At 61.4% G+C, this 54,690-nt stretch carries 56 protein-coding genes, 4 tRNA genes, 1 pseudogene and 1 riboswitch (2 of these 62 running past the window's edge); of the genes and pseudogenes, 32 read left to right on the top strand and 29 right to left on the bottom strand.

The features are described from left to right. Both HMPREF9697_RS01115 and HMPREF9697_RS01120 read right to left on the bottom strand, forming a co-directional pair. Window positions 1-281: the 5' portion of a glycosyltransferase family 9 protein gene (locus HMPREF9697_RS01115; protein WP_002715303.1), read on the bottom strand. It extends 901 nt beyond the left edge of the window; the window shows 281 of its 1,182 coding nt (coding positions 1-281); its start codon is at window positions 279-281; its stop codon lies beyond the left edge, outside the window. A gap of 221 nt (window positions 282-502) precedes the next feature. Then, window positions 503-1,150, bottom strand: a complete 648-nt coding sequence (locus tag HMPREF9697_RS01120; protein ID WP_002715304.1) for a transglutaminase-like cysteine peptidase — start codon at window positions 1,148-1,150, stop codon at window positions 503-505. 548 nt (window positions 1,151-1,698) lie between these two features. Between HMPREF9697_RS01120 and HMPREF9697_RS01125 the strand changes: the two genes are divergently transcribed. Beyond that, window positions 1,699-2,034 carry a carboxymuconolactone decarboxylase family protein gene (locus HMPREF9697_RS01125; RefSeq protein WP_002715305.1) on the top strand — a complete coding sequence of 112 codons (336 nt, stop codon included), beginning with the start codon at window positions 1,699-1,701 and terminating at the stop codon, window positions 2,032-2,034. Between the two features lie 58 nt (window positions 2,035-2,092). Next, the gene (locus HMPREF9697_RS01130) at window positions 2,093-2,623 is read left to right on the top strand and encodes a GDSL-type esterase/lipase family protein (protein ID WP_002715306.1); all 531 of its coding nucleotides are present in this window, start codon (window positions 2,093-2,095) and stop codon (window positions 2,621-2,623) included. A gap of 14 nt (window positions 2,624-2,637) precedes the next feature. Here the strand turns inward: HMPREF9697_RS01130 and HMPREF9697_RS01135 are convergent, their stop codons facing one another. Beyond that, complete coding sequence (locus HMPREF9697_RS01135; RefSeq protein WP_002715307.1) at window positions 2,638-3,252, bottom strand: PilZ domain-containing protein; 615 nt, start codon at window positions 3,250-3,252, stop codon at window positions 2,638-2,640. A gap of 169 nt (window positions 3,253-3,421) precedes the next feature. Between HMPREF9697_RS01135 and HMPREF9697_RS01140 the strand changes: the two genes are divergently transcribed. Then, complete coding sequence (locus HMPREF9697_RS01140; protein ID WP_040307760.1) at window positions 3,422-3,997, top strand: YdeI/OmpD-associated family protein; 576 nt, start codon at window positions 3,422-3,424, stop codon at window positions 3,995-3,997. A gap of 44 nt (window positions 3,998-4,041) precedes the next feature. On the opposite strand, the gene HMPREF9697_RS01145 is transcribed toward HMPREF9697_RS01140, so the two are convergent. Continuing rightward, window positions 4,042-4,599, bottom strand: a complete 558-nt coding sequence (locus tag HMPREF9697_RS01145; protein ID WP_040308067.1) for a PAS domain-containing protein — start codon at window positions 4,597-4,599, stop codon at window positions 4,042-4,044. Window positions 4,600-5,111: 512 nt separating this feature from the next. Here HMPREF9697_RS01145 and HMPREF9697_RS01150 point away from each other — a divergent pair. Further along, window positions 5,112-5,915, top strand: a complete 804-nt coding sequence (locus HMPREF9697_RS01150) for a rhomboid family intramembrane serine protease (protein ID WP_002715310.1) — start codon at window positions 5,112-5,114, stop codon at window positions 5,913-5,915. 173 nt (window positions 5,916-6,088) lie between these two features. Continuing rightward, entirely contained in the window at window positions 6,089-6,517 is a 429-nt protein-coding gene (locus HMPREF9697_RS01155) for a CBS domain-containing protein (protein ID WP_002715311.1), read from the top strand. 9 nt (window positions 6,518-6,526) lie between these two features. Here HMPREF9697_RS01155 and HMPREF9697_RS01160 read toward each other — a convergent pair whose 3' ends face one another. Then, on the bottom strand, window positions 6,527-7,555 hold the full coding sequence (locus HMPREF9697_RS01160) for a patatin-like phospholipase family protein (RefSeq protein WP_002715312.1): 1,029 nt from the start codon (window positions 7,553-7,555) through the stop codon (window positions 6,527-6,529). 214 nt (window positions 7,556-7,769) lie between these two features. On the opposite strand from HMPREF9697_RS01160, the gene HMPREF9697_RS01165 reads away from it, so the two are divergent. Together HMPREF9697_RS01165 and HMPREF9697_RS01170 are read left to right on the top strand one after the other, a co-directional pair. Next, the gene (locus tag HMPREF9697_RS01165; protein WP_002715313.1) at window positions 7,770-8,822 is read left to right on the top strand and encodes a hypothetical protein; all 1,053 of its coding nucleotides are present in this window, start codon (window positions 7,770-7,772) and stop codon (window positions 8,820-8,822) included. 156 nt (window positions 8,823-8,978) lie between these two features. Further along, a complete protein-coding gene (locus HMPREF9697_RS01170; RefSeq protein ID WP_002715314.1) occupies window positions 8,979-11,483 on the top strand; it encodes a putative bifunctional diguanylate cyclase/phosphodiesterase in 2,505 nt (834 codons plus the stop codon). 3 nt (window positions 11,484-11,486) lie between these two features. Here the strand turns inward: HMPREF9697_RS01170 and HMPREF9697_RS01175 are convergent, their stop codons facing one another. From HMPREF9697_RS01175 to yidD, 6 genes are all read right to left on the bottom strand, one after another. Further along, window positions 11,487-12,050 (bottom strand): nitroreductase family protein, encoded by a 564-nt coding sequence (locus HMPREF9697_RS01175; RefSeq protein WP_002715315.1) that lies wholly within the window; start codon window positions 12,048-12,050, stop codon window positions 11,487-11,489. Window positions 12,051-12,141: 91 nt separating this feature from the next. After that, the gene (gene thrS / locus HMPREF9697_RS01180; protein ID WP_002715316.1) at window positions 12,142-14,187 is read right to left on the bottom strand and encodes a threonine--tRNA ligase; all 2,046 of its coding nucleotides are present in this window, start codon (window positions 14,185-14,187) and stop codon (window positions 12,142-12,144) included. Between the two features lie 152 nt (window positions 14,188-14,339). After that, window positions 14,340-16,562: a xanthine dehydrogenase family protein molybdopterin-binding subunit gene (locus tag HMPREF9697_RS01185; protein ID WP_002715317.1), complete on the bottom strand. Its 2,223-nt coding sequence runs from the start codon at window positions 16,560-16,562 to the stop codon at window positions 14,340-14,342. 21 nt (window positions 16,563-16,583) lie between these two features. Next, entirely contained in the window at window positions 16,584-17,585 is a 1,002-nt protein-coding gene (locus HMPREF9697_RS01190) for an FAD binding domain-containing protein (protein ID WP_002715318.1), read from the bottom strand. Window positions 17,586-17,596: 11 nt separating this feature from the next. Beyond that, complete coding sequence (locus tag HMPREF9697_RS01195) at window positions 17,597-18,217, bottom strand: (2Fe-2S)-binding protein (protein WP_002715319.1); 621 nt, start codon at window positions 18,215-18,217, stop codon at window positions 17,597-17,599. Between the two features lie 146 nt (window positions 18,218-18,363). Then, a complete protein-coding gene (yidD, locus tag HMPREF9697_RS01200) occupies window positions 18,364-18,705 on the bottom strand; it encodes a membrane protein insertion efficiency factor YidD (RefSeq protein ID WP_040308069.1) in 342 nt (113 codons plus the stop codon). 222 nt (window positions 18,706-18,927) lie between these two features. On the opposite strand from yidD, the gene HMPREF9697_RS01205 reads away from it, so the two are divergent. Further along, the gene (locus HMPREF9697_RS01205) at window positions 18,928-19,893 is read left to right on the top strand and encodes a COG3904 family protein (protein ID WP_002715321.1); all 966 of its coding nucleotides are present in this window, start codon (window positions 18,928-18,930) and stop codon (window positions 19,891-19,893) included. Between the two features lie 21 nt (window positions 19,894-19,914). Here HMPREF9697_RS01205 and HMPREF9697_RS01210 read toward each other — a convergent pair whose 3' ends face one another. After that, complete coding sequence (locus HMPREF9697_RS01210; protein ID WP_002715322.1) at window positions 19,915-20,391, bottom strand: iron-sulfur cluster assembly scaffold protein; 477 nt, start codon at window positions 20,389-20,391, stop codon at window positions 19,915-19,917. A 267-nt stretch (window positions 20,392-20,658) separates the two neighbouring features. On the opposite strand from HMPREF9697_RS01210, the gene folE reads away from it, so the two are divergent. The 5 genes from folE (at window position 20,659) to HMPREF9697_RS01235 (ending at window position 25,021) form a co-directional block, all read left to right on the top strand. Beyond that, window positions 20,659-21,327 (top strand): GTP cyclohydrolase I FolE, encoded by a 669-nt coding sequence (gene folE / locus HMPREF9697_RS01215; protein WP_002715323.1) that lies wholly within the window; start codon window positions 20,659-20,661, stop codon window positions 21,325-21,327. A gap of 47 nt (window positions 21,328-21,374) precedes the next feature. Beyond that, window positions 21,375-21,806 (top strand): phosphoribosyl-AMP cyclohydrolase, encoded by a 432-nt coding sequence (gene hisI / locus HMPREF9697_RS01220; RefSeq protein ID WP_002715324.1) that lies wholly within the window; start codon window positions 21,375-21,377, stop codon window positions 21,804-21,806. 39 nt (window positions 21,807-21,845) lie between these two features. Next, window positions 21,846-22,409 (top strand): sugar O-acetyltransferase, encoded by a 564-nt coding sequence (locus HMPREF9697_RS01225; protein WP_002715325.1) that lies wholly within the window; start codon window positions 21,846-21,848, stop codon window positions 22,407-22,409. Window positions 22,410-22,524: 115 nt separating this feature from the next. Then, window positions 22,525-23,460 carry a hypothetical protein gene (locus HMPREF9697_RS01230; RefSeq protein ID WP_002715326.1) on the top strand — a complete coding sequence of 312 codons (936 nt, stop codon included), beginning with the start codon at window positions 22,525-22,527 and terminating at the stop codon, window positions 23,458-23,460. Between the two features lie 136 nt (window positions 23,461-23,596). Next, on the top strand, window positions 23,597-25,021 hold the full coding sequence (locus HMPREF9697_RS01235) for a DUF2336 domain-containing protein (RefSeq protein WP_002715327.1): 1,425 nt from the start codon (window positions 23,597-23,599) through the stop codon (window positions 25,019-25,021). 83 nt (window positions 25,022-25,104) lie between these two features. Here HMPREF9697_RS01235 and HMPREF9697_RS01240 read toward each other — a convergent pair whose 3' ends face one another. From HMPREF9697_RS01240 to HMPREF9697_RS01250, 3 genes are all read right to left on the bottom strand, one after another. After that, on the bottom strand, window positions 25,105-25,683 hold the full coding sequence (locus HMPREF9697_RS01240) for an Hpt domain-containing protein (protein ID WP_002715328.1): 579 nt from the start codon (window positions 25,681-25,683) through the stop codon (window positions 25,105-25,107). Between the two features lie 5 nt (window positions 25,684-25,688). After that, window positions 25,689-26,234 carry a response regulator gene (locus tag HMPREF9697_RS01245; RefSeq protein WP_002715329.1) on the bottom strand — a complete coding sequence of 182 codons (546 nt, stop codon included), beginning with the start codon at window positions 26,232-26,234 and terminating at the stop codon, window positions 25,689-25,691. 101 nt (window positions 26,235-26,335) lie between these two features. After that, window positions 26,336-27,115, bottom strand: a complete 780-nt coding sequence (locus HMPREF9697_RS01250) for an NAD kinase (protein ID WP_002715330.1) — start codon at window positions 27,113-27,115, stop codon at window positions 26,336-26,338. Window positions 27,116-27,412: 297 nt separating this feature from the next. On the opposite strand from HMPREF9697_RS01250, the gene HMPREF9697_RS01255 reads away from it, so the two are divergent. Beyond that, on the top strand, window positions 27,413-27,634 hold the full coding sequence (locus tag HMPREF9697_RS01255) for a His-rich protein BRANT (protein WP_002715331.1): 222 nt from the start codon (window positions 27,413-27,415) through the stop codon (window positions 27,632-27,634). A gap of 94 nt (window positions 27,635-27,728) precedes the next feature. On the opposite strand, the gene HMPREF9697_RS01260 is transcribed toward HMPREF9697_RS01255, so the two are convergent. Beyond that, window positions 27,729-29,681, bottom strand: a complete 1,953-nt coding sequence (locus HMPREF9697_RS01260; RefSeq protein WP_244597844.1) for a TonB-dependent receptor plug domain-containing protein — start codon at window positions 29,679-29,681, stop codon at window positions 27,729-27,731. A 296-nt stretch (window positions 29,682-29,977) separates the two neighbouring features. Continuing rightward, window positions 29,978-30,218: riboswitch (cobalamin riboswitch) on the bottom strand. A 68-nt stretch (window positions 30,219-30,286) separates the two neighbouring features. Here HMPREF9697_RS01260 and HMPREF9697_RS01265 point away from each other — a divergent pair. Continuing rightward, the gene (locus HMPREF9697_RS01265; protein WP_002715333.1) at window positions 30,287-30,739 is read left to right on the top strand and encodes a hypothetical protein; all 453 of its coding nucleotides are present in this window, start codon (window positions 30,287-30,289) and stop codon (window positions 30,737-30,739) included. Between the two features lie 8 nt (window positions 30,740-30,747). After that, a complete protein-coding gene (locus tag HMPREF9697_RS01270) occupies window positions 30,748-31,224 on the top strand; it encodes a TspO/MBR family protein (protein WP_002715334.1) in 477 nt (158 codons plus the stop codon). 274 nt (window positions 31,225-31,498) lie between these two features. On the opposite strand, the gene HMPREF9697_RS01275 is transcribed toward HMPREF9697_RS01270, so the two are convergent. From HMPREF9697_RS01275 to HMPREF9697_RS01290, 4 genes are all read right to left on the bottom strand, one after another. Continuing rightward, window positions 31,499-31,699: a hypothetical protein gene (locus HMPREF9697_RS01275; RefSeq protein WP_002715335.1), complete on the bottom strand. Its 201-nt coding sequence runs from the start codon at window positions 31,697-31,699 to the stop codon at window positions 31,499-31,501. Window positions 31,700-31,864: 165 nt separating this feature from the next. Next, entirely contained in the window at window positions 31,865-32,287 is a 423-nt protein-coding gene (locus HMPREF9697_RS01280; RefSeq protein WP_002715336.1) for a hypothetical protein, read from the bottom strand. Further along, window positions 32,284-32,541 carry a hypothetical protein gene (locus HMPREF9697_RS01285; RefSeq protein WP_002715337.1) on the bottom strand — a complete coding sequence of 86 codons (258 nt, stop codon included), beginning with the start codon at window positions 32,539-32,541 and terminating at the stop codon, window positions 32,284-32,286. Before HMPREF9697_RS01285 ends, HMPREF9697_RS01280 begins: the two co-directional genes overlap by 4 nt. A gap of 4 nt (window positions 32,542-32,545) precedes the next feature. After that, window positions 32,546-32,836 carry a hypothetical protein gene (locus HMPREF9697_RS01290; RefSeq protein WP_002715338.1) on the bottom strand — a complete coding sequence of 97 codons (291 nt, stop codon included), beginning with the start codon at window positions 32,834-32,836 and terminating at the stop codon, window positions 32,546-32,548. A 282-nt stretch (window positions 32,837-33,118) separates the two neighbouring features. On the opposite strand from HMPREF9697_RS01290, the gene HMPREF9697_RS01295 reads away from it, so the two are divergent. Then, window positions 33,119-33,193 (top strand) — tRNA-Thr (locus HMPREF9697_RS01295). 242 nt (window positions 33,194-33,435) lie between these two features. Here the strand turns inward: HMPREF9697_RS01295 and HMPREF9697_RS21685 are convergent. Continuing rightward, window positions 33,436-34,527: pseudogene (locus HMPREF9697_RS21685) on the bottom strand (GGDEF domain-containing protein); the annotation flags it as partial. 458 nt (window positions 34,528-34,985) lie between these two features. Here HMPREF9697_RS21685 and HMPREF9697_RS01310 point away from each other — a divergent pair. Then, window positions 34,986-35,411: a hypothetical protein gene (locus HMPREF9697_RS01310; RefSeq protein ID WP_002715339.1), complete on the top strand. Its 426-nt coding sequence runs from the start codon at window positions 34,986-34,988 to the stop codon at window positions 35,409-35,411. A 37-nt stretch (window positions 35,412-35,448) separates the two neighbouring features. Then, window positions 35,449-35,997 carry a hypothetical protein gene (locus tag HMPREF9697_RS01315; protein ID WP_002715340.1) on the top strand — a complete coding sequence of 183 codons (549 nt, stop codon included), beginning with the start codon at window positions 35,449-35,451 and terminating at the stop codon, window positions 35,995-35,997. A gap of 74 nt (window positions 35,998-36,071) precedes the next feature. On the opposite strand, the gene rlmB is transcribed toward HMPREF9697_RS01315, so the two are convergent. Continuing rightward, complete coding sequence (rlmB, locus tag HMPREF9697_RS01320; RefSeq protein ID WP_002715341.1) at window positions 36,072-36,890, bottom strand: 23S rRNA (guanosine(2251)-2'-O)-methyltransferase RlmB; 819 nt, start codon at window positions 36,888-36,890, stop codon at window positions 36,072-36,074. Window positions 36,891-37,138: 248 nt separating this feature from the next. Between rlmB and HMPREF9697_RS01325 the strand changes: the two genes are divergently transcribed. After that, window positions 37,139-37,224 (top strand) — tRNA-Tyr (locus HMPREF9697_RS01325). Between the two features lie 87 nt (window positions 37,225-37,311). Here HMPREF9697_RS01325 and HMPREF9697_RS01330 read toward each other — a convergent pair. From HMPREF9697_RS01330 to HMPREF9697_RS01345, 4 genes are all read right to left on the bottom strand, one after another. Further along, window positions 37,312-37,992: a hypothetical protein gene (locus tag HMPREF9697_RS01330; RefSeq protein ID WP_040307764.1), complete on the bottom strand. Its 681-nt coding sequence runs from the start codon at window positions 37,990-37,992 to the stop codon at window positions 37,312-37,314. Between the two features lie 245 nt (window positions 37,993-38,237). Further along, a complete protein-coding gene (locus HMPREF9697_RS20250) occupies window positions 38,238-38,996 on the bottom strand; it encodes an FkbM family methyltransferase (protein WP_002715343.1) in 759 nt (252 codons plus the stop codon). Between the two features lie 44 nt (window positions 38,997-39,040). Next, a tRNA-Gly gene (locus HMPREF9697_RS01340) sits at window positions 39,041-39,114 on the bottom strand. A gap of 85 nt (window positions 39,115-39,199) precedes the next feature. Continuing rightward, entirely contained in the window at window positions 39,200-39,487 is a 288-nt protein-coding gene (locus HMPREF9697_RS01345; protein ID WP_002715344.1) for a hypothetical protein, read from the bottom strand. A 180-nt stretch (window positions 39,488-39,667) separates the two neighbouring features. Between HMPREF9697_RS01345 and HMPREF9697_RS01350 the strand changes: the two genes are divergently transcribed. Next, complete coding sequence (locus HMPREF9697_RS01350; RefSeq protein ID WP_002715345.1) at window positions 39,668-39,925, top strand: GlsB/YeaQ/YmgE family stress response membrane protein; 258 nt, start codon at window positions 39,668-39,670, stop codon at window positions 39,923-39,925. Window positions 39,926-39,983: 58 nt separating this feature from the next. On the opposite strand, the gene HMPREF9697_RS01355 is transcribed toward HMPREF9697_RS01350, so the two are convergent. Next, on the bottom strand, window positions 39,984-40,778 hold the full coding sequence (locus HMPREF9697_RS01355) for an SDR family NAD(P)-dependent oxidoreductase (RefSeq protein ID WP_002715346.1): 795 nt from the start codon (window positions 40,776-40,778) through the stop codon (window positions 39,984-39,986). Between the two features lie 107 nt (window positions 40,779-40,885). Between HMPREF9697_RS01355 and HMPREF9697_RS01360 the strand changes: the two genes are divergently transcribed. Continuing rightward, window positions 40,886-41,827 (top strand): GlxA family transcriptional regulator, encoded by a 942-nt coding sequence (locus HMPREF9697_RS01360; protein WP_002715347.1) that lies wholly within the window; start codon window positions 40,886-40,888, stop codon window positions 41,825-41,827. Window positions 41,828-41,839: 12 nt separating this feature from the next. On the opposite strand, the gene HMPREF9697_RS01365 is transcribed toward HMPREF9697_RS01360, so the two are convergent. After that, window positions 41,840-43,528: a sensor histidine kinase gene (locus tag HMPREF9697_RS01365; protein WP_002715348.1), complete on the bottom strand. Its 1,689-nt coding sequence runs from the start codon at window positions 43,526-43,528 to the stop codon at window positions 41,840-41,842. A gap of 178 nt (window positions 43,529-43,706) precedes the next feature. Between HMPREF9697_RS01365 and HMPREF9697_RS01370 the strand changes: the two genes are divergently transcribed. The 6 genes from HMPREF9697_RS01370 (at window position 43,707) to rplA (ending at window position 46,958) form a co-directional block, all read left to right on the top strand. Next, window positions 43,707-43,782 (top strand) — tRNA-Trp (locus tag HMPREF9697_RS01370). A gap of 191 nt (window positions 43,783-43,973) precedes the next feature. Beyond that, entirely contained in the window at window positions 43,974-44,708 is a 735-nt protein-coding gene (locus HMPREF9697_RS01375) for a metallophosphoesterase family protein (protein WP_002715349.1), read from the top strand. Window positions 44,709-44,955: 247 nt separating this feature from the next. Further along, window positions 44,956-45,147 (top strand): preprotein translocase subunit SecE, encoded by a 192-nt coding sequence (gene secE, locus HMPREF9697_RS01380; protein ID WP_002715350.1) that lies wholly within the window; start codon window positions 44,956-44,958, stop codon window positions 45,145-45,147. 21 nt (window positions 45,148-45,168) lie between these two features. Continuing rightward, a complete protein-coding gene (nusG, locus tag HMPREF9697_RS01385; RefSeq protein ID WP_002715351.1) occupies window positions 45,169-45,699 on the top strand; it encodes a transcription termination/antitermination protein NusG in 531 nt (176 codons plus the stop codon). A 131-nt stretch (window positions 45,700-45,830) separates the two neighbouring features. Beyond that, window positions 45,831-46,259 carry a 50S ribosomal protein L11 gene (gene rplK, locus HMPREF9697_RS01390; RefSeq protein ID WP_002715352.1) on the top strand — a complete coding sequence of 143 codons (429 nt, stop codon included), beginning with the start codon at window positions 45,831-45,833 and terminating at the stop codon, window positions 46,257-46,259. Window positions 46,260-46,265: 6 nt separating this feature from the next. Continuing rightward, complete coding sequence (gene rplA / locus HMPREF9697_RS01395) at window positions 46,266-46,958, top strand: 50S ribosomal protein L1 (RefSeq protein ID WP_002715353.1); 693 nt, start codon at window positions 46,266-46,268, stop codon at window positions 46,956-46,958. A 66-nt stretch (window positions 46,959-47,024) separates the two neighbouring features. Here the strand turns inward: rplA and HMPREF9697_RS01400 are convergent, their stop codons facing one another. After that, a complete protein-coding gene (locus HMPREF9697_RS01400) occupies window positions 47,025-48,434 on the bottom strand; it encodes an ArnT family glycosyltransferase (RefSeq protein ID WP_002715354.1) in 1,410 nt (469 codons plus the stop codon). 660 nt (window positions 48,435-49,094) lie between these two features. Between HMPREF9697_RS01400 and rplJ the strand changes: the two genes are divergently transcribed. From rplJ to rpoC, 4 genes are all read left to right on the top strand, one after another. Next, window positions 49,095-49,613 (top strand): 50S ribosomal protein L10, encoded by a 519-nt coding sequence (gene rplJ / locus HMPREF9697_RS01405; protein ID WP_002715356.1) that lies wholly within the window; start codon window positions 49,095-49,097, stop codon window positions 49,611-49,613. 52 nt (window positions 49,614-49,665) lie between these two features. Next, entirely contained in the window at window positions 49,666-50,046 is a 381-nt protein-coding gene (rplL, locus tag HMPREF9697_RS01410) for a 50S ribosomal protein L7/L12 (protein WP_002715357.1), read from the top strand. A gap of 368 nt (window positions 50,047-50,414) precedes the next feature. Further along, the gene (rpoB, locus tag HMPREF9697_RS01415) at window positions 50,415-54,551 is read left to right on the top strand and encodes a DNA-directed RNA polymerase subunit beta (protein ID WP_002715358.1); all 4,137 of its coding nucleotides are present in this window, start codon (window positions 50,415-50,417) and stop codon (window positions 54,549-54,551) included. A gap of 121 nt (window positions 54,552-54,672) precedes the next feature. Next, on the top strand, window positions 54,673-54,690 hold the beginning of the coding sequence (rpoC, locus tag HMPREF9697_RS01420; RefSeq protein WP_002715359.1) for a DNA-directed RNA polymerase subunit beta'. 4,188 nt of this gene lie beyond the right edge of the window; 18 of the gene's 4,206 nt are visible here — the first part of the coding sequence; it begins with the start codon at window positions 54,673-54,675; its stop codon lies off the right edge, out of view.

The raw sequence follows: 54,690 nt of genomic DNA on the forward strand, positions 1-54,690 counted from the left end.
CGCTTGCTGTTGATCGCCATCACTTCGTCGAACAAGCCGGTCGAAGCGGCGAGGTCGCTGAACGCGGAAGACGCCACCAGCGTTATGCGATGATCCGGCCGCGGATAACGCGCGCGGATGGCGCGGGCGCAGGCGAGCCACAGGATGAAATCGCCGATGCCGTCGAGCCGCACAACAACGACGGAGCCCTTGTCGCGCGGCAGCTTGCGGCTGCGGCGGGTCTCGATCATCAGATCGAGCTTCTGCTGGTTCCTGGCGAGTTTGCGAAACAGTTTGAGCAACGGGGTCGTCCGGCGCGGCGATGGTCTGCGATGATGTGAAGATCGTCACAGGGTTCGCATGCCTGCGTGGCCGACTTCAAGCCCTGTCTGAAGGACCGGAGACAACTTGCGGAACAGGAGTCAAAAAGGTTGCGGCCAGCCTCCGGGGAAGAAGCTGGCCGCGCGCGAACCGGTCTCGGACGGGGAGGGGTGGGGATGTGACCGGGACGCGAGTGGAAACCTCAGTTCGATGTTGCGGTGACGACAGCCGGACGGTTGTCGCCGAGCGAGACCCACACATTCGGATCGGTCTGCGACTGGCGTTTGACAAAGCGGTAGCCGGTGTCGGTCCAGGCCACGACATCCTCGTTCTGGTTGTCGAGGATGAATTCGCCCTTGTCGGACTTCACCGTCAGAACGGCATGGCCTTCGCCCTTGCGATCGCGCACCACGGTGACGAGCAGTGCCTCGCGCGGCCAGCCGGCATCGATCAGCATCTTGCGCTTCATCAGCACGTAATCTTCGCAGTCGCCGTAGCCGTCGCTCGGATAGGACCACTTCTCGACCACGCCCCAATGCTCCATGTCGGTCATCGGCTTGACGTTCTCGTTGACCCAGCGATTGACGCGCACGAGATCCTTCCATGCGGTCTGGCTCATGACGATGTCGCGGGCCTGCGTGGCGCCGCCCTTACAGTCGGCGGCGTTCTCGGCGCAGAACTCGATCCAGCCGATCGGCGCGCGGGCCGTGTCGCCAAGGCTCGCATAGAGAACGTGACTTTGCGGCGCGGCCGGAGTCGTGACCCGGCTTGCAGCCTGCGAAGAATTTGAGAAACCCGTCAGCCCGGCGAAGATCGCCAGACACATGCCCCATCCACGAATTGAAACCATTGTGGCCCCCGTTTTTTTGTTGGGACCACTGTGGCAGCGAGGCTTTGCGCCGCGGCTAAATCACGTCGCGGCAATTGACTGAAATGATCGTCAAATCAAAGGCTTGTTTGAATCAATGTCGATTCAAATAAAGCTCAAATTTGAATTATCCGGATTTGATTCAAATTGTATCGATCGCCCCTCAAGCGATTGAATTCTCACGCATCGTGCGGGCACGCGGAGCTTTTGCGAGAGCTTGAAGGAGGCTTGAAAGTGGCCACAACGCTCTCCCGAAGAGGGAAGCAACGCTTCGAACCAGCCGAAAGGTGAGGAATCGCTAACCGCGTGGCTTTACCCGGCGGTGACGCTAGCTGGAAAGGGCGCATCCGCGAGCGTCCGAAAGTGCCGGTGGGCCGCCTTGCCGACGGGTCCCGGCAGGTTGACCCTGCACGGCGCTCCGGACGTCGCAGTCTCGTAATAATGCATCGGAAATGTATGATTTTTGCGCCCTTTCCTCAGGCCAGTGATCTACGATGCGGCTTCCGAACAACCGTGAAGGAGACATATCGATGTCCGATGGAATGTATCCGACCATCACCAGTGAGTACGGGAAGATGCGCCGCGAACTGACCCCCGAGACCGAGGCGGCCTTTCAGGCCTTCAGTCAGAAGGTTTTTGCCGAAGGCGCGTTGCCGGTGAAGATGAAGCAACTCATCGCGGTGGCCGTGGCGCACGTCACGCAATGTCCTTACTGCATCAAGGGGCACACCAAGGCGGCGTTACGTCATGGGGCGACGCAGCAGGAATTGATGGAGGCGATCTGGGTCGCGGCGGAAATGCGGGCTGGCGGTGCCTATGCCCATTCGGCCCTTGCTCTTGAGGAAGCGAAAGCCGCCGCCGGCTGAACGCCTTTACGGCTTTTTCGGCGAGGCGTAGCGTTTGGGACGGCAAAGGAGCTGTCCTATGAAACGCTGGGCTCTGGGAATTGCCCTGGCTGCGCTGTTTACGTGCGCCGTGCAGGCTGCGGAGGTGAATATCGTCGCGCTGGGGGCGAGCAACACGTACGGGTCGGGACGGGGCCGTACCAACGGAGGCGTGCCGTCGTCGCAAGCCTACCCGGCGCAGCTTCAGAGACTGCTCGCGGCGAAAGGTTTGAGCGCGCGCGTCACCAACGCGGGAATTCCCGGCGACACCACGGGCGGAATGCTGGCGCGGTTGAACTCCGCGGTGCCGAACGGAACGACGATCGTGATCCTCCAGCCGGGCGGCAACGATGCGCGGCGCGGAGAGGGTGCCGCGCGGCAAGGCAATATCGCCGAGATCAGGCACCGGCTCGCCGCCCGCCATATCAAGGTGATCATGCTTGGCAATCTCGGCCAGATCGCGCCGAAAAGTGCGCGCGACCCCGACGGCCAGCATTTCAACGCGCAGGGACACGCGGCGTTCGCGGCTTGGCTTGCACCCCAGGTGATCGCAGCTGCACGTGGAAGGTAGGGAGGTCTCGCGCTTTAGTCGCGCGCGGTAACGTTGTCCTCGACGGTCTCAAGCACCTGCGGGTGATTGAACTCGATGGCGAAGCCTTCCTCGAGATGACGGACAACGCGCGCGGCAACCCGGCCGAGCATGACGTGGCTGCCGACCTCCGGCCGCACCTGGCCGGACAGCGCCGCGCCGGAGAGCGACAGGTCGATGATGCGGCACTGCATCTCGCCGCCGCCTGCAAGCTTGAGCCAGCCCAGCGCGTTGCGCGGCACGATACGATCGTGGCGGCGATCTTCGGGCAGATTAAGGATTTCGCGGTTGGCGAGCCAGGTAAGCTGGGCTGCGAGCTTCTCGCGCTTGCGCGGCGTGGCGCTCACCGTCATGGCGAAGCCGTTGTCGAGCAGGCGGGTGATCTTGCCTTCGACGCGGCCGATATGATCGAGATAGGCGACAACCCGCTCGCCGATATTGCCGATGCCGGGTGCCAGCAGCGCGAGGCCGCCGGGGGACATGTTGATGGCCTGACAGGGATACTCGCGGCGGTCGGCGAGCATATAGCGGCCGAGCAGGTGAATCTTCACCCGCTGGAAACGCCGCCGTTCCTCAGCCTGTGGCTGAAGTCTTCTCTGCACCAACGCCATCGCCACGCCCGGACACGGTAAGAGCAAACCATAGGGGCGTCAGGGTTAATGCGGAGTTAGTTTTGGGCGGGCGCAGCGCCCGGAGGCCGCTGAAGACGGGGGCGATGGCTTGGCCAGTTCTCCTGGCCAGTTCCCTTCCGGCATGTTGCCGGTTTTGCTAACCCAAGGGATGGCCAAGAACGACCGGAAGCCGATTGCATTTCAGGATGCTGCAGGGCTCGGCGAGTGGCTGGTGAGTCACCACCAGCGCAGCAGCGAACTTTGGGTGCACATCTTCAGGGCGGGATCCGGCAGGCGGTCGGTGACGTGGACTGATTGCGTGATCGAAGCGATCCGCTTCGGTTGGATCGATGGACAGAAGCTGCCACTCGACGAGACTTCGTTTTTGCAGCGCCTGACGCCAAGGAAGCCAAAGTCGAATTGGTCAGCCAAGAACCGCGAGCATGCGATGAAGCTCATCGCGGAAGGGCGGATGACGCCTGCCGGATTGGTCCATGTCGAGGCTGCGAAGGCTGACGGCCGATGGGAGAGCGCCTACGCAGGCTCGGCGGCCATGACCATCCCGCAAGACTTCCTGGATGCTCTGGAGATGATGCCGGCCGCCAAGGCGTTCTTCCTGACGCTGGATCGCAAGAATCTCTATTCGATCTACTACCGGCTTCACACGGCGAAGCGTCCCGAGACACGCGCCAAGAGACTGGCGCAAATCCTCGCTCAGCTTGATCGCGGTGAGCGCTTCCACTGAAGCGAAGCGACCGGGCCGGAAGGTGATGGCGGTTGCAGGCGCGCCTACCGCAGGCCCTCATAGACCATGAAGCCGCGCGCGATTTCCATCTTGCGCAGGATGCGGGGACCGCGCGGCTGCATTTCGGGTTCGAGATGGCGCCAGGAGGTCAGACCGAAGCGGGTCAGGGTGCCCGGCGCGTCGGTGAGCGCGGCCATCTGGCCTGTGAGGCTGAGCGGCGTGTGGGCGCGATGGCTGAAGGGCAGAAGCAGCAGTTCGAAATGGACAAGGCCGCCTTCGCTCGTCGCGGCGGTGACGCCCGCGACTGTCGGCATCGTTTCCTCGGCCACGATGCCGAGCAGGTCTTCGATCTCCTGATGCGCTTCGCCGGTGAACAGCGCCGAGAAGCTTTCGCCCTTCACGTCGCGGCCGAGCCGCGCGCAAATCCGGGTGCCAGCGACACGGAACGGATATCCGGCGGCGGGATCGTAGGCGAGCACGAAAATATCGCCGAGCAGGCTGCGCACCGGTTCGGGCGCAAGGTTACTGCGGTCCGGGGCCGCCGATGTGCCACGGGCCTTGTCCCAGTATGCGAAGAATTCCCGGTTCGACGGATGCTTCAATTTAATCACCCACCCGGCAAGTCCAGACGTGGGACAGGTCTGTCCCGTGTCCGCACGTTGCGCGGCCCCTTTGCTGTTGTGCGCAAGGATCCGTGCAGCGTCCATGCCGAAGGGGCGATCCGGGCGGGTTAAGGCCGGAATTGTCGCGTTAAGATTAATTTAACTATGAAGTTGAGGCCGCGAGGGAACCGGGTAGTATGCATCTACTCCATACGGCGACGGCTTTTCCCAAGAGACGCCGCCGGGTCCAGACGGTCGAATACAAGTTGAATAACGGGTGGCTATAAGACGGGCCATCGCGCGGGGAGGGGTGGGGATTTCCTTCGCGAAAGGCTGTCATCGATCAAGGGAGGACCTGTCCGGTCCTCCCTTTTTCATTTCTCCCTTGGCCGGATTGCGGCTTTTTCATCCCCGGATGGATACGGGCCGCTTGCGCTGCGGCGCAAAAGCCGTATCTCAGAGGCTGGCTGCCCGATCCATTCCTCGTCCGGGCGGCGACGCGGATCAGATCCTTGCTGGCACCTCCCGAACGCTCTCGCGAACCGATCCTGACGCTGCCGCGTCCGATGACGCTTTTGCTCGTGATCCTGTTCGGGATTCATGCTGTGCGGGCACTGCTGCCGCTGGCGTGGGATCAGGAGATCATCTGGACGTTCGGTTTCGTGCCTGCGCGCTACGAGGCGACGCTGATGGCCGAGCAGATTCCGGGCGGAATCGGCGCGAGCGTCTGGAGCTTCGTCACCTATTCGCTGCTGCATGCCGATCTCGCGCATATCGGCTTCAACATGCTGTGGATGCTGCCGTTCGGCAGCGCGCTGGCGCGCCGCTTCGGTGGCGTGCGGTTTTTCATCTTTCTGGCCATCACCTCGGTGGCGGGGGCGCTGGCGCACCTGCTGACACATGCGCATGAGCTTGCGCCGATGATCGGCGCATCTGCCGCCGTGTCCGGAACCATGGCGGCCTCGCTGCGCTTCGCGTTTCAGCGCGGCAGCTTCCTGTCATTTCGTCGCACCCCGGATGCCGACGCGGCCGCGCGCATCCCCGCGCTGCCTTTGTCGCGCGCGCTGCGCAACGGCAGGGTGCTTGCCTTCCTCGGCGTCTGGTTCGTATTGAACCTCGTCACCGGCCTTGGTGCTATCGAGATCGGCACACAGGGACAAAGTATCGCATGGCAGGCCCATGTCGGCGGTTTCCTGGCCGGTCTTTTGCTGTTCTCGTTGTTCGATCCGGTGCCACGCGGCGGCAACGAGGATAGGCCGGAATTGTCACCGTCCGATATTTCACCGGAGGAAAATCTTTCCTCCCGCGACGTCTGATTCGATTTTTCTTTTCCTTGCAGCCCCTCCCGCGTTGATCCATCATTCGGGTGTCTATGCCGGACTCGCTTCGCCGGTGATGCAACCAAATCGCGGCTGAGTGAGTTGTTCCCGGCTGGACAGATCGCACGGTTCAGAATGCGATCTGCATCACACTATGGGAGGCGCTGGCAATGACGGTTCAGGCAATTCTCGGCACCAAGGGGTTCGAGGTCATCAGCATCCAGGCGGATGCGAAGATGTCCGACGCCATCCGGATGTTAACCGAGCGTCACATCGGCGCGGTGCTGGTGATGAACGGTCACCACATCGATGGCATCCTCTCGGAACGCGACGTGGTGCGCGTGCTCGGCCAGCGTGGCGCGAGCGTTCTGGATGCGCCCGTCAGCGAAGTGATGACGCGTAAGGTCGTGACCTGCCGCCGTGCCGACACCGCCGCCTTGATCATGGAGAAAATGACGAACGGCAAGTTCCGCCATCTGCCGGTGGTGGAGAACGATCGCGTCGTCGGCCTGATCTCGATCGGCGATATCGTGAAGTGGCGCGTCAAGGAATATGAGCGCGAGCAGGAAGCGCTGCGCGACTATATCAAGACAGCTTGAGGTTTCGCGTCACGGCGTGAGCTGCGAGGTGCCGGGCGGCTGGCTCGTGTTCGGCGTAAGCATGTTGATCGCTTCCTGAATCGATTCGACAGCACGCTCGGCCGCGCGTTCGCCGTGTGCGATACATTCTTCCGCGCGATGGAAATCGAACCATCCGACCCGTCCGACGCGCGGAGAGATCAGCACGTCCGGTGGATCTCCCGCGAGGCGGGCGCGGGTGATGCGGTCCTGCATGATGTTGAAGGCATCCACCATCACGGTGGAAATGCCGGGACGGCCGGGCTCGCCGAAGAATTCCCGCTTCATGGTCTTCTCGGCGGAGAAGAACCCGAATCGCTTTTTCTCCGGGGCCAGCGTGGGCACCACGATGTCTTCCGGCGTGCCGTGCGAGACGATGGTGCCATGACCGGTGATGTCGGTGGAGACGTTGCAGGCAATCACAATCTCAGCGCCCATCGCACGCGCCGCCGATACCGGCACCGGATTGACCAGCGCACCGTCCACCAGCCAGCGGTCGCCGATCAGCACGGAGGCGAAAATGCCGGGCAGCGCGTAGGAGGCGCGCATCGCATCGACCAGCCGGCCGTGGGTGAGCCAGATCTCGTGGCCGGTTTTCACTTCCGTGGCGACGGCGGTGTATTTCAGCGGCAATTCCTCGATGGTGATCTTGCCGAACGTGGCGTCGAGTTGTGCGGCGAGCTTGTCGCCGCCGATCAGGCCGGAGCCGTTGAGGCGAATGTCGAGATAGCCGAACACGCTGCGCGGCCCGAGATGCCGTGCCCATGCCTCGAACGTATCGAGATGGCCCGCCGCGTAGGAGCCGCCCACCACCGCGCCGATTGAGGTGCCGACGATAATGTCCGGGACAATGCCGTTGGCGACCAAGGTGCGCAGGATGCCGATATGGGCGAAACCGCGCGCCGCGCCGCCACCGAGGGCAAGACCGATTTTCGGGCGCCGCGGAGTGGGCGCCGCGTCCGTCGTGCCCTTGGTGTCGGACCCGATGACTTGACCGATCCCTTTGAAGACTTCGAGCAATGCGAGGGCCTCCCGATGGTTGGCCGACGGCCTTTGGCGCGGTTTTGCCGCCCGCGGACAGGCCGGATGGCGAACAAGCGGTGGTTATTGTCGGAATGTGACTGAAGCGGGACGTTTTATCCAGATATGTTCTATCCCCAAGCCCGTTTCCGTTCGTCTTTTGGGGAGGTCAACAGGCTTGAATTCGCCGCCTTTTCAGGGAAAAAGCTAGCCCATGACGACATTCCGGCATGGCAGTCTTGTCCCAAGGCGCATGGCGCGCTTTGCGCGCGCCTGTGTGCCTGTCGTGCTGTCCTGCCTGATGTTCGCCGGGCCTGTTTTTGCGCAGTTTCCGGGCGACCAGCCCGCGCCGGTTCCGCCTGGGAGCATCCCGCAGAGCGACTCGGGACCCGCGATCAGCCTCGCGCCGCCATCCGGCGGTTTGCCTGTTCCTCCGGATTTGCCGGCCCAACTGACGCAACCGCCGCTGGCGCCGCAGTTGCCTGCCGTTCAGGCGTCTCCGCAAGGTACGCTCAGCCTCGTCGCGCGTTTCGGAAAGGACCTGCCCGCAGTCAACGGTGGGCTGGTTTGGCGAATCTATTCCGACAAGCCCGGCCCGAACGGCGCGATGCAGCTCATCCGCGAAGAGCGCGCCTCGGCGCCGACGGTCCCATTGCTACCCGGCGGCTATGTGGTCCATGTCAGCCTCGGCCTCGTCAGCGACGTGCGGTCGGTAACGGTGAGGCAGGAGGAGACCACACGCGAAACATTCGATCTCGCAGCCGGCGGTTTGCGGATCGAGGGTCGCGTCGGCTCCTCGAAGATTCCGCAGGGGCAGATCGTATTCTCGATCTACAAGGGCAGTCAGTTCGAGATCGGCACCGGCGACCGCTCGCCGATCGCACAGAACGTCGCGGCGGGCGACGTGTTGATGCTGCCGGCCGGCATCTACTATCTCGTCTCGACCTATGGCGACGCCAACTCGATCGTCCGCTCCGATATTCGCGTGCAGGCCGCGAAGCTCACCGATGTGGTGGTCACGCATCGCGCCGCCGTCATCACGCTCAAGCTCGTCGGCGAGAAGGGCGGTGAGGCACTCGCCAACACCGCATGGTCGGTGCTGACGCCGGCGGGCGACGTCATCAAAGAATCGATCGGCGCGTTTCCGCGCGTGATGTTGGCCGAAGGCGAATACAAGGCCATCGCCAGGAACGAAGGCAAGGTGTTCGAGCGCGACTTCGAAGTGAAGAACGGCGTCGACGGCGAAGTCGAAGTGATGACGCGCTGATTATGACAAATTGTCATAGTCTCTAATTCAGACTAACCATCAAATCAGTTTCATGGCGATCGGTACATGTGAATGCGGCTGGTTTACGCCGCCTTAAGCAGCACCGCATTGGATGCGCGCGCGTGAAGAAGTTGCGTCAGTGCGCGAGGATGCGTTGTGAGTGCCACCAGTGTTTCGAGCGAAAGTGTTATCGGGTCCGATCTGTTCAGCGATCTCTCGGTGCTGAGGCGAAAATGGCGTGCCGCGCTGAAACCGGGATGCACGCTGCCTCCGTTCGAGGACGTGACGCTGGGAAGTCTCGGCCGCATTGCCGATCACATGGCGCTGCTCAAGGGGCAGGGCGGCAATATCGAGATCTTGCGCGCCGGGCGTGAAGTCGAGGCGTGGCTCGAAAACGAGATCCAGCATACGTCGCTCGCCATGCTGCCGCCCGACTGTGCTTTGGCGGTCGCGGAGGCCTGCGCGTCGGCGCAGCACAACCAGAAGCCATATCTGGCCGCGGCCCATTGCGTGCGGCACGGCAAGGTGCAGGTTTATGACGTTCTCGCGCTGCCGATGGCATCCCGCTGGGGCGACGTGCTCACCAGCATCTATGTTCATGCCCACGGTCTCGATTACGATCTGCTCGACGCTGTGTTCTGCGCGACCGATGACGGCGTGCTGTCGCTCGCGGCCATTCGCGATGCTGGAGGCGATCCGGTCGATTTTCAGATCGTGCATCTCAATCAGGGCGCGGCGCGGCTGTTGCGGTTGCCGTCCGACGAATTGCGCTGGCTGCGTCTCAGCGCGGGAACGCATCTGTTGTCGTCCGCCGATGTGCTGGCTCAACTCGTCGAGGCGACCCGCAATGCGGTCAGCGTCCAGATCGAAGTCGAAGGCGACGGCTTCACCCTGAAATTGAATGTCGCGCCGGTCGGCGACATGTTGTCGGTGATCCTGACCGACATCACCGAATTGAAGCGCCGCGAAAAATCGTTCCGCCTGCTGTTCGACGCCAATCCGATGCCGATGTGGGTGTTCGACGCGCAAACCAAGAATTTCCTCGGCGTCAACGACGCGGCAATCAACCATTACGGCTATGACCGCGCTAGCTTCCTGTCGATGAATCTCATCGACATCTGGCCGGAAGACGAGCGTCAGAAACACGCCCGTGCGCTGGACGAGGTTGGCGACGTCTATCAGTCGGCCCATAACTGGCGGCATGTGAAGGCGGACGGCTCGGAGATCGAGGTTCTGACTTTCGGCCGTCGTGTGCCGTTCGAGAGCAAGGATGGCTTCCTGGTGACGGCGGTGGACATCACCGAGCGGCGCAAGGCGGAGGCGCGCATCGCCTATATGGCGCATCACGACAATCTCACCGGCTTGCCGAACCGCGTGAAATTCCGCGAGCATCTCGATCAGGCGCTGGAGCGGAACGGCAGCGGCGAGGAGCGCATCGGCGTGCTCTGCATCGACCTCGACCTGTTCAAGAGCGTCAACGACTCGTTCGGGCATCCGGTCGGCGATCGTCTGCTGAAGATGGTGGCCGAGCGGTTGCACGACGTCATGCCGGCGGAGGCGCTGGGGGCGCGCCTCGGCGGTGATGAATTCGCGATGATCGTGAAACGCAACCCGACGCCGCGCGAACTCAACGATCTTTCGGCGACGCTGATCGCCCGCGTGAGCGCGCCTTACGTCGTGGACGGGCTCGAGCTTGTGATCGGTGCGAGCGTCGGCATTGCGATGTCGCCGGGCGATGGTGCGACCGGCGATGACCTGCTGCGCAATGCGGATATGGCGCTGTACCGCGCCAAATCGGAGGGCGGCGGCGCCCATTGCTTCTTCGAGAAAGAGATGGACCGTCAGGCACAGACCCGCCGCGCGCTCGAATTCGATCTGCGTCACGCGCTGCCCAATGGTGAGTTCGAGCTGCATTATCAGCCGCTGGTCGACGTCGCTGCCAACCGCATCGTCGCCTTCGAGTCGCTCATTCGCTGGCGCCATCCGGAGCGTGGCATGATTTCGCCGGCGGAGTTCATTCCGGTGGCGGAAGATATCGGCCTGATTGTCACGCTCGGCGAATGGGTGCTGCGCGAGGCCTGCAGCGAGGCGGCGAAATGGCCTGCAGACATCAAAGTCGCGGTCAATCTTTCGCCGATCCAGTTCAGGAGCCGCAATCTGGTCCAGACCGTGATCGCGGCGCTGGCGCATTCGGGCCTTGCGCCGACGCGGTTAGAGCTTGAAATCACGGAATCGCTGTTCCTCGCGGAAACCGAGGCGAACCTCGCGACGCTGCATCAGCTTCGCAGCCTCGGCGTGCGTATCTCGATGGACGATTTCGGCACGGGCTATTCCAGCTTGAGCTATCTGCGCAGCTTCCCGTTCGACAAGATCAAGATCGACCGCTCATTCGTGCGTGATCTCGCCGAGCGACAGGATTGCGTGGCGATCGTGAAGGCGATTTCGGGTCTCGGTCAGAGCCTGAACATCTCGACGACGGCCGAAGGCGTCGAGACCGAGGATCAACTCGACCGCCTGCGCGCGATGGGCTGCACCGAGGTGCAGGGTTTCCTGTTCAGCGCCGCCAGGCCGGGCTGCGATATTGCGGGGCTGCTCGACAGGTTCGGGCAGGGGCAATCAAAGGCTGCAGCGCCGGCCGCAGCCGCCATCGCGGCTGCCTAAGGGCTAGAACCGCGTCACGATCTCGCCGAGTGGTGGGCGAGGGCGGTCTTCGATGGTGCGCGTCGGCTTGCCGATGTGGATGAAGCCCGCAATCTTTTCGTTCGGGGCAAGGCCGAGTGCGTCCATTACATCGCGGTCGAACGCGAGCCAGCCCGTCACCCAGTCGCAGACATAGCCGAGCGCGGTCGCGGCATGGATGATGTTCATCGCGCTCGCGCCCGCCGACAATTCCTGCTCCCACGCGGGTACCTTGAAGTGTTCGACAGTCTTGCTCACCACCGCGACGACGAGCGGAGCCTGTGAGAACCGCGTGCGCTCTTTTTCGATCTGATCGGGCGTTGCCTGCGGATTCTTCTGCGCGAACAGTTTTGCGAAAATCTCTCCGGCGCGCGTGCGGCCGTCGCCTTCGAATACGATGAAGCGCCACGGCGACAGCTTGCCGTGGTCGGGCACTCGGGAGCCAATGGTGAGGATGGTGTCGAGCTCGGCCGCGCTGGGGCCGGGGCCGGTCATCTCCATCGGCTTGAGCGAGCGGCGGGTTTTCAGAAGTTCAAGTGCGTCGGTCATATTTGTCTTTCAGGTCTGTCTTGTGACCAACAGATAGGAAGACGCCGATGCCCGGCACAAGGGCGGGCATCGGCTGAAGTTTAGATCGTCTTTAAGCGAGGCCCTTCGCGCGCTTGACGTCCGGCGGCATGGCCTCAAGGGTCAGCGCCTGCAATGCTTCATCGAGCGGCAGCACCGTCTGGCCTTCCTTGCCGAGGCGGCGGATCGAGACGGCGCGTGTCTCGGCTTCCTTCTTGCCGACGACCAGCAGGGCTGGAACCTTCGCCAGCGAGTGCTCGCGGACCTTGTAGTTGATCTTCTCGTTGCGAAGATCGATCTCGACACGCAACCCTGCAGCGCGACACGCCTCGAACACCTCGCGGGCATAATCGTCACCGTCCGACGTGATGGTGGTGATGACAGCCTGCACTGGCGCGAGCCAGAGCGGGAAGTGACCCGCAAAGTGCTCGATCAGGATGCCGGTGAAACGCTCCAGCGATCCACAGATCGCACGATGCACCATCACCGGTGCGACCTTGTTGGAATGCTCGTCGATGTAGAACGCGCCGAACCGCTCCGGCAGGTTGAAGTCAACCTGCGTGGTGCCGCACTGCCATTCGCGGCCGATGGCGTCGCGCAGCACGTATTCGAACTTCGGGCCGTAGAACGCGCCTTCGCCCGGATTGATCGAGGTCTTGATGCGGTTGCCGGACTTCGCCTCGATCTGCGCGAGCACTTCCGTCATCACGCTTTCGGCGTGATCCCATGCGGCATCGGTGCCGACGCGCTTGTCGGGGCGGGTCGAGAGCTTCACCGTGAGTTCGCCTTCGAATCCGAAATCGGCATAGGTCGACAGGATCAGGTCATTGATCTTGAGGCACTCGTCCGCGAGTTGCTGCTCCGTGCAGAAGATGTGCGCATCGTCCTGCGTGAAGCCGCGCACGCGCATCAGCCCGTGCATCGCGCCCGATGGCTCGTAGCGATGCACGATGCCGAATTCGGCGAGGCGGATCGGCAGTTCGCGATAGCTCTTGAGCCCGTGCTTGAAGATCAGCACGTGGCCGGGGCAGTTCATCGGCTTGATCGCGAACCAGCGCTTGTCCTCGGCTTCGTCACCGGCGGACTGTGCCGCGAACATGTTCTCGCGATACCACTCCCAGTGGCCGGAGGTCTCCCACAGTGACTTGTCGAGCATCTGCGGCGCGTTGACCTCGTCGTAGTCACCCGAGAGGCGGCGGCGCATATAGGCGATGATCGCCTGAAACAGCGTCCAGCCCTTGGCGTGCCAGAACACGACTCCGGGACCTTCCTCCTGGAAGTGGAAGAGGTCCATCTCGCGCCCGAGGCGGCGGTGGTCGCGCTTCTCGGCCTCCTCAAGTTGCTTGAGATAGGCGTCGAGATCCTGCTGGCTCGCGAATGCCGTGCCGTAGATGCGCGTCAGCATCGGGTTGTTGGAATCGCCGCGCCAATAGGCACCCGCAACCTTCATCAGCTTGAAGGCGTTGCCGACCTTGCCGGTCGAGGTCATGTGCGGGCCGCGGCAGAGGTCGAACCATTCGCCCTGCTTGTAGATCTTGATCGACTGGTCTTCCGGGATGGCGTCGACGAGTTCGACCTTGAAGCTCTCGCCCTTGTCGGCGAACACCTTCTTGGTGTCGTCGCGCGTCCACACTTCCTTGGTGAAGGGCGCGTCCTTGGCGATGATCTCGCGCATCTTCTTTTCGATGGCGGTGAAATCGTCCGGCGTGAACGGCTCGTTGCGGAAGAAGTCGTAATAGAAACCGTTGTCGATCACCGGGCCGATGGTGACCTGCGTGCCGGGCCACAGCGTCTGCACGGCTTCCGCGAGCACATGCGCGGCGTCGTGCCGGATCAGTTCCAGCGCGCGCGGGTCGTCGCGGTTGATGAATTCGATCTTGGCGTCGTGCTCGATTCCGTCGGTGAGGTCAGACACCACACCATCGAGCGCCATCGCCACGGTGCGCTTGGCGAGCGAGGGCGAGATGCCCTTGGCGATGTCGAGGCCGGTGATGCCCTTGGGGAATTCGCGCTTGGCGCCGTCGGGGAAGGTAACGGCAATCATGTTGGGATTTTCGACGGCTTTGAGGTTGGCGAGGCCGAACTGGAATCCGGACGCGGGCGCTTCTTTGTCAGACATAAATCTCTCCTGTTGCTCACTCCTGCGAACGAGCGCAGGTAAGCGATGGAGAGGGATATAGCAGTGGAATCGGCCCCGGGCAAAGGTTCAAAACCCCCACGGCCCGGCCTTTAAAATGGCATGGCCGCGCCTTTGCGTGGACGATAAGGCAACTATGCCGTCAACAGGTCCTCGATCATTACCGGCAATTTGCGCACCCGCACGCCGGTGGCGTGATGGACGGCGTTAGTGATCGCCGCCGCGATGCCGGCGAGACCGATCTCGCCGAGACCGCGGGCGCCGAGTTCGTTGAAAATCGTGTCGGGATGTTCGACGAACGACACGTCGATCCGCGGCGCGTCGGCATGTGTGGTCATGACGTAATCGGCGAAATTGCTGTTGATCGCGGCGCCGTTCTGCGGGTCGTAGTGGGTGTGTTCGAACAGCGCCATGCCGACGCCCATGATGACCGCGCCTTCGATCTGGTTGGAGGCTGTCTTCATGTTGATGACGCGCCCGCCGTCGATCACGGTGACGACACGCTCCACGCGCAGTCGCGCGATCTCGGGCTGCCAGCTGACCTCGGCGAACTGCACGCCGAAGGAGTGCAGGGAATATTTCTTCTTCAGTGGATCGTTGAAGCCGCCCTCGCTCTTGCCTTTGCCCTTCACCGACGTCTTGCTGGCCATCTCCAGCACGCGATTGAACGGCAGCCCGCCGCCGTCCGCCGATCCCACCGTGGCGTTGGCAACGACGATCTTGCCATCCTTGAAGACGAGATCGTGCGGCTTGTGGCTGGCGAGTGGGGAGTTGGGCGTCTTCACCGCGAGGTCGATGACGGTTTGCTGCGCCTCCCGCACGGCCTGCAGCAGAGCCGGAATGACGGAGGCCGTCGCGGCGGAGCCGCCGGAGAACGGGCCGGGCGGCAAATCGGTATCGCCCAGCACGACTTCGATCTTGTCCGTGGGCACGCCGGTCTCGGAACTGACGACCTGCGCCGCCACGGTGTACGTGCCGGTGCCGATGTCCTGCGTCGCGCAGGTGACGCGCACGGTGCCGTCCGACTTCAATTCGACGGCGGCTTCGGTCGGCATGCGCAGCGCAAGCCACGAGCAGCCCGCAACGCCCCAGCCGATAATTTTTCCATCTCGTGTCATCGAGCCGATGCCCGGCGTGCGTTTGCTCCAGCCGAATTTCTCCGCGCCGGTCTGCAGGCACTCGACCATGTGGCGCGAGGAGAAGGGCAGGCCGGTGCTTTCATCCACCTTCGGCTCGTTCATGATGCGGAATTGGACTGGATCGATCTTCAGCTTGATCACCAGTTCGTCCACGGCGGATTCGAGCGCGAACAATCCCGGTATCGCGCCGGGGCCGCGCATTGAGGTCGGCGTGCCGACATTGCGTCGCGTGGTGGATGCGCGGACGAGCAGGTTGGGCGTTGAATAAAGAAAGGGCGTCGCCTCGCCGCAGTTCTCCGTGTAGTCGTCCAGCAGCGAAGTGTGGTTGACATATTCATGGCTCAGCGAGACGAGCTTGCCGTCCGTCGTTGCGCCGAGCTTGATATGCTGCTGCGTGATCGGCCTGTGTCCGGTGGATTCGAAGTTCATCTTGCGTGTCAGGACGAGTTTGACCGGCCGCTTGAGCTTCCTTGCCGCCACGGCGGCGATGAAACTGTGCGGCCACGGCCAGAGCTTGCTGCCGAAGCCTGAGCCGATGAAGCGCGCAACGACGCGAATGTTGTCTGCCGGTTCGCCCAGCACCGCGGCTGCGACCTGCCGGTGGTTCACGACCGCCTGACTCGGCTCATACAGCGTGAACACGCCGTTTTCATAAGTCACGACCGAAGCATGCAGCTCGATGACGGAATGGGTCTCGGTTGGCGTGATGTAAATCTCATCGACCTTGACGGGTGCCTCGGTGAACGCCTTGTCGACGTCGCCGCGTTTGCTCTCCGTGGACCATTTCGACGGCTCGAGCTCATCCTTCACATTGAAGGGTTTTGCGTCGTAAGCGACCTTCACAGCATCGGCGGCGGCGGTGGCCTGTTCGAACGTGTCGGCGATGACGGCGGCGACGTACTGGCCGTAATAGCGCACTTCATCGTCGGCAAGCGGCGGCCGTTTCTCGTCGATCAGGAGTCTCCTGTCGGGGAGGTGGTTGAGCTTGCCGATATTTCCCGAGTGCAGCACGAGGTGCACGCCGGGCATCTTCTCGGCAACCGAGGTGTCGAGGTTCTTGATCGTGCCGCTGGCGATGGTGGCGCGGACGGGGACGGCATAGAGCATGCCGTCGAAATGATGGTCGGATGTATAGATGGCTGTGCCGGTGACTTTCTTCGGTCCGTCCACGCGATTGAGTGGGGAGCCGATCACCTTGCCGGGGTCCACGTAATTCATGGTCAAATCTCGCTGTCTCAATCAGGCCAGCCGCGCGGCGGCGTCGAGGGTGTGAACGAGGCATCGCTTCGCCAGTTCGACCTTGAAGCCGTTCTGGCTTTGTGGTTTCGCGTCTTTCAGGAACGCATCGGCGGCGGCGCGGAATGTGTCCTTGCTCGCGGCCTGTCCCACGAGTTGCTTCTCCGCATCCGCGTTGCGCCACGGCCGTGTGCCGACGCCGCCCATCGCGAACTGCGCCTTCTCGATCTTGCCATCCGTCACTGTCATCACAACAGCGGCTGAGGCGAGCGCGAATTCGTAGGACGCGCGGTCGCGCAGCTTCAGGTACAGCGAGCGCGATCCTTTTGGCGGTGCAGGCAGCATCACATGCGTGATGAGATCGCCGGGCTGCATCACCGTTTCCTTGTCGGGCGTGTTGCCCGGCAGCAGGAAGAACTCCGAAATCGGAACATTACGTTCGCCCTGCGGTCCGCGAATATGGATGGTAGCGTCGAGCGCCATTAGCGCGACATTCATGTCGGATGGATTGCTGGCGATGCACTGGTCGCTGGTGCCGAGAATCGCGAGCGTGCGATTGAAGCCGTTGATCGCAGCACAGCCCGAGCCGGGGCTACGCTTGTTGCAGGCCATGTGCTCGTCGCGGAAATAGACGCAGCGCGTGCGTTGCAGGAGATTGCCGGCGGTCGTCGCCATGTTGCGCAACTGCGCCGAAGCGCCGGAGAGCAGGGCCTGCGACAGTACCGGGTAGTCGCGCAGCACGCGCTCGTCATGTGCGAGATCCGCGTTGCGGACCGTCGCGCCGATCTTCAATCCGCCATCGACCGCTTCGATCTTGTCCAGCGGCAGATGATTGATGTCGATGACGTGCTGCGGCGTTTCGACGTTCAGCTTCATCAGATCGATGAGCGTCGTGCCGCCCGCCAGAAAGCGGATATCGGCGCCCTGCTGGGCGGTGTGCGCACCGGAGGCGGCCTTGATCGCGGCGTCCACGTCGTCGGCACGGCGCAGTTGGAACATATGCATCTGCCGTCTCCTTACGTGCCTTGCCGGACCTGCTGGATCGCGGCGACGATGTTCTGGTACGCGCCGCAACGGCAGATGTTGCCGCTCATCAATTCGCGCACGTCGGCGTCGGACGGACCGCATGGTTCCTTCATGAGTGCTACGGCGGACATGATCTGACCTGACGTGCAGTAGCCGCACTGGTAGCCGTCATGGTCGACGAAGGCCGCCTGCATCGGGTGCAGGTTGCCGGGTTCGCCCAGGCCTTCGATGGTGGTGACTTCGCGGCCGTCGAGCGCGCCGGCGAATGTCAGGCAGGAATTCACGCGGCGGCCATCGACATGCACTGTGCACGCGCCGCACTGGCCGTGGTCGCAGCCTTTCTTGGTGCCGGTGAGGTGAACGTACTCGCGCAGGAAATCGAGCAGCGTGGTGCGCGGGTCGATCGTGGCCGAATAGGGTTTGCCGTTGATGACAAGCTTCGTCTCAACAGCATAACCCGGCGAGACGGTTGTCTTCGTCGGTGTCATGTCAGCCTTGCTTGGTGTTGGCCAGTTGGTGGCAGTTGCGATGCCGGCGGCACCGATGGTCTGCAGGACGGTCCTGCGATCCAGGCCTGGCTTGCCCGGTTCGGATGGGTCACGGTCACTCATGCATCCCTCGATGCTGAAATGGTGTGCTGAGCCGTTGCCTCGCGGGCGGTGGCGTCGGGGACAAATATTAGAACCGTTCTTGGTTCCGTGTGTGACCGAATGCTGCTTTCAAAGTGCGGCACACAATAATGTGTGGGGACCGAAGGTCACTCGGCACCGTCGTTGACGCCGCGCCAGCGGCCGTAACGCCATGGCAGGTACCAGCGTGCGGTCTCAGGCTTTTGTTTGGGTACGAAATCGAGACCCGACGTGCCCCACGGCTGACAGCGCAACAGCCGCGCCAGCGTCATCCATCCGCCCGCCCATAATCCGAAGCGGCTGATGGCTTCATCGCCGTAGGCAGAGCAGGTTGGAACATGCCGGCAGTTGAATCCGATCAGCGGCGAGAGCGTGGAGCGATACAACCAGATCAGTCCGCGGCCTGCGTTGCGAGGCGCACGCTTCGCGGCTTCGCAGGCGCGGCAGTTGCAGTAAAGTTTGAGAGACATGAGTCTGGTCTGCGCCATCGGTTAGTTCCGGTTCCAGGAACTATACTGGTTTTTCCGCCACACTTTCACAGCATCGCGCGGGTTTGAACGCAACGCAGCAAATGTCTCATAGACGGTGGGAGTCGGCGCAGGCTACGTTTTTCATAACGCGCGTGTGACAGGATTCGTCACGCATGCCGGCAACAATGCCGATGCCTCGGACGGGCGGGGAAGGACTGGAAGTTGGCTCTCTTGGGGTCGTCTGATTGTCGTGGCTGGGCGCGGATCGGCGCCGCAGTTCTCTTCCTTGCGCTTGCTGGCGTGGCTGCGCGTCAGGAAACCGCGCAAGCGTCCGGTGCGGCTCAACCGTCGCAGCCTTCCAAGTCGCAGCCTTCAAAGACCGATCATGCAGCAGACGCGACCCATGCGCCTGAGGTGATCGAACCGCGCCGTCAGCCGATGACGTTTGTCTGGCACGCCGCGCCAAAGGATCGGTGCGCTCCGGATTGCCGTGACTGGATCGAGGCGGTCGGCGTCATCACCAGCGATACGCCCGCTTTGTTCGAGAAGATCGCGACCGGTCGCGATCTGTCGATGGCGACCGTGGTGTTGAATTCCAGCGGCGGTTCGGTGCTGGATGCACTCGCGCTCGGCCGGGTATGGCGCAAGGCGGGCATGTTCACCACTGTCGGTCAGGTGATCGAGAAGGACGGATTGAACGGCAGGGTCCGTGCGATTCAACCGGATGCTTATTGTGAATCGATGTGCGTGTTCCTGCTGCTGTCGGGCAAGGCCCGTGTCGTGCCGCCGGAAGCGCACGTGCGCGTTCACCAAATCTGGATGGGGGACCGCGCCAACGACGCGAAGACCGCGACCTATACTGCCCAGGATCTGATGATCGTCGAGCGCGATGTCGGGCGGCTGGCGAAATACACCTTCGACATGGGCGGCACCGGCGATCTGCTGACGCTGGCGTTGAGCGTGCCGCCGTGGGAGCCGCTGCATGAACTGTCGCGCGCGGAGTTGAAGCTCGGCAATCTCGTGACCGATGAGCCGGTGGTGGCAGATGCGCCGAAGTCCGAGCCGGTACCTGTGGCGACGGTGGCAAAGCCCATACAGGATCGCGTCGCAACCGCACCTGCGGCGGTCGCACCGACCAAGACCGCGGAAGCCCTGCCGCCGACCGGCGGAGCTGCGCCCGCGGAATGACGCGGACGGTGTTTTTTGAGATTATTCGGCCGGCGCGTCGGCCTTGAGTGCGTCTGAGGCCTTTTCTTTATCTTTCGCTTCGATCTGGTTGATCGCATCGACCACGGCGTCGAACGTCAGCAGCGTCGAAGCATGGCGGGCTTTGTAGTCCCGCACCGGCTCCAGCACCGCGATGTCGGCCCATTTGCCGTCCGGCGGCGCGCCGTTGTCCTTCAGCATCTTCGTCACGGTTTCGCGCAACTGCCGCAGTTCGTCCGCGTTCGAGCCGACGATGTGGCGCGCCATGATCGAGGAGGAGGCCTGTCCGAGCGCGCAGGCTTTGACGTCATGGCCGAAATCGGTGACGACGCCATCCTTCATGTTGAGGTCGATCTTCACCGTCGAGCCGCACAGCTTGGAATGGGCCGTGGCCGAGGCGTCGGGATGGGGAAGGCGGCCAAGGCGAGGGATATTGCCGGCCAGCTCGATGATCTTCTTGTTGTAGATGTCGCTTATCATGAAGGTACCCACGGAGGACCGCCGCCGCCCGAACGGGCTCTCGGGAACCCTTGGCTCACGGTCCTGGTATCCTATATAGTGGCTGGATCGCAGGAATAAACCTGCCGAATTGGCCGGCCGCCCCGGAAAGTCATGATTTGGCTCCGGAAGCCGTCTATTTGAAACCCTCACGCAAGGCGTCCGACGGCCCTCAGGACCTCGTGGCGACCCGGTGACACTCCGGCCCCGTCTTTGGCATTGAAGGGCCGGTCGAACGGAGAGCCAAGTATGGATGCCGTCATCAAGCCGCTGCGCGGCAAACTCGACAAGACAGAAGTCCCTGCTTCCGAGATCGAGGAAGCGGCAATCCGTCCGGATCAGTCGCGCCCGTCACGCACGGAGGCCGAGCAGGCGGTGAAGACGCTGCTCGCCTATATCGGTGAAAACCCCCAGCGCGAGGGCCTGCTCGACACGCCGCGCCGCATGGTCGAGGCTTATGACGAGCTGTTTCAGGGCTACCATCAGTGCCCGGCCGAAGTGCTGAACCGTACCTTCGGCGAGACGGCGGGCTACGACGATTTCGTACTGGTCCGCGACATCGGCTTCCATTCGCATTGCGAACATCACGTCATGCCGTTCTACGGCAAGGCGCACATCGCCTACACGCCGATCGACCGCGTCGTCGGGCTGTCGAAGCTCGCGCGGCTCGTCGATGCCTTTGCGCACCGCCTGCAGACGCAGGAGCATCTCACCGCCCAGATCGCGGCGGCGATCGACAAGGTGCTGCAGCCGCGTGGTGTCGCGGTGCTGATCGAGGCCGAGCACACCTGCATGTCGGTGCGCGGCATCGCCAAGCCGGGCTCCAAGACCGTAACCACGCGCTTCACCGGCATGTTCCGTGACAATCCGGATGAGCAGGCGCGTTTTCTGAATATGGTGCGGGGCATTAGCGCCTGAACGTCAGGCGCTTCACGTTTCGCGCGAACCTTCAAAGTTGGCGGCAAGTGACGACGCAATCAGGCGACAAGACAGAGCTTGAAGAGGGGCTTTCGTTTGCCCCGCGTTTTGACGCGTCCGGGCTCGTGACATGCGTCGCGACCGATGCGCGAAGCGGCGACGTGCTGATGGTCGCTCACATGAACGACGAGGCGCTGCGCAAGACCATCGAGACCGGCGATGCCTGGTACTACAGCCGCTCGCGCAAAAAGCTCTGGCGCAAGGGCGAGACCTCCGGTCATGTCCAGCGTGTCGTCGAGATGCGCACGGATTGCGATCAGGACGCGGTATGGATCCGCGTCGAGCAATCCGGCAGTGGCGCCTGCCACACCGGACGGCACTCATGCTTTTACCGCGCGGTGACGAACGAGAACGGCAGCGCGAAGCTGGTGTTCGTGGATGCCGACAGGGCGTTCGATCCGGACAAGGTCTATAAGTAAACGCCCGGAAGCGGCGGCGCCTTCGCGAGGGAATACCGCGTGTCGAACGGGGACGGCACCAAAATCATTCACAGCAGAACGCCGGAATCGGCGGCCATGGTGGCCAACGTCAGACGGGCGACGGCGATCACCGCCGCGCTGAACCGTTTGACGTTCGACGACGCAGACGAGATCCGGGCTCTGTTCAGCGAACTCATCGGTAAGACCGTCGACAGGAGCTTCTTGCTGATCCCGCCGTTCTATACCGTTGGCGGGGATGAGATCAGCGTCGGGCAGAATGTCTTCATCAATCAGAACTGCACTTTCTATGATCTCGGCGGTCTCCACATCGCGGACGACGTGATGATCGGGCCGAATGTAAGCCTCATCACGGCCGGTCATCCGCTTGAGCCGTCGCAGCGCCGTTCAGTCACCATCGGCAGGCGCATCGTAATCGAGAGGAATGTCTGGATCGCGGCTGGCGCAACGATTCTCGGCGGGGTGACGGTCGGCGAAAATTCGGTCGTCGCTGCGGGCGCTGTGGTCACCAGGGACGTTCCTCCGAATACCCTCGTGGGCGGAAATCCGGCGCGGGTCATTCGTTTGATTGGTGACGGGTCCTGATCCTTCGTTAACCTCCCATTAACCATAATCGCCCAGGGTGCAGATGGGCTAGAAGGCCCTGCGCGCGTCGGGAGCCGTGCGCGTCATCACAGCGTGTCGCCGGGGAGCGGGACACATGGCAATCGACGGTACGACTGCATCGTCAGTCATCGATTCTGCGCGCGCTAAAATCGCGGGCGCCATCAAGCAGGCCGCGGATGCGACCGGCGCGAGCTTCGATTACCTGATTTCCACCGCCAAGATCGAATCGAACCTCGACCCGAACGCCAAGGCGTCGACCTCGTCGGCGCGGGGACTCTATCAATTCATCGAACAGACCTGGCTCGGCACCGTGAAGCAGGCGGGCGCGGCGTTCGGCTACGGCAATTATGCGAATGCGATCTCGCAATCGCCGTCCGGCACGTATTCCGTCAGCGATCCCGCGACACGCGACCAGATCCTCAAACTGCGCGACGACCCGGCCGCCAATGCGGCGATGGCGGGCGCGCTGACGCAGGCCAACAGTTTCAAGCTCAGCGGCGAACTTGGTCGGCGCCCGACCGATGGTGAGCTCTACATGGCGCACTTCATGGGTGCGGGCGGCGCGGCGAGATTGATCTCCACTGCGCAGAGCAATCCGAGCGCGTCCGCGCCCGCAATGTTTCCGAATGCGGCCGCAGCCAACCGTTCGATCTTCTACAATCGCGACGGCGGTGCGCGCAGCGTCTCGGAAGTCTATTCGGATATCGATTCTCGTTTCGCCCGCGCGGCCAATTCTCCGATGGCGCGCTTCGCGGTCGCGTCCGCTGGAGGCTCGTCGCCCGCGATGGACAACATGGCGTATCTGTCGGGCTTTCCGCAGGGCAGCAGCGCATCCGCAGCAACACGGCAGATGGGGCCGACATTCCACTCGCTGTTTCAGGCAGGCGATCGCGCCGAACCGTTGTCATTGACGGTGCGTCAGTTATGGGGTGCGGGTTCGCAGGCTAATGCGGAGGCGGCTGCGGCGGCCAATCCCGATCAGTCGCAATTCAATCTGTTCAGCGACCCGAAAGGCACATTCGCCGGGTGAGCGTTGGGAGTTAACAAAAGCTCAACGACCGCAGCCGTTTATGGTGAACTGTTTCTTAAGTGTCATGGTTTACGCTTTCTGACAGTCGCGTCGTATTCCCGATGCAGTCAGCAAAGTTGCGTAAGCCGGAACACCCATGATCGTTCGGCAGTTTATTAGTTGGGTTCGTACCGCTCCCGCCGGGGAGCGCGCCGGGGCGACACGGGCATTGGCCCGCGCCTGGCTCATTTCAGATTTATCGCAGGACGATCGCATCACCGCCGAAGGCGCGCTGCTGATGCTGCTCGACGATCCCTCGCCGCTGGTGCGGCAGGCGATGTCGGACGTGTTCGCGGCAAGCGCCGACGCACCGCCTGCCATCGTCGCTGCGCTCGCTGCCGACCAGCCGGACATCGCACTGCCCGTTCTCGAATTCTCGCCGCTGCTGCTCGACGCCGATCTGGTCGATCTCGTCGCCACAGGCTGTCCCCAGGTGCAATGCGCCGTGGCGCGTCGGGTGAGGCTGCCGGTCTCGGTGGCGGCCGCGCTCGCGGAGGTCGGTGATGCGACGGCAGTGCTCGAGCTGATCGAGAATCCGGACGTGACGCTGGCGCCGTTCTCGCTGGAGCGGATCGTCGAGCGCCACGGCGATCTCGCCGTGATCCGGGAAGCGCTGCTGCAGCGGGAGAGCCTGCCGGCCTCCGTGCGGCTCGCGCTCGCAACAAAAGTTTCGGCGACGCTCGCCGGCTTTGCCGCAGCCCGCGACTGGATCACGCCCGACCGCGCAAACCGCCTCGCGGCGGAGGCGACAGAGCGCTCGCTGCTCGACATTGCAAACCTGTCGGAAGGCGAGGAGCTTTCCGCTCTGATCCATCACCTGCGCGAAAGCGGCCAGCTCAATGCGAGCCTTGTGCTGCGTGCTTTGTTGTCGGGCAACGCCAGTCTGTTTGAGGCGGCGCTGGTTGAACTGACCGGCGTGCCGCAACGCCGTGTCACCGCGCTGGCTTACGGCCGCGGGGCAGGGCTCGATGCGCTGCTCACCAAGGCTGGCTTCCCGCGGTCAACCGTCCCGGCGTTCCGCGCGGCGGTTGCCGCGATCCTGGAAACCGGATTTGTCGAGACGCAGAATGGCGTGACGCGGCTGCAGCGCCGCATGGTCGAGCGCGTGCTGATGCAATGCGAGAACGAAGTGGTGTCGACCCACGATCCGCTGCTGGTGCTGCTGCGGCGCTTCTCTGTCGAGGCGGCGCGCGAGGATGCGCGGCTGTTCTGCGACGAAACCGCGACGCAGGTCGACGCGCAGCGCTTCGTCCAGATCATCGAGGATGCTTCGCCGGTCGCGAGCGAAGATATCTATGGTGCCGGGATTGTGGACGAGGAGAGCGACGACGACATCGTCTTCGTGGAGTCTCCGCCGCTCGCGCCGAGCTTCACTGGTGAGAGCGAATTCGGCTACGAAAGCGAGTTCGATGACTATGCGCCGCTGGATGAAAACTACATCGCTGTGAACGACGAATATCCCGGCAACGACAACCTCGACGCCGAGATCGCCCTTATCGTCCGCGAGCGCATCGCGGCCTGACGACATCTTTCATACTTGAAAAGGCGCTGCCATCGAGCGGCGCCTTTTTTGTTTCGTAAGAAAAGAAGGTAAGGCGGGGGCGTTCAATCCGCCGGGACGATGCTCGGGGCCAGCACGGCTTCGAGATGCTCGGGACGGTTCTGATTAGCCTCGATCAGGAATTCGTCCGCGAGCCGTCGCAGATGCGCGCTCAATTTGTCGGCTGTGTCCTTCGAGCGTCCCTTCGGCAGCTCGCGCACGATCGCCTGAATGGCGTGAACGTGGTGGGCGATCAGGTCGGACGGCACTGTCGTCAGCTCGGGCGCATGCTCGATGATGCGGCACAGGCTTTCGGCGGCGATCGCGGCCTTGGGATAGCCAAACGTCGTGGCGTCGCCCTTGATGTCGTGTGCCGCGCGGAACAGCTCTTCCCGGTTCGGGCCGGTGAAGCCGTCTTTCTCGATCACTTCGAAGGCGCGGGCAAGGCGAGCACATTCCTCGTCCATCCAGCCTTTGAATTCACCGGAAAGCCCGGCGAGCGCTTCCTCGGCGCGTGCGACCGGATCGTCGACATTACGCTCATCCACCCGGCGGATGATCTTCCGGAACGGGTTCGGCTGGGTGATGACCTGATGGGCTTCGAAAGTTTCGACCTTGAGGCCTTCGCTTTTTTCTTTCGCCATGGCCGTTATCCGGGACTGCGGGCTTTATCGAGCAGCGAGGGTTGCTGCAGGATTTCCGCCTTGCCGCCGTTGCGGCGATCGAGGCCGATATAGGTGTTGGTGGTGTTGCGGCGCCGGTCCGGGCCGAAATAGCTCTTGGTGCGGATGAAGGGCCGGGGCGACACCACGACATTGAGGATGCGCTGGTAAAGGCCTTTGGCCGAGATCGGCTTGGCGAGGAATTCGGTGACGCCCGCATCGCGCGCGGTCATGACGCGGCGCTTCTCGGAATGGCCGGTCAGCATGATGATCGGCGCATACGGATTGCCGACGCCGTCCGGCTGGCGGATCATCTGTGCAAGTTCGAGCCCGTCGAAGATCGGCATCGACCAGTCGGTGATGACGATGTCGGGGACGTAATGGCTGTACATTTCCAGCGCGGTCGCGCCGTCCTCGGCTTCATAGACTTCACGCGCGCCGAACGAGTGCAACAGCGTGCGCAAAATGCGCCGCATATGCGCGTTGTCGTCGCAGACGAGAAACCGCAGCTTGTTGAAGTCGATGTGAAACATGCCCAGTCACGTGAAGGGACGCGGATACCGGAAAAGTCTAGGCTGGCGGCCGTTAACGACCGGTTAAGCATAAACGTCCAGTCCGAAGCTTCTCGTGAGCGTTAGACGCCGAACTGCTCGCTGATGATGCGGTCTTCCAGGCTGTGGCCGGGGTCGAACAGCATGCGGATCGAGATGCTCTTGTCGGTCAGCACTTCGACGCGGGTGACGTAGCGTATTTCATTATGGTCGGCGACTGCCGCGACCGGGCGCCGCTCGTCCTCCAGCACCTCGATGGTGATGTGGGCGGAGCTTGCGAGCAGGGCGCCGCGCCAGCGCCGCGGCCGGAAGGCGTTGATCGGCGTCAGCGCCAGGAGATTCGCCGTGATCGGGATGATCGGTCCCTGCGCCGAGTAGTTATAGGCGGTCGATCCGGCAGGGGTGGCGACCAGAATGCCGTCGGAAATCAGTTCGGGCATCCGCACCTGCTCGTCGATCAGGATGCGCAGCCGCGCCGCCTGATAGATCTGGCGGAACAGGGCGACCTCGTTGATGGCGTGGTGCAGATGCACCTCGCCGGCCGCGTCGGTCGCTCGCATCAACAGCGGATTGATGACGGTCATGCGCGCGGCATTGAGGCGCTCGATCAGGCCGTGGCGGCTGTATTCGTTCATCAGGAAGCCGACGGTGCCGCGATGCATGCCGTAGATCGGCGTGCCGGAGCGCATCCGCTCGTGCAGCGTGCGCAGCATCAGCCCGTCGCCGCCGAGCGCGACCACGACGTCCGCATTCTCGACCTCGTGGTTGCCGTAATCCGACGAGAGTTGCGCCAGCGCGCGCTGGGCTTCCAGCACCGGGCTCGCGACAAAGGCAATGCGTTGGTATTTGCTCTCGACGGTCATGGAAAGGCTGGTCAACCCCTGCGGGCAGTCTGGATCGGACGTGAATTTCTCAACTTTATCCGCTCTTTGCCCTCTGCGGTACTGGGGGACGTGCGCTCCGGGCGCGACCCTTTAACAGCGTTAACGCCGCCGGATGCACACCCGTAGACGCTCCACATTAACAAGATGTCATGCAGATGAACAGAAACCGTTCAGCGGATTCAGTTTGAGTTCAGTGCGCGCAGATCATCCTCAGTGCACGATCACCGCTCCCGCCATTCGGCAAAGCGCGATGTGATCCCGAAACAGGAGTTTGCCATGTTGAAGATTATTTCAGCCGCCGTTGTCGCCGCTTCGGTGATGGTTGCGCCGGCGATGGCCGCGACCGTCATCAAGACGCAAAAGCCGATGACGCATTCGCACGTTCTGAAGCCGTCGGTGGCCAATGCCAACGCCCATATGGTGAAGAAGCATCATCGCCACCATGTGCGTCCGCATCACCATGCCAAAAAGCATGTGATCGTGAAGCATCGTCATTAACGATGCATGACAGCGGCGCAGTTTCCCCCGGCTGCGTTCGCTGAGCAGAAAGCCGGTTCGTGGATTCCCCTTCCACGGACCGGCTTTGTTTTTGTCAATTCGTCACAAAACGCAGGCCGCCATATACGCCGATGCCTGTCTTTTGGTAGCCCAGCGGGTTTTGGTAATGGCGGTCGAACAGGTTGTCGACGCGTCCAAACACTGACCAGTTTTGATCGACCTTGTAGTTCGCAGCGAGGTTGACGAGTTGATATCCGGGCGCGCGTATGGACCCGCCAGATAACGGATCGGTATCGAGCCAGGAACTGATCCATAGCGCGGTCGCCGTCAGCGTCAGACTGTCGGTCGCAGCCCATTGGGCTTGGGCGCTCCATTTATGTTCGGGTCTGCGCTTCAGCTCCGTGTGAAGTGTGTCGTCTGTCGCTATCGTATGAGTATAGTCGCCCCGAAGGGTCAGGCGCTCAGTTAGCGTAACCGATGCAAACGCCTCCAAACCATGAGTCGTTGCGAATGCGACATTCTCGTACATGTAGACGAAGGGGTTTGCGGTCGGAACGCTCTCAATCAGATTGTTGAAGTTGTTATGATACCAGGTCGCGCCGAATTTGACCCGTTTATTGAAAAGGGCTTGCTCGAACCCGTAATCGTATCCCTTGCTTTCTTCCGGCTTCAAATTGAGGTTGGCGCTGAAGGGACCATAAAGCTGGTCGATTGAAGGTGCATGAAAGCCCGTGCCGTAACTGGCCTTAAGTTTGGTGTCGGTTTCAGGAAACAGAATCGCCGGTGCGATACGGAATGTGTCGTGGCCTCCAAAGTGATCGTTCTGATCGTGGCGCACATTGGACACGATGAAAAACCGATCGAAAAAATTGGATTGTAGTTCGGCATAGCTGCCGAGATTTTGAATTGTGCCAGAAGCTGGTGCAACGCCATACAGGGCATAGTCGACGCTGCCCTTTTCGGTTTCGTGTTCCACGCCCGTGACAAGTGTTTGTCCCTGCAGGAGAGTGAGATCGGATCTCCAGTAGACCTTTGTGCGGTCTCCATGGAAGAAGCTGTTCGGAGTCGACCCGTACCCAAGGGTGACGTAATAAGGATCGGACGTCTTGCGGTCGGTATCGGTGTAGGTCACGCCGAAATGGTTGTTGAAACGACCGTCGAGTAGTTTGAATACACCGTCGAGCAAACCGCTGAACTGGCGGTTGCCGGACCGGGACTGGACCGGGTTGGCGTATGGATAGTTATCATTATCGGTGTAACGCAGATGCGCGTCCGTATAGCGCGCAACGGCATTGAGCGAAAACATCTCGGAAAAGTCGTGGCTGACTTTGCCGTGGAATGTCAGGTTGTCATAGAAATCGTTATTGCGTTTCTGGCCCGGCGGCAGAAGTTCAGCCGGTGTGACTGGCGTGGATTCGACGCGCATATGCGATCCGCTGAACGCGTAACTGGTGTCGCTCGTGCTTCCGCTCACCGACGTCGCCTGATTGAACGTCCCGAAAGATCCACCTTCAACCAGCGTGGACCATTGCGGTGCGCCTTTTCCGGTTTTGGTCGTGATCGAGATCACGCCACCCAATGCATCTGATCCATACAATCCACCTTGAGGTCCGCGAAGAACTTCGAGTTGTTCGATCCCGAAAGTCGTCAACGGACCAAAATCGAATTGGCGGCTGGGATTCGACGGATCGCTCACGTCGATGCCGTCGATGAGTACTTTGGTGTGATTTGAATTTGCGCCGCGGATGAAAACGGATGTCAGTTCGCCTGGAGCGTTAGGGGCAACGTTAAGGCCCGGAACGGTCAGCAGCAGGTCGGGGACAGTTCGTCTTTGTGTATTCTCGATCTCCTGCCCGGTGATCACGGTGATCGAACTTGCAATCTGGCTGACCGGAGTAGGGATCGTGGTCGGCGATGTCACCAGATGACCCGGCGGATTTGCGGGAGCGGTGGTCGGTGCTTCGGCGGTGCGCGGCTGCGGCTTCGCATCGACGCGCTTGTTGCGCTTCGGCAGATGGTGATTCGGCTTTTTGGCGGCAGGGCTCACCTGAATCGCGGGCAGCGGCGGCTCGGCCTGCTGTGCCTGCGCGGATGGAATGAAAGCTGCGCTTGCCAGCAGCGCCGCAAGCAGAGCAGGCGAGATACGCTTGCGGGAAGATAATTGATGCGATGTCACGTTCGGCCCCCACCGAAATATTTCAGGCGGAGAACGATCGGCTTCCAGACACATGATGCGAAAGTGGTTTTTCACATCGGGACTGGAGAAGGCCGCAGCATTTCTCCGCAACGGTTGTTGTCGTGTCACCGCTGCGGAAGCCGCTCCTTCGCACGCCCCGCGCGACGGATGGATGACCGGGACAGGCAGGTCTCCTGGCTCGCGGATCGTCGCTGCTGTCCGCCTTCCCAAGCCGGCATTGCGCCGAACGCTCAGTGGCATGATGGACAGCGGCTCACCGCTGACAGTTGCGGGGGCAGCTTCGGAATTGCCGCGCCGGACGAGGTGTGCGAAACATCTCCTCAGCGCGACGGCACCGAATTCCCTATTATGCCAGCTTGCGCCGGCACCTGTACCGTGCCCGCAATCAAGCGGTGTGGTGGTGTCATGTCAACGCCACAGTGTCCGAGAATCCCCGCGCGATGGACTTCCCCGATATGCGTTGCAAATGGGAGACAGCGGTTCGCCGCGCGTCTCGTCTTGCCGTGCCGCTCGTGACCGCGGCCGTGATACTGGGCGGCTGCGCGTTCGGCAGCGCCGAGTATGATGGCGTCGCCTATACCGCCGACCGTGGCGTCAGCGACCAGCCGTTTCCGAAGAATTATCGTGCCGAGCTGCTCGCGTTTCTGCACACTTATCTCAACGATCCGACCGGCGTGCGAAGCGCGGGGATTGCCGAGCCCTTCCAGCGCGAGGTCGGCGGGCGGCAGCGCTACGTCACCTGCGTGCGCTACAGCGCCAAGGAGATCGACGGCACTTACACCCCGATGAAGGATCGCGCGGTGGTCTATATCGATGGCCGCCTCGACCGGCTGATCGAGAAACCGGATGAGATCTGCGCGGGCGCGAACTATGCGCCGTTTCCCGAGTTGGAGAAGCTCACGCGGTGAGGCCTTCGATGCAATTCCGGACGACGATACGGCTTGCGGCTTGTCTGGTGCTGTGTCTCGGCATCGCTGCCGTGCAGGGCATCGTCACGCGTCCGGAAATCGCCGGCTGGTATAGCGGCCTGGCGAAGCCGCCATGGACGCCGCCGGCGTCTCTTTTTCCGATCGTCTGGACCGCGCTCTACATCATGATGGCGGTGGCGCTGTGGCGGCTGTGGGAACGGGCCGCGCCGTCGCCCGCGCGCAACTGGGCGATCGTGCTGTTTCTTGTTCAACTCGCGCTCAATGCAGCATGGTCGCCGCTGTTTTTCGGTGCGCATGCGACACGGTTGGCGCTGATCGACATCATGATTCTGCTTGTTGCGATCGCACTGACGATGGTGGCAAGTGCGCGTGCGGATCGCGTCGCGGCATGGCTGCTTGGGCCATATCTCGCATGGGTCGCCTATGCGGCGACGCTCAATGGCGGCATCGTCTGGATGAATTGAGGGCGGAGGCCTTCAACGGGCGGCACGGAGAATCGGCAGACGGACTCTGAACCGGGTTTTTCGCAAGACATCCGCGAAAAAACAAAGCGCGGGACTCTTCTCCCGAATCTCCCTCAAATCCCGGCATCGATTGGGGCGATTCTCGTCCCTTCAGACTGCCGAGCGAACAGCCATGACGGATCGTGTTCTCACTCTCGCTTTGACCTTTGCAGTGGTCACCAACACGCTGTGTCTGTGGTCATATATGTAACGGATTGGCCAGCGGCGGGTTGCCTCAATTGAGGTAACCCTGATTCGCGGCTTCGATGCGGGTCGAGATATCGACGTAGTGCTTCAATTGGGAGTTTTCCGTCTCCAGGTGCTCGTTAGCGATCAGCAGGGCGCGCACCGCGCTGCGCAGATTGCCGTCACAGCTCGCGATCGTCTCGTCGATCAGCGCGTCGTAGTGATCTGCCGAAAATTTTGAGAACGCCATCCGGTTACTCCATGTCTACTCGATGAGCTGTCGATAACCCCCAAGTCGGACGCCTATGAGGCGGTTCGGCACATCCTTACCTTTTGCCCGCAATTCACAGCATGCCTGTGGATGATCTGTTGATGTCTGCCGGTGAAGGCATGGGCCATTGCGCAGACATGCGATTTAGCGATGGCGTAATTCGCGAGCCTTGTCGGGTGCGCCGCGTGGCGACAGCCCGCGCCAGAGCATGTCCCGGGAAGTCGCGGGCTTGCTGACGGGCTTTGAGCCAGTGTCGATGCTCAACACCGCGGCGAATGCGCGCCTGATCCGTGCATCTTCTATTTTGGCGATGTACGCGTAAAGCGGCGACGATGGAGTGTTGTCTTGCTCAGCCATCGCGCGGCACAATTCCTCGCTCAGTGTGCGGAAATAGCGGAAGTCCTGCCGTCCGCCGCCGGAGGAGAGGCCGATCTGGTCGATTTCCCGGGCCGCAGCGACGACCTGCTGGCGGTCGGGCTCCTCGAGCGTCAATGCAAAGCGCAGCAGGGACAGGTGCCATGCCCGCAGGGTTTTGGCGTGCCGCTCGACCGAAGCAGGCCCGGTCATGCGCGCTGCCGCGTTGTCACAACTCCTTCCGGAGCAAACCGGCCGGTCATGTCGAGTTCGATCGTCGTCGGCAACTCGATGACCGCTTCGGGATGATGTCCGTTTTCAAATAGGGCATAGCGAACGGCATCGACGCGATTGGCGAACAGTCCGCCAAAAAGACCGCAACGCTCTTGCGCCACCCAGTTGCCGCGACGGTCCTTGCCGATGAACACAACTGGAGCACCATTCGAGGAATGTCCGGATTTTGTCATCGCGCTAGGTATCCATGGCGATTTGGACGATTGCCGCGAGGCAAAACAGGGCGCCATACACGGCGGCTTCGTCCCAATAGGTGAGGGTATTTCCCAAAGGCTTCTCACGACGCAGCAAAGCGGAAAGAACGCAGAGATAAACCGATACCAGCAGCATGGCATAACCGAAGCTTCCGCCGATGAAGGCCGAGAGCACGGACAGCAGAATGATGCGCATGGTGAAGCGCACGATGACATGGAGCGATTGCAGCTCGTTCGGGTGTGCCGGGTCTAGATCCATATGCAGTCTCTGCATCGCCTACTCCGCGCATCCCGGTTGTTGTCACGGAGCGCAGGTGTCTGTGATGGACTGTCGTTAGCCGGAGAGCGCATCTGGATGCGATGCGGAGTCGCTGTTCAGAAAATAAAGAGAATATAAAAGGGGACGATAAATTCGGGTCTGCACGCTGTACGCCAGCAGACGGCTCATTTCGGCGGTAGAACGCCCATCAGGTTTCCAAAGCGGGGTTTCCGGGCCGGAATGCCTGTCTGGGTGGTCTTGTCTGTCCCGCGCAGCACTGATAGCTGTTGGCGCGTCGCCGGCGTAGCACAGCGGTAGTGCAGCGGTTTTGTAAACCGAAGGTCGGGAGTTCGATCCTCTCCGCCGGCACCAGTCAAATCAGGCACTCTCAGATTTTTCAGGAAACAGACCTTTGCTTCCGTTCCTGATTTTGTTCCTGATCTTATTCCTGCCGCTGACGCCGCAGGACTCTGCGATGTGTCTCGCGGACTGGCGCTAGGACGCCAGATTGGGAACGACGGAGATGCTCTGTCCCCGATAACAGGGACGCCTGCCGTCTCGGTGCGGTTCCGTCCGGCCGCCTTGGCGCTGTACAGGGCCTGATCGGCGCGCCGGAACATGTCCTCGAACACCTTGTCCGTGTGCAGGCGAGTAGCTACGCCGGCCGAGATCGTGACGGAAATTTTTATTGCACCGGCGGCGAAATGGGCTTGTTCAATCGCAATGCGCATCCGCTCGATGGCATCGACCGCCGTGACGTGATGGTCGACATTGAGCAGGACAGCGAATTCCTCGCCGCCGCTGCGCGCGACGACATCGGTCTTCCTGCTGTGCTCCCGCAGAAGGGCTGCGACCTTGACCAGGACCTGATCTCCCGCGTCGTGGCCGTATGTGTCGTTCACCGTTTTGAAGTTGTCGATATCGATCACGGCGACGGCAAAACCGGAATGGCCATTCCTGGCTTCTCCGAATCTTGTCTCGCCGGCTTGAGCGAGCATCCTGCGGTTCGGCAGGCCGGTGAGATAGTCGGTCGATGCGGCAACCTCCAGCCGACGTCGCAGAAAGTCCGAGCACATCAACAGGAAGGCGGTCGTCCCCACGACTGGCAGTAGCGTCATCACGATCGGCGACAGCAGGTTTAGCCAGCTTGTGCCGCTCTCAATGGCGAAGTCGCGGCTGATATCCATCAGAAGGTAAGCAATGAGCCGACCAAGACCGTAGATCACGCCAAGCGCGAAGAGACCGATCAGGATTTTTCGGCTGTGCGATGTATCTTCGGACGCCTTGAAGAGCAGCGTCCAGATGCTGGCGCCCATCAAAAATGCCCAGGAGATGGACACGATCACCACGCGAATTTGAAAATTGGGCGTGACAACGGAGAACCAGAGAACGCCGGCGGTGGTGACGATCGCCGGAAGAAGCTGCCATGCTTTGGGGCGGCCTCCATAGAATTGCTGAACGGCCGCATAGTAGGCGGTGAGGCCAAGGGCTATCGGGCCATTGGCGCAGACAAGCATCAGGGGGCGAGGCAGGGGGTGGCCGAACGCGAACATGGCGCATCCGCCCGCAATCAGGACCGTGCCGATCTGCCAGGATCTTGCAGCCGGCCGCAGTGCATTGGGGAGATCGCGCGAGACCACGCTCAGGACGCAGGCATTGGCGAGCATCATGAGAGATACGGTCGTGAAGACGGTGCCTGCGTCCATTCTCTTGGATGTCTCCTGGCTTCAGCCGTTCGAATATTCTCTCGTGGCTTTAGCCCAACATCCTTGAATCGTCCGTTCAGGCCGATGCTGAACGGAGTGTTACCGAGTTTATGAACAAGCAGATCAAAGACGGTCGAGCTGCAGCTTGTGGCTGAATTCGCGATAGCGGTGGGCGATCATCGCGTTGATTTGAACGGAAGCCGTGCGAGCAGTGGCCAGACGTCGCAGTGTCAACGGTACCCGACAGGAAGCTTAGGTCCATCGACATTCTCAGCCCTGTCGTCGGGCCATTTGCTTTCTGTTAACCGCTGATCTTATTCGTATTTTAGTTCCTGATCGCTGCAATTGAACGCGACCTTATGCTTGCGCGTTAGCCTTACCGCGCGATTGCGGCTGCGTCTTAACTCATGGCGGCTGCGGCTGAATTAGGATCAAGGCGAATTCGGAAGGTTGTGCTGATGCGTATCGTCGTCTCGCTCGCGGTTTTGATCGGCACCACGGTGCTTGCGTTCGCGGACAGCGGCGGAGTGATCGCCGTGCCAGGGAAGCGCGGCGTTCCGGTCTTCATCAATGGCCGCGATGCGACGTATGCCATGGTTGAAGGCGACTGGGGGTTGTCGCGTGGCGTGCATGTGCAGCCGAGTGTCTACGGCGGCTGGGATTACTACGAGGCTCCTCCCGTTGGACATTATTATCCGTCGCTTGGTCGCCGTCCGGGTTATGGCCGCCTCGAGATTCAACCTTCGGCAAACCGTCAATTGCCGCAGCCTGCGGAAAGCTTCAATCGATCCTGGTCGGCCAAATCCGCGCCGCCGGCTCCTCAGGCCGTGCCCGATTACCCGCCACCGGTGATTGTCGCCCCGGCGCCCAATCGGCGTTTCTGAAATGAAAACACAACAGATAACGAACAGGAGAGTGCGTATGCGTTTCAAGGTTCTGGGTCTCGTCGCGACGATCGCGGCGATGGTCAGCGCAGCCCCGGCGATGGCCTGTTACAACGGCTGCGGCGGCGGTCTGTTCACGTCGGGTGTTGGTGCTTATGGCTGCGGTTATATCGCAAGCGGTTGCGGTGTGACGTTCCGCGAGCAGTTGCCGAATCTCGATGCCGGCCCACAGTATTATTACGTCAATCAGGGGCCGACCTATACCGGTCCCGGCAATATCGCGCCGGTGCCGACCTATCAGGAACGCTCGGTGTCAGGCTGGGCGGCTTACAGCCGGCCATATTACTACGGCTACAATGGCGGGCCGTACGCACATGCCTCGCACCACTATTACGATGGCGCCTACATCCAGGGTCCGCGGGTGTACAGCTATCGCTGGCATCATCGCCGCGCGCGCGTGCATCGCACGAACTATCACCAGCACAATCGCGGCGTGAAGCCGCGCACCCATTACTACTACACCGGCCAGCCGACTGGTGAGCGCGTCGTGCGCGGCAATGGGCATGCGCATCCGAACAAGATGTAATCCATCGATCGTGGCTGATCTGGCTTCGCTCCTCTCCGCGTGATGCGGAGGGGAGCGAAGTTTTTTTGGGGGGGCTACTTCATCAAGCCGAGCCGCGACGCGCCGATATAGAGCGCGAGCGCGGTGGCGTTCGAGACGTTCAGGCTCTTGATCTCGCCCGGCATGTCGAGCCGCGCGACTGTGCCACAGGTCTCGCGCGTCAGTTGCCGCAGTCCTTTGCCCTCGGCACCGAGCACGAGCGCGAGGGGGCTGCGCAATTCCGTTTCGGCGAGATTGGTGCTGCCTTCGCTGTCGAGCCCGACGGTGAGGAAGCCGTACTCCTTCATCTCATTGAGCGCGCGGGCGAGGTTCTGCACGATTACCAGCGGTACGAGTTCCAGCGCGCCGGAGGCGGATTTCGCCAACACGCCGGTGGCCTCCGGGCTGTGCCGCGCTGTCGTCACCACCGCCTTCACCGCGAATGCTGCCGCAGAACGTAGGATCGCGCCGACATTGTGCGGATCGGTGATCTGGTCGAGCACCAGCACGATGCCGTCTTGCGGCAGTTTGGAAATATCGAGCGCGGGCAGGGGATCGACTTCCGCGAGCAGGCCCTGATGCACAGCATCGGGACCGAGCCGCTGGTCGATCACGCTGGGACGTACTACCTCGGGCGTCAGCTTCTTGAGATCGATGTTTTCTTCCTCAAGGCGGCGCAGCGCGTTCTCCGTCACGAACAGTTTGCGAATCTTCCGGCGAGGATTGGCCAGCGCCAGGGTGACGGTGTGCCAGCCATAGAGAATTGCTGGCCCGTCGCGATCCTCCCGGTTCCGTCGGTGAGGTGGCCCGCCTCGGCCGCGCTGCGGCGGACGGTTCGAGCCCTTGAAGCGGGAAGATGAATCACGGCTGGCCATGCGCGCTTGTCTCATGCGGAACATAGCGAGGCAATCGGCAAGCCGCAGGGGCGGGCGATCTTCAAGCCAGGACTGGACTTTTTAAGGATTCAGACCTTGGGAAATAAGCTGCCGTCTTGGTTGACTTTCCCCCGCCGCTTCCCCCATAAACGCGCCGACCGGGGCCCCGTGAACGGGCTCGCTTTTCAAACGTCATTGCGGATTGTCTCACCGCCTCGCGGCGGACAGGCCTGATGACGCTGAATTCCGGGGGAGTGTCCCGAGTGGCAAAGGGAGCTGACTGTAAATCAGCCGCCGTATGGCTTCGAAGGTTCGAGTCCTTCTTCCCCCACCATATTGAAAACGCTCGCGAAATTGAATTTTCGCGAGCGTTTTTTATTGCCGTGAGCGGAGCGGGCTGGCACCCGAGCGATCAGCGGAATTAGACGTTCTTCCGTCTGAAAATGGAAAATCCCGCCCGCAGCAGCTTGCTGTAGCAAACCATCTCGTAGGCTGAATCATCCAGCAGACGTTGATGGGCCTTGTAGTTCTTGATGTCGAAAATATCGTCCAGCGCGATGTATTTGGCGCCGATGGTCTGCTCCAGCTCGGCGTCACCGGAGAAGGGGCCTCCGTCGATCAGGACGAAATCGAACGTGTCGATTCCGAATTTCTGTTTGATCGACTTGATGCCGTTTTCCTGAAGGGCGTTTGCTTCAATATATAAATTGGACTCTTGAAGCAGGTCATTGAATTCGCGCTCGACCTGATCGGGATCGGCACCGTTATAAAAATTTGCGGCGTGTCGATGCGAGAACTCCGAAATATCCTTCGGAGTTAGAAATTCGCTCCGGCTCACGGTCACCACGTTATGGCAGTGGATGTCGCTGCGCCTGCGGTAGCGCCGCTCAAGCCTGGCATGGCGTCGCTTCGCGAACTCGACGGCGTGGAGTTGTGGATGCGACGGGTTTTTGAGCATTCCTTTTGCAAGGCCTACTGTTGAACCCCGGCCGTCCGACGAGCCTATTTCGAGGATCGTTTTCACATCCGGAAATGAAGCGATTCGCTCCAGCGTCCTCTGAAACTCATCCCTTTTGATGTGGGCGTGAATGATGATATCCAATCCGCTGTGTCCGCGGTTGGCAAATCCGGCGATAAATCCGCTGAGTCTAGACAAAGAGACCACCTTCGAGATGCGTATCTGATAGCGCAGAATATGCTTCGTTTTTGCTGTCTCTCGCAAGCTGACGACGATAGCTCACACGAACAGGAAATCGCCCGGCAAATATTCAGCCGCAATCGCGTCGAGCGGAAACGTCCGCTTCAATTTGAAAATGTTCAGATTGCTCTGATCCGTCGGCACGCCTTCTACAATCCAGCAGCTGCCGCATATCGTTGGAACAAGGCTGGCCTTGCAAAGATAATGTCCATCTGGAGGATACTTCCAATAGCAGATGAATGAGTTTCACAAACATCTGCACATTTAAAGCCAAGACCTTCAATATAAGTGATCGTCTCTCCGATGAGAGGAGCGCCGGCGTTGAACGGGAGGAATGATAGTTCGGCGACGATAGCCGAGGCGTTTTCCAGGACCTTGCCTGCACCTTTCAGAACATCGATTTCCGCACCCTGAACATCAAGTTTGATTAAATCAGGTGCAGGTAAGCCCTTCTCGGTCACAAGGCTATCGAGTCGCCTAGTTGGGACTTGGACGATTTTCACGTTGTCGTTGAATGACTGCGTGCGCTCGCGATGGAGACTTGTGCTGGTCTGGATAGTTTCGTTGATGAAAAGGGGCGCGCCAGCTTCATTATCCTCAACGCTCATGGCTGCGATGAAAAACGGATGGCCTGTTTTTTCAAGGAATGGGGCGTGGAGATTGTTTGCTTCGAATAAATAGAAGGCAGCTGATGGGAAAATTCTTCTCGCCTCTCGCGTCCAATGGCCTCTGAATGCCCCAATGTCGTAAATTGTTTTTGGGGCGAAACCGGCGCTCCGGAACCGATCAAGTGTTCGTTCGTGAGTGAGTGTCGGAATGTGATGTCGCCAGACATCCCTCAAATGTCGCCGGGTGGTGCGTGAGAAGATTGGCGGCACCATCAGCCGGGCGAATTCAAGAGCCTTCATGATTTTTCCGGTTTGTACTGACCGGCGTGCGACCGGCAAATAAATGGAGCGGGTGAAGGGAATCGAACCCTCGTATTCAGCTTGGAAGGCTGCTGCTCTACCATTGAGCTACACCCGCGCGCACGCAGATATGCAATACCGTTACCGTGTTGGCAACGGCGAATTCCAGCGGTCCGGCTGCGGCTCTAGGGGCGCAACAGCCGCTATGCCGCCGAGCGGTTCTTGATCGCCCCAACGATCGCGGTGAGAATCGCACCACCGGCGCCGCCGCCCACCACCTGTGTGATGATCGAGCCGACGTCGAAATTACCGCTCTGGATCGATGCCGCCACAGTCGGCCATGCCATCGTGATGATCTGGCCGAGTACACCGCCGCCGACCAGGCCTGCGATGGTGTTGCCGATGGTGCCGAGATCGAATGTCGGGGAAGCCTTGCCCGCGGCATTGCCGCCGAGAGCGCCTGCAACAAGATTGATTAAAATCTGTTCCATGATCGAGCCTCGATTTGCCAACGCAGCAAGCGTATCATTTTTATAAGGCTCTATATTGTCACGGGGTTGTGACGCAGATGCATGCATTCTTCGCTGTGGACCGGCGCGTGCGAAGAATTGCCAAGGTGCATCGATCGGCAAAAGCTTGGATTCTCGTTCACGCACCGAAGGAGCAAGGCAATGCAAGGCGCTGAAATTGGATGGATTGCGGCCATCATCGTTGGCGGTCTGGCTGGCTGGTTCGCCGAGATGTTCATGAAGAGCGGTACCGGCATTTTCATGAATATCGTGCTTGGCATCGTCGGCGCGTCGTTGGCGAATTTTCTACTGGGATTGTTCGGCGTCGCGCTGGGCGGGTGGGTCGGTTACCTCATCGCCGGTTTTATCGGCGCCTGCATCCTGATCTTCCTCTGGCGCGCGATTCGCGGACGAGCGTGACGTTTGACGATCTGACGGCGCCCGCAGTTCAGCGGCCGCCGCCATTGTTTTGCGCGTCCTAAGCCGCGTACCGCTTCGCGGGCTCTTTGCCGGAGAGATTCGGCATCAGTTTTTGGCGTGCTGCTTCATAAGCTTCCAGATCCGCATTGTTAGGCAGTGCGGGAATGGTGGCGAATTCATTCTGGTCAAGACCAGACAACGCGGCATCGACCATGCGCTCCGCCGGCATCACCCATTCGCTCGGCACGTTCTCAAGCGGCAGTCCCGAAACATCCCAGAAGTCCGTGGCTGTTGCGCCGGGCAGCACGGCCTGAACGCGGATGTTCTTGTCCTGAAGCTCGTGGCGAAGTGACTGACTGAAGGCGAGAACGAAAGCCTTCGATGCGCCATAGACTCCATTGAGTAATTCCGGCGCGATGGCGACGACCGAGGCTATGTTGATGATCGTGCCGCCGCCGCGGGCGACGAAGCCGGGCACGGCGGCATAGGTGAGCCGTGTCAGTGCGGTGACATTCAGGTCGATCATCTCTTCCATCCTGTCGGCATCGGAATCGAGCAGCGGCGCGGTGGCGCCGATGCCTGCGTTGTTCACCAGCAGGGTGATGCTGGCGTCGGTCCGCAGCAGGTTCTCGATTCGCCGCAGGTCGTCTCTTTTGCCGAGATCGGCGGTCACGACCTCGACGGCGCGGCCGGTCGCGGCGCCGATCCTGTCGGCGAGGGCATTCAGTTTTTCGCGCCGTCGCGCGACCAGAATGAGATTGTAGCCGCGGCGGCTGAGCCGTTCCGCATAGATCGCGCCAATGCCGGAAGATGCACCGGTAATGAGCGCAGTGCCTTTTGCTGAAAGTGCCATGATACGTCTCCTGTTGATCCAATCAGTGTCTTCCTGAGCTGGATATCTACTTTTCAGGACGTCCCAAATGTCATATAAGCACCTTTTCAGGACATAGGTGGCTCCCCATGCATGAGGTTGCGCTGGCGATATTCCCCGGTTTTCAGGCGATGGGGTTTGCTGTGGTGTCTGCGTTTGAAGTGGCCAACATGACGTTGGGCAAACCAGCCTATCGGCTGACGTTGCTGTCGGAGAGCGGCGGGCCCGTGCGCTCTTCAGCCGGCTTCTGCATCGAGACCGAAGCGTTCGGCGACGAGACGTTCGACACCGTCGTGATCGGCGCGGGCGCGCAAATCGAACCTGTCACGCCGGCCATGGCGGAATTCGTGCGGCGCTCGATGGGGACGGCGCGCAGAGTGGCCGCGCCCTGCATTGGTGCATTTGTCCTGGCAGAGGCTGGAGTACTCGATGGTCGCCGCGCCACCACGCACTGGGCTTTCGCGCAAGAACTGCGACAGCGATATCCCGCGATCACGGTCGAGGAAGATCGCATCTACATCGTGGACGGGCCGGTGTGGACCTCGGCGGGGATGACGGCCGGCATCGACCTCGCGCTCGCCATGATCGAGAAGGATCACGGCGCTGAGGTAGCGCGGTCAGTGGCGCGCAAGCTGGTCGTCTATCATCGCCGCGCGGGAGGTCAGTCGCAGTTTTCGACGTTGCTTGAACTCGCGCCGAAATCGGACCGTATCCAGAGCGCGCTCGACTACGCCAAGAGCCATCTTCGGAATGTATTGTCGGTCGAGGAACTCGCGCAGGCTGCGCATCTCAGTCCCCGGCAATTCAGCCGCGCGTTTCGTTCCGAAACCGGACAGTCTCCGGCCAAGGCCGTCGAGCATCTGCGCGTCGAGGCTGCGCGTCTGATGATGGAGGAGGGCCGTCATTCGATGGATGTGATTGCAAACGAGACGGGCTTTGCCGATCGTGAACGGATGCGCCGGGCTTTCCTGCGTGTGCTCGGACAGCCGCCGCAATCGATCCGCCGTCACGCGCGCGCCGCCGCGGCGTGAGATGTGTGGCGCTCAGGCGTCTTCCTCCGGCATGACATCGTCCGGGCGCGTCACGAGGCGAATGTCGCAGACGATGCCGGATGCGGCATAGCTCACGTCATATCCGCCGCCCAACTGCCGCGTCAGGCTGGTGATGAGGCGTGTGCCGAAGCCTTCCTGTTCCGGTGGTTTCACCGGCGGGCCGCCATGTTCGCTCCAGGTCAGAGAGATCAGGTTGCCGCGCTCGTCCGGCTGCTTGGTCCAGCGCACCTCGACATGACCGGTGTCGTTGCTGAGCGCGCCGTATTTCAGCGAGTTGGTGCAAAGCTCATGAAAGATCATGGCCGTCGGCACCACGCTCGCCGAGCGCAGTTCCACCGGCGGTCCCGAGAGTGTGAAGCGGTGAGCGAGATCCTCGCGCGCCGGTGCGAGGGCTGCTTCGGCGACTTCCCGCAGATCGGCGTGCTGCCAGTTGTGACGTGTCAGGAGATCGTGACTGCGCACCAGCGCCTGCAGCCGTTCCTGAAAGCCGCGCAGCGCCTCCGGTCCCTGATTATTGCGAAAGCTCATGGCGGCGATGGATTGCACCGTGGCGAGCGTGTTCTTCACACGGTGGGCGAGTTCGTGGACAAGAATCTCGCGTCGCGCCTCCGACTGCTCGCGCTCGTCCTCGCGCCGCGCGTTTTCGTCCATCAGGCTATCGAAGGTCTGGCCGAGCACGCCGATCTCGTCGCTGCGGCCGTCCAGCCGGTTGCGGACGCCGTCCTGTCCGCGCCGCCAGCTCTCTGCCGTGGCGACCATCTGCATCAGGGGCTTGCGGATGATGCTGTCGCCGACGAGCCACGCCAGCACGAAGGCGGCCGTGCTGCCGAGCACGAACAGCAGGATGCTGCTGCGAAGCGCGCGGTCGATCGGTCCCAACGCTTCCGAGCGTGCGATGCCGCTCGACACATAGAGGCCGAACGATGTGTAGGGAGCGGGTACATAGCCGATAATGCGGTCGATGCCGTCGCGGCTGCGGACATCCGCCGTGCCGGGCAGCGCCGAGAGCAGATACATGTATCGCGTGGAAAAACTCGTCCCGATGAATTTTTCCGGCTCGGGTTCGCGCGCGACGATGATGCCGTTGCGGTCTGCCACGGTGATTGCGCTGCCGGGTGCAAGTCCGCGTTCGCGCAGTTGCCGGCCGAGCCATTCGAGATTGACCCCGGCGCCGACGATGAAATCGATATGGTCTCCCGTCACGGCAGGCAGCGCGACCGGGACAATGCGGCGGTCGGACAGTCGGCTCATGGTGTAGTCGCCGACGGCAAACTGGCGCGTGGCGAGAGCCTCGCGGAAATAATAGCGATCGCTGAGATTGACGGCGGGCACGCGGCCTTCGCTGAAGCAGCGCGGTTCGCCACTCGGTTCGACGATGACGATGGATGTCAGCAGCGGCAGTTTCGCCCGCACGCGCGCTAGATATTGCTGACAGGCGGCGAAGTCGCCGCCGCGGATTTCCGAGGACTGGCTCGCCGTATACAGGACGCCCTTGATGCCTTCGAAGATCTGTTCGAGTTCGGAGACGGCGAAATGCGCGTTGCGCGTCGCCTCCGCATTGGCGTCCCGGTAGCGATTGTCGCGCAGATCGAGGGAGGAATAGATCAAAGCGGCGAGCCCCGGCAGGCATGCCACCAGCACCAGCGACAGGAGACGATAAACCAGCGACATGCGGCGCATGGAAGAAAGGCGTCTCAAGCCGCAGTTCCCGGTTTCGCGAGGGGCCTCATGATCCGGATTCATTAAGAAAGCAGGGGGAGGGCGAGTCAAGTCGCGTTATCCGTTGGAAAAGGCGTCGGAAATATCCAACGAGAGGGCGTGACGAACGCAAATCGGTCGGCTATAGAAAGCCGTCTGTAGGGGTGTAGCTCAGTTGGTAGAGCATCGGTCTCCAAAACCGAGGGTCGCAGGTTCGAGTCCTGCCGCCCCTGCCAGTCCTTGATCCGTACGGGCTTCGATTGCATGACCGTCCCGCCAGCCGCAGCGGGATTTTTTTATGCCCGATGCCGCCGTACGGAGTAGAGATCGGGGAAGATCCAGGCGAGGTGGCGGCGAACGCCGCGATAGCCATTGATATCGGCGTCGCACGAATCCCTTAGACGGGTCGCGGACCGGGACATTCATCATGACGGTTTCAGCACAGCCCATTCCTTCCGGATTTCGCGCGCCCGACGGCATGCGCATCTATGCGATCGGCGACATCCACGGCCGTGTTGACCTGTTGCGGGACAAGCTCGCCGCGATCGATGCCGATCTGGCCGCACGGCCGGGCGTCAACCCGCTGCGAATCTTCATCGGCGATTACATTGACCGCGGCCCGGATTCGCGCGGCGTGATCGATACGCTGGTTGAACTGGGCCGCAGGGAGAGCTGTGTCTTTCTGCGCGGCAATCACGAGGCGATTCTCCTGGATTTTCCGCATAACCCGAAGCTCATGTCGGCCTGGCGGTCGGTTGGCGGCATCGAGACGCTGGCGTCCTACGGCATTGCGTCGTCGCCGGACCCGGACCCTACGGAGGCGTTGCAACTCGCCAACACGTTCGAGCGCACGCTGCCGGAGAGCCATCGCGACTTCTATCGCAAACTCGTCATTTCCCATGCGGCGGGCGATTTGTATTTCGTCCATGCGGGGGTGAGGCCGGGCGTCCCGCTGGAGGCGCAGTCGGTGGCGGACCGGATCTGGATCCGGCACGAATTCCTCAATCATGAGGGGCTGTTCGAGAAGCTTGTCATCCACGGCCATACGCCTGCGCCGGAACCGGAAATCAGGCCCAACCGCATCAATATCGATACGCGGGCCTTTTCCTCGGGCCGCCTGACCTGCATCTGGCTGGAGGGCGGGCATTTCGGCTTTATCTGAAGGGAGTTGGGCGGGGCCGGGAAGGGCTGGATCGGTTGGGATGCCTTGACCTTGCGGCCCGGGCGCAGTAGATAGCTGCACCTGCTGCTGGCCCGTTCTACGGATATCCGGCGCGGCTTTATCTCCCCGGACAATCGAGCCCGCTTGGCGGCTCATCCTTCAAACGAGGGTTGGGCGCCGCGAACGGCTGTCCGGAAACAGGCAATCTGGCCCAACACTTTATCAGACGCGAGTGGATACCGAGACGATGGCTTTCAGCCCGTTCAAATTTCTGCAGGAGGTCCGCTCCGAGACGTCCAAGGTGGTGTGGCCGACCCGCCGCGAGACCATGATCACGACCATCATGGTGTTCGTGCTGGTGGCTGTTGCGTCGATCTTCTTTTTCGTCACGGATCAGGTGATCCGGTTGTTGATTACATTCATCCTCGGCATTCGCTAGCGACGGCTGGAACTGAACATCATGAGCATGCGCTGGTACATCGTTCACGCCTATTCGAACTTCGAGAAGAAAGTCTCCGAATCCATTCGCGAGCAGGCCAAGCAACGCGGCCTCGAGGAATTGTTCGAGCAGGTGCTGGTTCCGACCGAGAAGGTCACGGAAGTACGCCGCGGCCGCAAGGTCGATACCGAGCGCAAGTTCTTCCCCGGCTATGTGCTGGTGAAAATGAACCTGACCGACGAGGCGTTCCATCTCATCAAGAACACTCCGAAGGTGACAGGCTTCCTCGGCGCCGAAAACAAGCCGATGCCGATCTCGGAGGCCGAGGCGATGCGTATCCTGCATCAGGTGCAGGAAGGCGTGGAGCGGCCCAAGACCTCGGTGTCGTTCGAGGTCGGCGAGAACGTCCGCGTGGCGGATGGTCCGTTCGCTTCGTTCTCCGGCGTGGTAGAGGAAGTGGACGATGCGCGTTCGCGTGTGAAGGTCGCGGTGTCGATCTTCGGTCGTGCGACGCCGGTCGAACTGGAATTCGGTCAGGTCGAAAAGGTCTGATCGTCACCGGGGCGGTTCGCCGCTCCGTAAGACCCGTGGAAGGGGGCAGGTGATCGCCAGTCACTTGCGAAACCGGACCACGGTTCCTCAAGAAGGCCCGGAATGGTCCGGGCCATTTGAAGGAGTAGAGCATGGCAAAGAAAGTGACCGGATACCTGAAGTTGCAGGTGCCGGCCGGTGCGGCGAACCCGTCGCCACCGATCGGTCCCGCGCTTGGTCAGCGCGGCCTCAACATCATGGAGTTCTGCAAGGCGTTCAACGCGCAGACCCAGAAGATCGAAAAGAACACCCCGATTCCGGTGGTTATCACCATTTATGCGGACCGTTCCTTCACCTTCGAGATGAAGACGCCGCCGATGTCCTTCTTCCTCAAGCAGGCGGCAAAGGTCCAGTCCGGCTCCAAGGCGCCGGGCCGCGATGTCGCGGGCAAGGTGACGAAGGCGCAGGTGCGGGAAATCGCCGAGAAGAAGATGAAGGATCTCAACTGCGACTCCATTGAATCGGCCATGAAGATGGTCGAGGGCTCTGCCCGTTCAATGGGTCTGGAAGTGGCGGGGTAACGGGTCATGGCTATTGGAAAGAAGCTCGTGAAGGCCCGTGAGGGCATCGACCGCGAAAAGCTCTACCCGATCGCGGACGCCATCAAGATGGTCAAGGAACGCGCTCACGCGAAGTTCGACGAGACCATCGAGATCGCGATCAATCTCGGCGTCGATCCGCGTCATGCGGACCAGATGGTGCGTGGCGTCGTCACGCTGCCGAACGGCACCGGCCGCACGCTGCGCGTCGGCGTGTTTGCTCGCGGCGCCAAGGCTGATGAAGCCAAGGCCGCTGGCGCTGACGTTGTCGGCGCGGAAGATCTGGTGGAGATCGTGCAGGGCGGCAAGATCGAGTTCGATCGCTGCATCGCGACCCCGGACATGATGCCGCTGGTCGGTCGTCTCGGTAAGGTGCTCGGCCCGCGCGGCATGATGCCGAACCCGAAGATTGGCACCGTGACCATGGACGTCGCGTCGGCCGTGAAGGGCGCCAAGGGCGGCTCGGTTGAGTTCCGCGTCGAGAAGGCGGGTATCGTTCAGGCCGGCGTCGGCAAGGCGTCGTTCTCGGAAGACAAGCTCGTCGAGAACATCAAGGCGCTCGCCGATGCGGTCGCCAAGGCGAAGCCGGCAGGTGCCAAGGGCACCTACATCCAGCGCGTTGCGGTGTCCTCGACCATGGGCCCGGGCGTGAAGGTCGAGCCGGGCAGCCTGAACTCCTGATCGGAGCGGTTTGCGAAAGATTGCAGGGCGGGGCGGATAAAATCCGCTCCGCCCTTTGCTTTGGGGCTAACGCAACGTCACCGCGACGATCTGGGACATCGAATTGCGAGGAAGCACTGCGCGCGGAGTCACAATGAACTGCGGCGCTTCCTGCATGAGCTGGGCCACATCCTCGGGCGATAGCGCCGCCATGAATGGCGTGGTTTGATGTTTCAAATCCTCGATCGGTAGTTCGCGGATCGGGCTTTTCAGATAGACTAGAACGTCATGATCGAATGCATGAGCGGTGACGTAAAGCGGCATGTTCTGCGGCCTGACGGACTGGATGATTTGTGCGGCGATTTTTGATTGGCGAAAGGCGCTCGGCAGGAAGGGCATTGCGATCCAGCCGAGCACGATCAGATAAGCCGACATTGCGATGACGATCGCGGCGCACGTCGCGATTAACTTTGGCCAGGTAACTTGCCATGCGGCGAACAGCAATCCGCACATCACGGCAAGCGCCGCACTCGACGGCATCGCATACCGGCTTGAAACCCCACCCGGCCAGAACAGCAAGGCCACGGAGCAAAGGGTTGCGTATAAAACCGTTGCGAGCAGGAGATCGCTGTCTTGGCGGGGATGTCGTTCAGCCAGAATTCTGAAAGCAGGAATCAACAACAATGATCCCGGCAGCCATTGGAAAAACAGGATGATGACGAATTTGATGTGGACGTAAACCCACTGGCTAAACTCCAATCCCCCGATCCGAGAATGGCGGAGCCACCCGCTAGCGTCACCAGTTTTATCGACGGCTAGGTACCATGCAGCAGTTATCGAAAGGGCGATCAGAACGGCGGCAATGAAGCCGGGTACCTGGCTCCATCGCCGCTTGAGCATGATGTAGGCGCTGACGCCTAAAACGAAGTAGCCTAGTGGTTGCGGCCCTTTAGTGAGAGAGGCCGCTGTCAGGGCAAGTGCAACGACCAGCCATCGCGCGGGGGATACCCGTGCCTGATTTTCTCCCTCCCACCACGCTGTAAAAGCCGCGAACAGAAGCACCGAGACGGTCACGTCCGGTTCCGCCGTAATCAATTTCAGCGCCACCATTGGCGTGGCAAACCAGCACAACACGCCAAACAGCGCCGCAGCTTTTCCCGCCTGTGGCTGAACCAGTCGAAACACCAAGCCACCGCCGGCCAGCAGGAACAGCACCTGGATTCCGCGTGCGAGCATTAAACTCGCATTACCAGTGACCGTGCCGGCGGCTGCAATCATCCAGGATAAAAGAACCGGACGTTCGACGAAGCGAATGCCGTATCGGTGAGGCTCCAGCCAATGGCCATCTTCTAAGGCGCTTCGCGCGAGAGCAACTACCGTTCCTTCTTCGAAATGCGCGCCGCGTAGCCAGATGGCTGGAAAAACCATCAGGAACCACAGGCCGACGATCCATACCCATGCCGGTATAGAGCTGTCGCCAAGCCGCAAAAACAGCATTGAGGGAGGCTGCGTCGTGGTAGAACCCGCGGCTGCCATAGATGGGGCCAATCGATGGAGGAAATTGATACCTTTCTCTATGGATGGAACCGGAACCTGTCAAAGGTATTGGAGGCAGCAGAGGCATGATTTGGGCCAGAATCTACTTGGCAAAGCCGTTCCGACTCGTTAAACATTCCTTTCCGGGCGTGCTGGCTGTTGCTGGCGCGTCTGTGCTCGTTTTCCGAAAAACCAAACAATAGGAGTTCATTCCTCGTCGATCAATCCGCTTGGCTTGCTCGACCCGGAAGCGAACGACTGTCGGTACGGTTTTGGAAAACGGCAGAGGTCGCATCCTCATGGATTGCGGCTTCGAATCCTGTCCAAGACTGCGGGTGCCTTGCCCATTCTTTTGAAGGGCTTGGCTTAATTTCCTGCACAGACGGGTGAAGACCGAATTTGCATTCCGCCGTTAATGGCGGGCAGCGGATTGGGTTCGACCTCGACACCTCGAAAGGTTCGCGAAAGCGGCCCGACGAGAGGGCAGGCTGTGAAATGTCGTCAGGCCCTGACGTGTCGAGAGATTGATTTTGAGTCTCGAGACCCGAGCTGGGCAGGACGATCGGTGCAACCCGGCGGTCTTGCTTCCGAGCAAAGGCCGCCAACCGGAAAGAGCTTGCTGTGGAACGAGCGGCAAAAAAAGAGGCGGTCGAAACGCTAAAGGGGACCTTCCAGTCCACGGGCGTTGCGGTCGTTGCTCATTATTCCGGCCTCACGGTGGCTCAGATGCAGACTCTGCGTACGCAGATGAAGCAGGCTGGCGCCTCGGTGAAGGTCTCGAAGAACCGTCTCGCCAAAATTGCTCTTGAGGGCACGGACGTTGCCTCCATTGGTTCCCTGTTGAAGGGGCCAACCGTGATCGCGACTTCAAACGATCCGGTCGCAGCGCCGAAGATTGCCGTCGAATTCGCCAAGGCGAACGAGAAGTTCGTCATCCTTGGCGGCGCGATGGGAACGACTGTCCTGAATCCCGACGCGGTGAAGGCGCTTGCCTCGCTGCCGTCGCTCGACGAACTGCGCGGTAAACTTGTCGGCCTCCTGGTGGCGCCGGCAACCAAGCTCGCTCAGCTCGCCAACGCTCCCGCGGCGAAGGTCGCGCGCGTTGTTCAGGCCTATGCCTCAAAGGGTGAAGCGGCGTGATGCCATTCTCCATCTCAACTGGTTCGAACTGATACGCTGAAGGAAAACTACAATGGCTGATTTGCAGAAGATCGTGGACGACCTCTCGAGCCTCACCGTGCTCGAGGCTGCCGAGCTCGCGAAGCTCCTCGAAGAGAAGTGGGGCGTTTCGGCTGCCGCCGCCGTGGCGGTTGCTGCCGCTCCGGGCGCTGGCGGTGCTGGTGCTGCCGCTGCTGAAGAAAAGACCGAGTTCCAGGTCGTTCTGGCTGCGGCTGGCGACAAGAAGATCGAGGTCATCAAGGAAGTCCGCGCCATCACCGGCCTGGGCCTCAAGGAAGCCAAGGACCTCGTCGAAGGCGCGCCGAAGCCGCTCAAGGAAGGCGTTGCCAAGGACGAAGCCGAGAAGATCAAGGCGACCCTCGAGAAGGTCGGCGCCAAGGTCGAGCTTAAGTAAGGCGATAATCTTGTTCGGGCCGGTTCCTTCGGGAGCCGGTCCGGACACGACAATGTGTGGCGGTTTGAGGAGGTACCCCTCGAAAAGCTGCAAAAACCCACCACATAGGTGGGAGCACGAAAGGCGTCCCGGCCAGCAGGGGTCATGGGACAAGGCGTCGGAGAGCGAAAGCTATTTCGGGCTGTTCGAGAATTTAGGGTTTGGTTGACGGGCAGACGCGGTGAGCGGCTTGCACGTCATTTTGCGTCTGGGAATTGCCGCGCGGCAACGCGCGCGACCGGGGCGTTTTCGAAATTCAAGCTGGACAAGCGGTGCGCAGCCGCGGTCCGGGGAATGCCGCCGGCAAGGCGGCGAAATGAGAGGCCACGATGGCGCAGTCGCAGCAAACTTTCACCGGTCGCAAGCGTGTTCGTAAGTTCTTCGGACACATCAAGGAAGTCGCGGAGATGCCGAACCTGATCGAGGTTCAGAAGGCATCCTACGATCAGTTCCTGATGGTCGATGAGCCCCAAGGCGGACGGCTGGACGAAGGTCTGCAGGCTGTGTTCCGGTCGGTATTCCCGATCAACGATTTCTCCGGCACCTCGCAGCTCGAATTCGTGCGTTACGAGTTCGAGGCTCCGAAGTATGACGTTGACGAGTGCCGCCAGCGCGGCATGACCTTTGCTGCGCCGCTGAAGGTGACGCTACGCCTCATCGTGTTCGATATCGACGAGGAAACCGGCGCGAAGTCGGTGAAGGACATCAAGGAGCAGGACGTCTACATGGGCGATATCCCGCTCATGACGATGAACGGCACCTTCATCGTGAACGGCACCGAGCGCGTCATCGTCTCGCAGATGCATCGTTCGCCGGGCGTGTTCTTCGATCACGACAAGGGCAAGACCCACTCATCGGGCAAGCTGCTGTTTGCTGCACGCGTGATTCCGTATCGCGGCTCGTGGCTCGACATCGAGTTCGACGCCAAGGACATCGTGTTCGCGCGTATCGACCGCCGCCGCAAGATTCCGGTGACGTCGCTGATGCTCGCCCTCGGTCTCGACGGTGAAGAAATCCTGTCGACCTTCTACAAGAAGATTCAGTACAAGCGCACCAAGGACGGCTGGCGCGTGCCGTTCTCGGCCGACCGCTTCCGCGGCTATTCGGCTGTGACCGACCTGATCGACGCCGACTCCGGCAAGGTCGTGCTTGAAGCCGGCAAGAAGCTCACCGTGCGCCAGGCTCGCCTGTTGCAGGAGAAGGGCCTCAAGGCGCTGCGCATGAGCGACGCCGATCTCGTTGGCACCTTCCTCGCCGAAGACCTCGTCAATCCTAAGACCGGCGAAATCTACGCCGAAGCGGGCGAGGAGATCACCGAGAAGTCGCTCAAGGCGCTGATCGAGCAGGGCTACAAGGACCTGCCGATCCTCGACATCGACCACGTCAATGTCGGCCCCTACATCCGCAACACGCTCTCCGCTGACAAGAACATGACGCGCGAGGACGCGCTGTTCGACATCTACCGTGTGATGCGTCCGGGCGAGCCGCCGACGCTCGACTCCGCGCAGAACATGTTCCAGTCGCTGTTCTTCGACGCCGAGCGTTACGACCTCTCGGCCGTGGGCCGCGTCAAGATGAACATGCGTCTTGAGCTGGATGCGCCGGACACCCACCGCACGCTGCGCAAGGAAGATATCCTCGCCGTCATCAAGACGCTGGTGGACCTGCGCGACGGCAAGGGCGAGATCGACGACATCGATCATCTCGGCAACCGCCGCGTGCGTTCGGTCGGCGAACTGATGGAAAATCAGTATCGCGTTGGCCTGCTGCGCATGGAGCGCGCCATCAAGGAGCGCATGTCGAGCGTCGACATCGACACCGTGATGCCGCAGGATCTGATCAACGCGAAGCCTGCCGCTGCCGCGGTGCGCGAGTTCTTCGGCTCGTCGCAGCTCTCGCAGTTCATGGACCAGACCAATCCGCTGTCGGAGATCACCCACAAGCGCCGCCTCTCGGCACTTGGACCGGGCGGTCTGACCCGCGAGCGCGCCGGCTTCGAAGTGCGCGACGTGCATCCAACGCACTACGGTCGTATCTGCCCGATTGAGACGCCGGAAGGTCCGAACATCGGTCTCATCAACTCGCTCGCAACGTTCGCGCGCGTGAACAAGTACGGTTTCGTTGAGACGCCTTACCGCAAGGTCAAGGACGGCCGCGTCACCGACGAGGTCGTGTACCTCTCGGCGATGGAAGAGGGCCGTTACCGCGTCGCGCAGGCGAACGTGCCGCTCGACAACAAGGGCCGCTTCACCGAAGACCTCGTGATCTGCCGTCACGCGGGCGAAGTGATCCAGCTCACCCCGGACCGCGTCGACTACATGGACGTGTCGCCGAAGCAGCTCGTCTCCGTCGCCGCGGCGCTGATCCCGTTCCTCGAGAACGACGACGCCAACCGCGCGCTGATGGGCTCGAACATGCAGCGTCAGGCCGTGCCGCTGGTGCGCGCCGAAGCGCCGTTTGTCGGCACCGGCATGGAAGGCGTTGTGGCGCGTGACTCGGGTGCCGCCATCGCGGCTCGCCGGACCGGCGTGATCGACCAGATCGACGCGACGCGTATCGTTATCCGCGCGACTGAAGATCTCGATCCGACCAAGTCGGGCGTCGACATCTATCGCCTGATGAAGTTCCAGCGTTCCAACCAGTCGACCTGCATCAACCAGCGTCCGCTGGTGAAGGTGGGCGACGTGGTGAAGAAGGGCGACATCATTGCTGACGGTCCGTCGACCGATCTCGGTGAGCTCGCGCTCGGCCGCAACGTGCTCGTCGCGTTCATGCCGTGGAATGGCTACAACTTCGAGGACTCGATCCTCCTGTCCGAACGCATCGTCAAGGACGACGTCTTCACCTCGATCCACATCGAGGAATTCGAAGTCATGGCCCGCGACACCAAGCTCGGCCCTGAGGAAATCACCCGCGACATTCCGAACGTTTCGGAAGAAGCGCTGAAGAACCTCGACGAAGCCGGCATCGTCTACATCGGTGCGGAAGTTCGCGCTGGCGACATCCTCGTCGGTAAGATCACGCCGAAGGGCGAAAGCCCGATGACGCCGGAAGAAAAGCTTCTGCGCGCCATCTTCGGCGAGAAGGCGTCCGACGTCCGCGACACCTCGCTCCGCGTGCCTCCGGGCGTGCAGGGCACGATCGTGGAAGTCCGCGTGTTCAACCGTCACGGCGTCGACAAGGACGAGCGTGCGCTGGCGATCGAGCGGGAAGAGATTGAACGTCTCGCCAAGGACCGCGACGACGAACAGGCGATTCTCGACCGCAACGTCTACGGCCGTCTTGCTGACCTGCTTGAAAACCGTCAGGGCATTGCTGGCCCGAAGGGCTTCAAGAAGGACACCAAGATCACCCGTGCGGTGCTCGAGGAATATCCGCGCTCGCAGTGGTGGGCGTTCGCTTCGCCGAATGACAAGCTGATGGGCGAAATCGAAGCGATGCGGAAGCAGTACGACGAGTCGAAGAAGGGCCTTGAACAGCGCTTCCTCGACAAGGTCGAGAAGCTGCAGCGCGGCGACGAACTCCCGCCGGGCGTGATGAAGATGGTCAAGGTCTTCGTCGCGGTGAAGCGCAAGATCCAGCCGGGCGACAAGATGGCCGGCCGTCACGGTAACAAGGGCGTCGTCTCCAAGATCGTTCCGATCGAGGACATGCCGTTCCTGGAAGACGGTACGCATGCCGACATCGTGCTCAACCCGCTGGGCGTGCCTTCGCGCATGAACGTCGGTCAGATTCTGGAGACGCATCTGGGCTGGGCGTGCGCCGGTCTCGGCAAGCGGATCGGGCAGGCGGTCGACGCCTACCTCGCCAAGGGTGACGGCAAGTCCGACACCAAGGCGCTGAAGGGCACCTTGAAGGAAGTCTACGGCGACGACGAAGTGGTGAAGTCGCTGAACGACAACGAGCTCCTTGAGCTCGGCCGCAACCTGAAGCCGGGCGTGCCGATCGCAACGCCGGTGTTCGACGGTGCCAAGGAAGCCGATATCGAGCAGATGCTTGAGCTTGCCGGCGTCGACAAGTCGGGCCAGTCGACCGTGTACGATGGACGTACCGGCGACCAGTTCGATCGCAAGGTGACGGTGGGCTACATCTATATGCTCAAGCTGCACCATCTCGTGGACGACAAGATCCACGCGCGTTCGATCGGTCCGTACTCGCTCGTTACCCAGCAGCCGCTGGGCGGCAAGGCGCAGTTCGGCGGCCAGCGCTTCGGCGAAATGGAGGTCTGGGCGCTCGAAGCTTACGGCGCGGCCTACACGCTGCAGGAAATGCTGACCGTGAAGTCGGACGACGTCGCGGGCCGCACCAAGGTGTACGAGGCCATCGTGCGTGGCGACGACACCTTCGAGGCGGGCATCCCCGAGTCGTTCAACGTGCTGGTCAAGGAAATGCGCTCGCTCGGCCTCAACGTCGACCTGCACAATTCCAAGATGGGCCCGGCGCCGACCTCAGAGGCGGCCGAGTAACGGAAATTATCTGCCCGGCCTCGCGGCCGGGCATTCGCGCCTTTTCGAGAGCGAGGCGCGCAAGCTGACGAGACATTCTCGAATTCGCTGCCGGTGACGATCGGCACGCAAGGAGAAGACGATGAACCAAGAGATTATG

Origin of the sequence: Afipia felis ATCC 53690, from assembly GCF_000314735.2 — a bacterium.
In the GTDB taxonomy this organism is placed as follows: Bacteria; Pseudomonadota; Alphaproteobacteria; order Rhizobiales; family Xanthobacteraceae; genus Afipia; species Afipia felis.

What these genes read in the sequence shown, in the direction of transcription:
- HMPREF9697_RS01210 (WP_002715322.1), bottom strand. Translation starts at nt 20,391, where the DNA reads ATGATAAGCGACATCTACAACAAGAAGATCATCGAGCTGGCCGGCAAT.
- HMPREF9697_RS01290 (WP_002715338.1), bottom strand. Translation starts at nt 32,836, where the DNA reads ATGCAGAGACTGCATATGGATCTAGACCCGGCACACCCGAACGAGCTG.
- rpoB (WP_002715358.1), top strand. Translation starts at nt 50,415, where the DNA reads ATGGCGCAGTCGCAGCAAACTTTCACCGGTCGCAAGCGTGTTCGTAAG.
- HMPREF9697_RS01275 (WP_002715335.1), bottom strand. Translation starts at nt 31,699, where the DNA reads ATGGCGTTCTCAAAATTTTCGGCAGATCACTACGACGCGCTGATCGAC.
- HMPREF9697_RS01245 (WP_002715329.1), bottom strand. Translation starts at nt 26,234, where the DNA reads ATGTTTCACATCGACTTCAACAAGCTGCGGTTTCTCGTCTGCGACGAC.
- HMPREF9697_RS01400 (WP_002715354.1), bottom strand. Translation starts at nt 48,434, where the DNA reads ATGCTGTTTTTGCGGCTTGGCGACAGCTCTATACCGGCATGGGTATGG.
- HMPREF9697_RS01155 (WP_002715311.1), top strand. Translation starts at nt 6,089, where the DNA reads ATGACGGTTCAGGCAATTCTCGGCACCAAGGGGTTCGAGGTCATCAGC.
- HMPREF9697_RS01240 (WP_002715328.1), bottom strand. Translation starts at nt 25,683, where the DNA reads ATGGCGAAAGAAAAAAGCGAAGGCCTCAAGGTCGAAACTTTCGAAGCC.
- thrS (WP_002715316.1), bottom strand. Translation starts at nt 14,187, where the DNA reads ATGTCTGACAAAGAAGCGCCCGCGTCCGGATTCCAGTTCGGCCTCGCC.
- HMPREF9697_RS01125 (WP_002715305.1), top strand. Translation starts at nt 1,699, where the DNA reads ATGTCCGATGGAATGTATCCGACCATCACCAGTGAGTACGGGAAGATG.
- HMPREF9697_RS20250 (WP_002715343.1), bottom strand. Translation starts at nt 38,996, where the DNA reads ATGAAGGCTCTTGAATTCGCCCGGCTGATGGTGCCGCCAATCTTCTCA.
- HMPREF9697_RS01310 (WP_002715339.1), top strand. Translation starts at nt 34,986, where the DNA reads ATGCGTATCGTCGTCTCGCTCGCGGTTTTGATCGGCACCACGGTGCTT.
- HMPREF9697_RS01250 (WP_002715330.1), bottom strand. Translation starts at nt 27,115, where the DNA reads ATGACCGTCGAGAGCAAATACCAACGCATTGCCTTTGTCGCGAGCCCG.
- yidD (WP_040308069.1), bottom strand. Translation starts at nt 18,705, where the DNA reads ATGTCTCTCAAACTTTACTGCAACTGCCGCGCCTGCGAAGCCGCGAAG.
- folE (WP_002715323.1), top strand. Translation starts at nt 20,659, where the DNA reads ATGGATGCCGTCATCAAGCCGCTGCGCGGCAAACTCGACAAGACAGAA.
- HMPREF9697_RS01175 (WP_002715315.1), bottom strand. Translation starts at nt 12,050, where the DNA reads ATGACCGACGCACTTGAACTTCTGAAAACCCGCCGCTCGCTCAAGCCG.
- HMPREF9697_RS01350 (WP_002715345.1), top strand. Translation starts at nt 39,668, where the DNA reads ATGCAAGGCGCTGAAATTGGATGGATTGCGGCCATCATCGTTGGCGGT.
- HMPREF9697_RS01190 (WP_002715318.1), bottom strand. Translation starts at nt 17,585, where the DNA reads ATGCATATGTTCCAACTGCGCCGTGCCGACGACGTGGACGCCGCGATC.
- HMPREF9697_RS01280 (WP_002715336.1), bottom strand. Translation starts at nt 32,287, where the DNA reads ATGACCGGGCCTGCTTCGGTCGAGCGGCACGCCAAAACCCTGCGGGCA.
- rlmB (WP_002715341.1), bottom strand. Translation starts at nt 36,890, where the DNA reads ATGGCCAGCCGTGATTCATCTTCCCGCTTCAAGGGCTCGAACCGTCCG.
- HMPREF9697_RS01120 (WP_002715304.1), bottom strand. Translation starts at nt 1,150, where the DNA reads ATGGTTTCAATTCGTGGATGGGGCATGTGTCTGGCGATCTTCGCCGGG.
- nusG (WP_002715351.1), top strand. Translation starts at nt 45,169, where the DNA reads ATGAGCATGCGCTGGTACATCGTTCACGCCTATTCGAACTTCGAGAAG.
- HMPREF9697_RS01345 (WP_002715344.1), bottom strand. Translation starts at nt 39,487, where the DNA reads ATGGAACAGATTTTAATCAATCTTGTTGCAGGCGCTCTCGGCGGCAAT.
- HMPREF9697_RS01235 (WP_002715327.1), top strand. Translation starts at nt 23,597, where the DNA reads ATGATCGTTCGGCAGTTTATTAGTTGGGTTCGTACCGCTCCCGCCGGG.
- HMPREF9697_RS01255 (WP_002715331.1), top strand. Translation starts at nt 27,413, where the DNA reads ATGTTGAAGATTATTTCAGCCGCCGTTGTCGCCGCTTCGGTGATGGTT.
- HMPREF9697_RS01140 (WP_040307760.1), top strand. Translation starts at nt 3,422, where the DNA reads ATGGCCAAGAACGACCGGAAGCCGATTGCATTTCAGGATGCTGCAGGG.
- HMPREF9697_RS01195 (WP_002715319.1), bottom strand. Translation starts at nt 18,217, where the DNA reads ATGAGTGACCGTGACCCATCCGAACCGGGCAAGCCAGGCCTGGATCGC.
- HMPREF9697_RS01365 (WP_002715348.1), bottom strand. Translation starts at nt 43,528, where the DNA reads ATGCGCCGCATGTCGCTGGTTTATCGTCTCCTGTCGCTGGTGCTGGTG.
- HMPREF9697_RS01230 (WP_002715326.1), top strand. Translation starts at nt 22,525, where the DNA reads ATGGCAATCGACGGTACGACTGCATCGTCAGTCATCGATTCTGCGCGC.
- HMPREF9697_RS01265 (WP_002715333.1), top strand. Translation starts at nt 30,287, where the DNA reads ATGCGTTGCAAATGGGAGACAGCGGTTCGCCGCGCGTCTCGTCTTGCC.
- secE (WP_002715350.1), top strand. Translation starts at nt 44,956, where the DNA reads ATGGCTTTCAGCCCGTTCAAATTTCTGCAGGAGGTCCGCTCCGAGACG.
- HMPREF9697_RS01185 (WP_002715317.1), bottom strand. Translation starts at nt 16,562, where the DNA reads ATGAATTACGTGGACCCCGGCAAGGTGATCGGCTCCCCACTCAATCGC.
- HMPREF9697_RS01315 (WP_002715340.1), top strand. Translation starts at nt 35,449, where the DNA reads ATGCGTTTCAAGGTTCTGGGTCTCGTCGCGACGATCGCGGCGATGGTC.
- HMPREF9697_RS01360 (WP_002715347.1), top strand. Translation starts at nt 40,886, where the DNA reads ATGCATGAGGTTGCGCTGGCGATATTCCCCGGTTTTCAGGCGATGGGG.
- HMPREF9697_RS01355 (WP_002715346.1), bottom strand. Translation starts at nt 40,778, where the DNA reads ATGGCACTTTCAGCAAAAGGCACTGCGCTCATTACCGGTGCATCTTCC.
- HMPREF9697_RS01285 (WP_002715337.1), bottom strand. Translation starts at nt 32,541, where the DNA reads ATGACAAAATCCGGACATTCCTCGAATGGTGCTCCAGTTGTGTTCATC.
- HMPREF9697_RS01130 (WP_002715306.1), top strand. Translation starts at nt 2,093, where the DNA reads ATGAAACGCTGGGCTCTGGGAATTGCCCTGGCTGCGCTGTTTACGTGC.
- HMPREF9697_RS01270 (WP_002715334.1), top strand. Translation starts at nt 30,748, where the DNA reads ATGCAATTCCGGACGACGATACGGCTTGCGGCTTGTCTGGTGCTGTGT.
- HMPREF9697_RS01135 (WP_002715307.1), bottom strand. Translation starts at nt 3,252, where the DNA reads ATGGCGTTGGTGCAGAGAAGACTTCAGCCACAGGCTGAGGAACGGCGG.
- HMPREF9697_RS01375 (WP_002715349.1), top strand. Translation starts at nt 43,974, where the DNA reads ATGACGGTTTCAGCACAGCCCATTCCTTCCGGATTTCGCGCGCCCGAC.
- rplK (WP_002715352.1), top strand. Translation starts at nt 45,831, where the DNA reads ATGGCAAAGAAAGTGACCGGATACCTGAAGTTGCAGGTGCCGGCCGGT.
- rplL (WP_002715357.1), top strand. Translation starts at nt 49,666, where the DNA reads ATGGCTGATTTGCAGAAGATCGTGGACGACCTCTCGAGCCTCACCGTG.
- HMPREF9697_RS01165 (WP_002715313.1), top strand. Translation starts at nt 7,770, where the DNA reads ATGACGACATTCCGGCATGGCAGTCTTGTCCCAAGGCGCATGGCGCGC.
- rplA (WP_002715353.1), top strand. Translation starts at nt 46,266, where the DNA reads ATGGCTATTGGAAAGAAGCTCGTGAAGGCCCGTGAGGGCATCGACCGC.